We start from the raw sequence: 55,983 nt of genomic DNA on the forward strand, positions 1-55,983 counted from the left end.
TACCGGGTAGCGGACATCTCGCAGCCGCCGGACTGATTGGACCGGTTCTCCGCCACCGCCATGCCGCAAGGGCTACCGCGCAAGATCAAGCTTGCGTTCATCCTGCAAGCTTTGATCGGCAGCATAGCGATCACGCTGGGCATCCTCCTGGCGGGCTTGGCGGTGCGCCACGTCGTCCTCGAACAGCGCATGCAGCGCGAGGCCGACGATTACTGGGCCGGCCGCGCCCGCGACCCGAACTACCCGTTGCCGCGCACCTCGACCACGCGCGGCCATTTCGTCCCCGCCGGCGCCAGCGATTCGGTGCTGCCGGCGCAGATGCGCGGCGCCGATTCGGGCCTGCACAACCTGCCCGGCGGCGGCAAGGTGGTGCTGGTCGACCGGCGCGAGGCCGGCAGCTTCTATCTGGTGTATTCGACCTCGCTGATCGACGAGGCGATCCTTTACACCGGCCTGTTCTCGCTGCTGTTCTCGCTGCTGACCACGTATCTGATTTCCTGGCACACCTACCGCACCTCCAAGCGCTTGGTGTCGCCGGTGAGCTGGCTGGCGAACGTGGTCTCGCAATGGGATCCGCGCGACCCCGACACCAGCCTGATCGAGCCGATCAAATTCCCCTACGACCCCGGCAGCGAAGTGCGCCGGCTGTCGAGCGCGCTGAGCGGACTGGCCGAGCGCGTCAGCGACTTCGTCCAGCGCGAGCGCGATTTCACCCGCGACGCCAGCCACGAACTGCGCACGCCGCTGACCGTGATCCGGGTCGCCACCGACCTGATGCTGGCCGACCCCGACACGCCGGTGCGCGCGCAGCGCTCGCTGCTGCGGGTGCAGCGCGCCGGCCGCGACATGGAGGCGGTGATCGACGCCTTCCTGATTCTGGCGCGCGAATCCGACGTGGAGCCGCAGTCGGAAGAGTTCGCGGTGCGCGACATCGTCGACAACGAGATGGAACGCATCCTGCCGCTGCTCAACGGCAAGCCGGTGGAGCTGCATCTGTACGACGAGGGCGGCCCGCGCCTGACCGCGCCGCCGCACGCGCTGGGGGTGATGGTCGCCAACCTGCTCAGCAACGCGGTGCGCTTCACCGACAGCGGCCGCATCGACGTGCGGCTGGCCCGCGACAGCATCGAAATCCGCGACACCGGCATCGGCATGTCGGTGGAGACGCTGACCAAGGCCTTCACTCCGTTCTACCGCGCCGATTTCTCCGCCGGCGACGGCAAGGGCATGGGCTTGTCGATCGTGCGCCGGCTCGGCGAGCGCTTCGGCTGGCCGGTGACGCTCACCAGCGCGCCGGGGCAGGGCACGACCGCGGTGATCCGCTTCAAGCCCGGCCTGCCGCCGCCGCCCGCGCCGCCGGCGCCGGTCGCGCCGGTGCCGCGCGTGCCCGAGGCCTGACGGCGCGAGAGACTTCGGTTTCCGCAGCAATCGCTCGGGGCCGCCGCGCCCGCAAAGGCGCCGCGGCCGACGTTCGCTCCCGGCCGCTCGCGCGCGCCCGACCCGCTCACGCGACGTTTTCGCGCGCCCTGGCATCCATGAACCGACGCCGCCTTGCCGCCGCGTCGCGGGCGCGGCCAAACTGAACCTCGGCTCCGGCGTCCGGCGATCCGCGCTCCACCGTGTCAACCCTGTTCAGCCACGTGCGTTCGCACCCGCAGAGCCCACCGTCCCGATCCCATGAGCGCAGCCCAGCCGTCTTCGTCCCGCCCCGCACCGACCCCGCGTCCGCGCAAGTCGCCCTGGCCCAAGCGCGCCGCCATCGCCGTGGCGGTGCTGGCCCTGGCCGGGGTCGGCTGGCACTTCTACAGTAAGCGCAGCGCCGAGGAAGCGGCCGGCGCCTACCGCACCGCCAAGATCGAGCGCGGCGACATCCGGGTGACGATCTCGGCCACCGGCGCGCTGTCGGCGATCTCCACGGTCGATGTCGGCAGCCAGATTTCCGGGCAGGTGATCGACGTGCTGGCCGACTACAACGACCACGTCACCAAGGGCCAGGTGATCGCGCGCATCGACCCGGCGACGTACGAGGCGCAGATCAACCAAGGCAACGCCCAGGTCGCCAACGCGCGCGCCTCGCTCGCCACCGCGCAGGCGACGCTGCGCAACGCCGAACTCGATTACCAGCGCAAATCCTCGCTGGTGAAGGACCAGCTGATCGCGCGCAGCGACGCCGATCTGGCCCGCGCCGCGCTCGATCAGGCGCGCGCCCAGCTCAACGGCGCGCAGGCGCAGATCGAACAGCAGTTGGCCTCGACCCAGACCTCGCGCCTGAACCTGCAGCGCACGGTGATCCGCGCGCCGGTCGACGGCGTGGTGCTGACCCGCAGCATCGAGCCGGGCCAGACCGTGGCCGCGAGCCTGCAGGCGCCGGTGCTGTTCCAGATCGCCGAAGACCTGTCGAAGATGGAGATCGTGCTGGCCATCGACGAGGCCGACATCGGTCAGGTCAAGCCGGGGCAGGCGGTCAACTTCACCGTCGATTCCTTCCCCGACCGCAAGTTCCGCGGCGCCGTGCAGCAGGTGCGGCTGTCGGCGACCAACACCAGCAACGTCATCACCTATCCGGTGGTGGTGTCGGTGGACAACGCCGACGGCGTGCTGCTGCCGGGCATGACCGCGAACGCGGAAATCGAAGTCAGCCACCGCGACGACGTGCTGCGCGTGGGCAATGCGGCGCTGCGCTACAAGCCCGACGACGATGCGGCGGCCGCGGCCGGCGCGCCGGCGGGCGGCGGCGCGCAGCGCGGCGGCTTGGGCAACGATCTGCCGCGCGTGGCCGATCAGCTCAAGCTCGACGCGGCCCAGCGCGCGGCCTTCGACGCCGCGCTGGAGCAGATGAAGCAGCGCATGGCCGCGCGCAACGCCGCGCCGGGCGGCGGCGCCAACGGCGGTCCGCCGGCGGGCGGCGCGCCGACGATCATCATGGGCGGCCGCGGTCCGGGCGGCGGGGGCGGCAACAACAACAACCGCAACCGCGCCGCCGGCGCGGTCTCCGGCGCCGCGCGCCAGCGCATGCTGGAACGCTTCAACCAGCAGTTCGGCGCGTTCCGCGGCTTGCTCAGCGACGAACAGAAGAAGACCTGGGACAGCGAGATCGGCGCCTTGGTCAGCGCGCGCCGCGCGCCGCTGTACAAGCTGGTCGGCGGCAAGCCCGAAGCGGTGGTGGTGCGGGTGGGCGCCAGCGACGGCAGCTGGACCGAGGTCTCGGGCAACATCAAGGAAGGCGACGACGTCGTCGTCGGCACCGGGCGCGGCAAATGAGCGCGGTCGCGGCCGCCGCGCCCGTGCGCGGCGAGGCGGTGATCGAAACCCGCGCGCTGGGCAAGGTCTATTCGCCCGGCAGCGAGGCCGAGGTGATCGCGCTGCACGGCGTCGATCTGCGCATCGCGCGCGGCGAGTTCGTCGCGATCATGGGGCCATCGGGTTCGGGCAAGTCGACGCTGATGAACCTGATCGGCTGCCTCGACACGCCCACCAGCGGCGTGTATCTGTGCGACGGCGTCGATGTCGCCACGCTCGACAAGGAAGAGCGCGCGATCCTGCGCCGCGACAAGATCGGCTTCGTGTTCCAGGGCTTCAACTTGCTGCCGCGCATGAACGCGCTGGAGAACGTGGCGATGCCGATGGGCTACGCCAACGTGCGCCGCGACGAGCGCGCGCGGCGCGCGCAGGACGCTTTGGAAGCGGTCGGCCTGGGCCAACGCGCGGGGCACCGCCCTAGCGAACTGTCCGGCGGCCAGCAACAGCGCGTGGCGATCGCCCGCGCGCTGATCAACCGCCCGCCGATCCTGCTCGCCGACGAACCCACCGGCGCGCTCGATACGCGCACCGGCGAGGAGATCCTGGCGCTGTTCAAGAGCCTGCAAGCGCAGGACCACACCGTGGTGCTGATCACCCACGACCCGGACGTGGCCGCGCACGCCGACCGCATCTTCGTGATGCGCGACGGCGAACTGCACGAGCAGGAGCGCGGCGCATGAATTTCCTGGAAACGCTGCGCACCGCGGTGTTCGCCCTGCGCGGCAACTGGCTGCGCAGCGCGCTGACTTCGCTCGGCGTCATCATCGGCATCGCCGCGGTGATCGTGATGGTCTCGGTCGGCCAGGGCACCCAGTCGGAAATCGACAAGCTGGTGTCGGGGCTGGGTTCCAACCGCCTGGACATCAGCTCCGGCGGCGGCGGGCGCGGCGGTGGCGGCGTGCGCCTGAGTTCGTCGAGCTTCTTCACGTTGACCGAAGCCGACGGCGACTCGATCCGCAACGAGGTGCCCGAAGTGCAATACGTCGCCGCCTCGTTGCGCGGCGGCACCCAGGCGGTGTACGCGGAGAACAACTGGTCGACCCAGTGGCAGGGCGTGCAGCCGGATTTCTTCGACATCAACGGCTGGACCATCGCCGCGGGCTCGAACTTCGAGGCGCGCGATTACGGCAGCGGCGCCAAGTCGGTGATCCTCGGCGAAACCGTGCGCCGCGAACTGTTCGGCGACGAGGATGCGATCGGCCAGACCGTGCGCCTGGGCCGGGTGCCGTTCACCGTGATCGGCACGCTCAACCCGAAGGGGCAGGGCGGATTCGGCCAGGACCAGGACGACGTGGTGCTGGTGCCGCTGGAAACCGGGCGCCGGCGCATGCTCGGCGCGATGGGCCTGCCCAACGGCGCGGTGATGCAGATCGCGGTCGGCGTCGGCCGCGCCGAGGACGTGTCCTACGCGCAGGAACAGATCGAAGGCCTGCTGCGCCAGCGGCACAAGATCCAACCCGGCAGCGACGACGATTTCAGCGTGCGCAACATCGCCGAAGTCGTCGCCACGCGCACCCAGACGACGCGGCTGATGTCGCTGCTGCTCGGCGCGGTGGCGACGATTTCGCTGATCGTCGGCGGCATCGGCATCATGAACATCATGCTGGTGTCGGTGACCGAGCGCATCCGCGAGATCGGCCTGCGCATGGCGGTCGGCGCCGGGCCGGGCGACATCCAGCGCCAGTTCCTGGCCGAGGCGATGCTGATCTCGCTGATCGGCGGCGCGCTCGGCATCGCTATCGGTGTGGTCGGCACCTTGCTGGTCAGCCGCATCGGCGCGTTGCCGGTGGCTTTGAACGGGCAGGTGATCGGGCTGGCGGCGGGGTTTTCGATCGCGACCGGTTTGTTCTTCGGCTATTACCCGGCGCGCAAGGCGTCGCAGCTCGATCCGATCGAGGCCTTGCGGCAGCAATGACCCCGCTGGCCAAGGCGGCGGCGCGGGATCGCGCACCCGCCGACGCGACCGGCCGAAGCCCCTGTAGGAGCTGCGCGAGCTGCGACCGCGAAACCACGCTTACGCCGTCAGCCGGATGTCGCGGTCGCAGCTCGCGCAGCTCCTACAGGGGGCTGCCGATGCATCGCGGGCCGGGCCGGTCGCCGGTCTGAATCGGTTCGGCCCGCGCGGCGCTCTCGACAGGTGCGATCCCCGGCCCGCCGCGGCGGGGCTCGGCCGGCCGCGGACCCTTCGCGACGACCCCGGCCAGGCACCTCCGGCGACCCGGCCGATCCCCGCGGCGCCCCCGGCGCCGGGGCGACCCGCCCAGGCTTGTGGCAAAATCGCGGCCTTGTGGCGGCCGTCGGCCGCCGTCGTCCGGCCGGTTCCGGCCTTTGGATCGAGAACGCCCGCCCATGCCGACCTTCCCGTCGTTCCCGACCGCGCGCCGATCCGGCGACGCGGCCCCCGTCCCCGCTGCGACGGTGCGCCTCGATGGCTGACGAATACGGGCATCTGCCGCGCGGCCCCGGCCGCATCCTCAAGGCGGCGACCTGGTCCATGCAGGGCCTGCGCGCGGCGTGGCTGCACGAGTCCTCGTTCCGCCTGGAGGTCTACCTGTTCCTGGTGCTCTCGCCGGTGGGCTGGTACTTCGGCGAAACCGGAGTCGAGCGCGCGCTGCTGATCGGCTCGATCCTGCTGGTGCTGAGCGTGGAACTGCTCAACTCCGCGGTCGAGGCGGTGATCGAACGCTACGGCCCGGAATTCCACGAACTCGCCGGCCGCGCCAAGGACATGGGCTCGGCCGCGGTGTTCGTGCTGTTGATGAACGTGTTGCTGGTGTGGGCCGCGATCCTCGGCCCGCGCCTGTGGCACCACCTGATGGGCTGATCGCCCCCCGCAAGGACGCAACGCGTATCGCAAGGGCGGCGCCTTTCGCCGTCCGCTTCCGGGCCGCCCGCCGCGGCGCGCCCGTGCCCGCGGCCTCGCCGCGGGCGCTACACCCATAACACTCAGAGGTATGCCGCACGTGATGGAAATGCTGACCGATCCGCAAGTCTGGATCACCTTGTTCACCCTGAGCGCGATCGAGATCGTGCTGGGTATCGACAACCTCGTCTTCATCTCGATCGCGGTCAGCAAGCTGCCGTTCGACCAGCGCGAGAAAGCGCGCAAGTTCGGCATCGCGGTGGCCTGCATCACCCGTATCGGCCTGCTGCTGACCCTGGCCTGGCTGGCCGGCCTGACCAGCGATCTGTTCACCGTCGCCGGCATCGGCATCTCGATCCGCGACCTGGTGCTGATCCTCGGCGGCGCGTTCTTGCTGGTGAAGGGCTCGATGGAGATCAAGGACCTGATCGTCGGCGAAGAAGACTCCGACGACGTCCACACCAAGCCGGCGGCGTCGTTCATGATGGTCATCGCGCAGATCGCGGTGATCGACATCGTGTTCTCGCTCGACTCGGTGATCGCCGCGGTCGGCATGGCCAGCCACACCCCGGTGATGGTCGCCGCGATCCTGCTCGCGGTCGGCGTGATGCTGCTGGCGGCGCGTCCGCTCGGCCAGTTCATCGACAACAACCCGACCATCAAGATGCTGGCGCTGGCCTTCATCGTCCTGGTCGGCGCGTTCCTGATCCTCGACGGCCTGGGCATCCACATCCCGAAGGGCTACATCTACGCGGCGATGGGTTTCTCGGCGCTGGTGGAATGCCTGAACCTGTGGGCGAAGAAGCGCGCGGCGCAGCGGCTGACGGCCGAGTAAGCGCGGCCTGTTTGCCGCGGAACAAGGCCGGCGAGCGATCGCCGGCCTTTTCGTTGGCGGGGCACGGGTTTCGTGGAGCGACGCGGGTCCCGATGCGTTCGTGCCGGATCGCCGCGTCCGCGCGGACCGAAGTCCCACCCGCGAATGCGGAAACGTCCCACGCCCGTCGTCACACCGCGTCCATTGCGCCGCTTCGCGCCCGGTGCTGCAATGCGGCCGTCATCCCGCCGGAGTCCGCGCCATGTTCCGTCCCCTGATCGTGCTCGCCCTGGCCGTGCTGCTCAGCGGCTGCGGCTACAACACCATCCAGCAAAAGGACGAGGGCGTGAAAGCGGCCTGGTCGCAGGTGCTCAACGTCTACAAGCGCCGCGCCGATCTGGTGCCGAATCTGGTCGCCACGGTGAAGGGCTACGCCAGCCACGAGCAGCAGGTGCTGACCCAGGTCACCGAGGCGCGCGCCAAGGTCGGCAGCATCAACGTCAACGCCAACGATCAGGCTTCGCTGCAGCAGTTCGAGCAAGCCCAAGGCGAACTGCGCGGCGCCATCGGCCGCTTGCTGGTGGTCAGCGAGAACTATCCGCAGCTCAAGGCCGACCAAAGCTTCCTGAGCCTGCAGACCCAGCTGGAAGGCACCGAAAACCGGATCACGGTCGAGCGCCAGCGCTACATCGCCGCGGTCCAGGACTACAACACCTTCATCCGCCAGTTCCCCACCAACATCACCGCCAAGCTGTTCGGCTACGCGACCAAGCCGAACTTCACGGTCGAGAACGAGGCGCAGATCCAGCAGGCGCCGACGGTGGACTTCGGTTCGGCCCAGCCCGCGCAGCCGCAGCCGCCGGCGCAGCCGGCGCCGCAGCATTGACCGGCCGGCGATGAGCGCGGCCGCGCGCCGACCCTCGCTGCCGTGGGCGGCGCTGCTGGCGGCGCTGTGGCTGTGCGCCGCGCCGGCGTTCGCGCGCGGCGCGGCGGCGCCGGCGCCGGTCACGCAAGCCGCGCCCGCCGAGGGCGCGGAGTCCGTCTCTTCCGATAGCGCCGCGGCGGCGGGCGAAGTCGCGGTGCCGCGCTTGACCGGCCCCGTCGTCGACCTGACCGGCACGCTCGACGCCGCCGCGGTGTCGCGCTTGAGCGAACGCTCGCTCGACCTGCAGCGGCGCAAGGGCGCGCAGTTAATGCTGCTGATGCTCGACAGCACGCATGGCGAAGACATCGCCGCTTACGCCGGCCGCGTGTTCGCGCAATGGCGGCCCGGCCGCGCCGGCATCGACGACGGCGTGCTGGTGGTGGTGGCCAAGGCCGACCGGCGCATGCGCATCCACCTCGGAAGCGGATTGGACGAGCCCCTTTCCGAACAAACCGCCGCGCGCGTGATCGAAGAAATCCTGGCCCCGGCGTTCCGCGACGGCGACTACGCCGGCGGCCTGGAGCGCGGCTACGACGCGCTGATCGGCCTGATCGACGGCACGCCGCTGCCCGAGCCGAAAGCCGAGCGACTGCCGTGGCCGCTGCTGGCGTTCGCCGGATTGATGACCTTGCCGTTCGTGCTGATCCCGCTGTTCGGGATGCGCGCGGCGTGGCGCAGCGGCCCGCTGGCGTTCTTCGGCCGCTGCGCGGTGATCGTGGCGGTGGCGGCGGCCGCGTATGCGTTCACCGCGCCGAAACTGTCGCCGGACCTGCAGGACTGGGAACGCTGGATGCCGATGGCGTTGTTCACCTATATCGCCACCGCGTTCGTGTCGGTCAGCGGATTCGCCAGCGGCGGCGACGGGCGCCGCGGCGGCGGTTCGCGCTGGGACGACGAGGACGAGCGCCGGCGCCGGCGTTCCTCGTCTTCCTCGTCGAGTTCGAGCAGTTCCAGCAGCTACTCGGGCGGCGGCGGACGCAGCGACGGCGGCGGTTCGTCGGGGAGTTGGTGATGGCGGCCGTACGCTCGGCGTTCGGACTCGCGGCGCGCTGGCGCGGCGCAGTCGCGCTGCCGGGGTGCCTGCTCGCGTTCGCGTCGTGGGCGCAGGCGTCGGTGCCGGAGGCTGCGGCCTATCGCGCCGCCGGCGACGCGGCGGCGTGGCGGCCGGTCGAATGCATCGCCGCGCTCGGTTTCGCGTTCGCCCTGGCCGTGGGTTGGCTGTCGCGCGCGCGCGGCTGGGCGTTGGCCTTGGCCGTGCCGGCGGCGTTGTTGCCGCCGGCCTGGGCGGCGTGGACGTGGAGCGGGCCGGCTTCGGTGTGGATCGCGCTGGCGTGCAGCGTGGCCGGCGGCGCGCTCGGGCAGGCGCTGCGGCCGCGGCGCTGGTTGCGCAGCGTCGCCGGCGCGTCCGCGGTCGGGTTGGCGTTGGCGGCGTTGGTGGCGGCGCTGTTCCGCCAAGGCGTGCCGAAGCCCGGCGATATCGGCGTGGCCGCGATTTCGCTGTTGCTGGCGACGCCGCTGTTGGTCGGCGTGATCGCGCCGCCGATGGCGGCATGGCGGCAAAGCCGCGGCGGTTGCCTGCTGCGCGCGCTGGTGTTCGCGGCGCTGGCGTGGTTCGCGTGGCTGGGCTTGCAGCGCCTGACCGGCGGCGCGGCCGCGCGGATGGAGATTTCGGCTTGGCTGGGCCTGGGCGTGCTCGGCTTGTTCGTTTGGGTCTTGGTGTTTTTCTTCGACGGCAGCGGCTCGGGCGCCAGCCGCGCGCGCGGTTACTCCGGCGGCGGCGCGCGCGACGCAAGCGGTGCCGGCGGTTCGAGCCGTCCGGGCGGTTCCGGCGATTCGGGTTGGTCGGGCGGTGGCGGCGGAGCGAGCGGATCATGGTGAATCAGCGTGGCATCGAAGCACGCACCGCAACGCGCGGCCTGCTGCGCGCCTTGCTCGGTTTCGGCCTGTGGCTGCTGGCCGCGGCCGCGTTCGCGCAACAAGCCGCGCCGATCCCGGCGATGGACTCGCCGGTGGTCGACACCACCGGCACGCTCGACGCGACCGCGCGCGCCAACCTGGAAGCGCAGGCGCGCGCGCTGCAGCAGCGCAAGGGCAGCCAACTGCAGATCCTGATGGTGCCGAGCACGTTGCCGGAAGAAATCGAGCCGTACGCGGTGCGCGCGTTCGAGCAGTTCAAGCTCGGCCGCAAGGGCGTGGACGACGGCGTGCTGGTGGTGGTGGCCAAGGACGACCGGCGCGTGCGCATCGAGGTCGGCTACGGCCTGGAGGGCGCGATCACCGACCTGCAATCCGGCCGCATCATCCAGGAATACATAGCGCCCAAGTTCCGCGCCGGCGATTACGCCGGCGGCCTGACCGACGCCACCGCGATGCTGGTGCGGCTGATCGACGGCGAACCCTTGCCCGAACCGATGGGCCGCGGCGCGCAGAGCGTCGGCGGCGCGGACGACGGCAATTGGGTGCTGGCCTTGTTCCTCGCCGTCATCGGATCGAGCTTGATCCGCGGCGTGCTGTCGGCGGCGCCGGCGATCCTGCGTGGGCTGATCGGCGCGGCCGGCGTCGGCGCGGTCGCGTGGCTGCTCGGCATGGCGTGGTGGCTGATCGGCTTGAGCGCGGTGGCCGGCTTCCTGCTCTCGCTGCTGGGACGCGGCGGCGGCCATTACGTCGGCGGCGGCGGGTGGGGCGGTTACGGCGGCGGCTGGGGCGGCGGCGGTGGAGGCGGCGGAGGCGGTTGGTCCGGCGGCGGCGGTTCCAGCGGAGGCGGCGGCGCCTCGGGGAGTTGGTGATGATGCGCATGCTCCGCCATCTCTGCGCCGGGCCGGCGCGGCGGCGTTTTCCCGAAGCCAGCCTGCGCCGGATCGCGGCGGCCATCGCCGCGGGCGAGTCCCGGCACAGCGGCCAGCTGCGTTTCGCGGTCGAGGCGCGGCTGGGCTGGAACGATCTGATCGCCGGGCGCGACGCGCGCCAGGCCGCGCGCGGCGCGTTCGCCCAACTCGGGGTGTGGGACACAGCGGGCAACAACGGGGTCTTGCTGTATTTGCTGCTGGCCGATCACCGCATCGAGATCGTGGCCGACCGCGGCTACACGCGCCGGGTCGGCGACGAACGTTGGCAGGCGGTGTGCGACGACATCCAGCGGGCGCTGGCGACGGGAGCGGCCGAGGCGGCCGTGCTCGGCGGCATCGCCGCGTTGAACGAGATCATGGCCGCGGCGTTCCCGCGCGAAGCCGGCGCCGCGGCGGCGGGCAACGAACTGCCCGACGAGCCGGCGTTGCTGTAAGCGTCGCTCTCTCGCTGCCGCGACGGCCACGGCGCGGGCCGCACGCATCCGCGATACGCCGCGGCCTAGCGCCATCGGCGCCCGCCACGCCGAATCCGGCGCCCGCCCGCAACCCCAAAGCCCGGCTGAAACCCGCGCCGCTTCGTCCCCAGCGGCCGCAACCCGCACCCTGCGCGCCGGCGCGCTGGGGCACAATAGGTCGGTCTTCCGCTCCCCCGAGCCCGTCCCGTCGCATGATCATCCTGCATCAGATCGATCCGATCGCGCTGTCCCTCGGCCCGCTGCAAATCCACTGGTACGGGATCATGTACCTGCTGGGTTTCGTCACCGCCTGGTGGCTGGGACGCCGCCGGGTCCGCGCCGGGCGCTTGCCCGGGGTCAGCGAGGCCGCCTACGGCGACCTGTTGTTCTACGCCATGATCGGCGTCGTGCTCGGCGGCCGCATCGGCTACGTGTTGTTCTACGGCTTCGCCGACCTGCTGCGCGATCCGCTGATGCTGCTGCGCATCTGGGAAGGCGGCATGAGCTTCCACGGCGGTTTGATCGGCGTGGTCAGCGCGGTGTGGTGGTGGTCGCGCAGCCACCGCACGCATTTCTTCGACACGCTCGATTTCATCGCCCCGCTGGTGCCGCCGGGCCTGGGCTTCGGCCGACTGGGCAACTACATCGGCGGCGAGTTGTGGGGCAAGTTCACCGCCGAAGGCTGGGGCGTGGTGTTCCCGCGCGCGCCGGAGTTCGCCAACTGGACCACGCAGCAACTGCAGACCCAGTTCGCCGCCGGCGCGCTGGACCGCTACGCGCGCCATCCCTCGCAGCTGTACCAGGCCGCGCTGGAAGGGCTGACCATGTTCGCGGTGCTGTGGTGGTTCTCCAGCAAGCCGCGCCCGCGCTACGCGGTGTCGGGCCTGTTCGCGCTGCTGTACGGCTGCTTCCGCTTCCTGGTCGAATTCGTGCGCGTGCCCGACCAGCAACTCGGCGATCACGGCTATCTGGCGTTCGGCTGGCTGACCATGGGCCAGGTGCTGAGCACGCCGCTGATCCTGCTGGGCCTGTTCTGGCTGTGGCTGTCCACGCGCTCGCCGACCCTGCAACCGCAACCGCCGGCCGCCGAGCCGGCCAAGGGCTGAGCCGTGCGCCAGTACCTCGACCTGCTGCGCCACGTGCTCGAACGCGGCGCCGAAAAATCCGACCGCACCGGCACCGGCACGCGCAGCGTGTTCGGCTGGCAGATGCGCTTCGATTTGAACCAAGGCTTCCCGCTGGTCACGACCAAGAAGCTGCACCTGCGCTCGATCGTGCACGAGCTGCTGTGGTTCCTGCAGGGCGAGACCAACATCGCTTACCTGAAGGACAACAAGGTCAGCATCTGGGACGAATGGGCCGACGCGCAGGGCGAACTCGGCCCGGTCTACGGCAAGCAGTGGCGGCGCTGGGCCGACGGCACCGGCGTGGAGATCGATCAGATCCGCTGGGTGGTCGACGAGATCAAGCGCAATCCCGATTCGCGCCGGCTGATCGTCAGCGCCTGGAACGTCGCCGACCTGCCGAAGATGGCGCTGATGCCCTGCCACGCGCTGTTCCAGTTCTACGTGGTCGACGGCAAGCTCAGCTGCCAGCTGTATCAGCGCAGCGGCGACATCTTCCTCGGTGTGCCGTTCAACATCGCCAGCTACGCGCTGCTGACCCACATGGTCGCGCAGGTGTGCGGGCTCGGCGTCGGCGATTTCGTGCACACGCTGGGCGATGCGCATCTGTACTCGAACCATTACGAACAAGCGCGCGAACAGTTGGCGCGCGAGCCGCGCACGCTGCCGACGCTCAAGCTCAACCCGGCGGTGAGCGATCTGTTCGCGTTCGGCTACGACGACATCGCCATCGAGGGCTACGACCCGGCGCCGGCGATCAAAGCGCCGGTCGCGGTCTGAGTCCGGCGATGGCGCGCGGCGCTGCGCGATGGGCCAGCGTCGCTTGCCTGGCGCTGCTGCTCGGCTTGAGCGCATGCGCGCGCCCGGCGAACGATGCTGCGTCCGCGGCGAAGGCATCGTCCGCGCCCAAGCAAGCCGCGCCTTTGCGTTCGCCGGACCGGCCGCTGCCGGAGCCGTTGCCGGCGCCGCCCGTGCCGGAACCGGGCGTGCGCGCCGAGCCGGAAGCCGACATGCCCTTGGCCGCGGGCAGCGCCGTCGAGGCCGCGCGTTCTCTCTACGACCTGCACATGCGCTTGCATGCCAGCGGCTTGCCGGTCGGCGAGGATCTCGCGCGCTATCGGCCGCTGCTGTCCAAGCGTCTGCTGGCGCTGATGGCGCCGGCCGCGCGCGAGCGCGACCGCACGATCGCGCAGACGCCCGATCTGAAGCCGCCCTACATCGAGGGCGATATGTTCACCGGGCTGAGCGAAGGCGCGACCGGTTACAAGCTCGGCAAACGCAACGCGCTCGGGCCGGATCGCGAGAGCGTCGATCTCGAATTCGTTTACGACGACGGTTCCGGCCCGCCGACCCGCTGGCGCGGCCGCGCGCAGATGGTGCGCGAGGACGGGAGCTGGAAGCTCGACGAAGTCGAATACGGCGATTTCGATGCCGGCGTACAGGGCGATTTCGTCCGCGCCGGCAGTCTTTCCGACTGGTTCAAGTAACGGCCGATCCGGCGAGCGCCGCCGACGCGCCTTGCAACGCAACGCGAGGAACACCGCATGACCACTCAGCTCAGCCTGATCGCCGCGCTCGACCGCAACCGCGCCATCGGCCGCGACAACGCGCTGCCGTGGCGCTTGTCGGACGACCTCAAGCGCTTCAAGGCGCTGACCTTGGGCAAGCCGCTGCTGATGGGGCGCAAGACCGCGCAATCGCTGGGCCGCGCGCTGCCCGGGCGGCGCAATCTGGTGCTGACTCGTTCGGGCGAAGTGCCGTTCGCCGGCATGCAAGCGGTGGGTTCGACCGAACAAGCGCTGGAGCTCGCCGCGGCCGACGGCGCCGCCGAACTGTGCGTGATCGGCGGCGGCGAGGTGTACGCGCTGTGTCTGCCGTCGGCGTCGCGCTTGTACCTGACCTGGGTCGATACCCGGGTCGAAGGCGCCGACACGTACTTTCCGCGCTTCGACGAAAGCGAGTGGCGCGAAGCCCGGCGCGAGCGGCATCGCGCGGACGAGCGCAACGAGTTCGATTTCGAGTACGTCGACTATGTTCGCCTGGGCATCGATTGAGGCCATCGTCGCGCTTCGTCGTTGCGTAGGCGCTGCGTAAGCTGCGGCCCGAACGGGCGGCGCAAAACGCGTTGCCCCCAAACCGGTTTGCCCTTGCATTCGCCGAAGCGCCACGGCCGCTACCTGTAGGAGCTGCGTAAGCTGCGACGCACGCAGGCGGCGGAAAACGCGCTGCGTCCGAAGCTCGGGCTATCCGGGCTTTTTCATGGCGATGACTGTTCGGCGGGTACGCGTGGGGGATGTTTTTCGGCGTCTCGCCGCCACCAGGCCTTTGCGTTGGCCGGGTTTCGAGTGGTCGCAGCTTACGCAGCTCCTACGGCCGCTTACGGCCGGATCAGCGCGAGGCCGTGGCGCTCGCGGGCAAGCTCGGCCGATAGCGACCGGTGATCTCGTACGCGAACAGCACGTCTTCCTCCCGCGTCCCGCGCGCGATGTTGTGCAGGATCAGCGGCCGCTTGCGGTCCCAGGAGCGGCGGTCGGAGACGATGCCGATGTGGGTCTGGCCGCGGCCCAGATCCCAGGTCACCACGTCGCCGGCGCGGTAGTCGCCGGCGTTCGCGCTCACCGGCAGCGACCAGCCCTGGCGCTCGAACCAGCGGCGCAGGTTGGGCACGCGGCGGTGGTCGATGCTGCGGTCGGTGGACGTCGCCCGCCACAGCGAGGGGTAGGCGGCGAAGTTCGCGCGCATGTCCTCGTGCACGCTGCGCTGCAGGTCCAGGCCCTGCAAGCGCAGCGCGCGGATCACCACGTCGGTGCAGACGCCGCGGTCGGGCGCGACATCGCCGCCGGGATAGCTCAGTGGCACGTAGGCCGGGTCGTACAGCCGCACCACGCCGACCTGCGCGCGCGCGGCGGCGACCAAGGGCGGCGAGGGCGCGGCGGGTTCCGACGAGGGCGCGGGCCAGACGTGGGTGTCGACGCGTTGCCCCGGTGGCGCGGACGGTTGCGAGCAGGCGGCGGCGAGCAGCGCGAACAACGGCGCGGCGATGCGCGACGCTAGCTTGCGCGAGACAGGTGGCGACAACGGCCGCGCCGGCGGTGGGCCGCGCCTTGTGGCGGCGCTCCATCGCGTCGGCGGCAACTCGCGCGCGGCCGCCGCGCACGACCGCGCCGCGTGCGCCACGACAGCGCGCAACCGCGCGATCGCCGGCTTCGAATCATCGTGCGGGCTTCGCCATCCATGGCGCATGCGCATGCTCCGCTCAGGCCGGTTGGCGCGGCGGCCGCGGCCGCGGTGGATGCGCCGGCACGTCGCGGCCCGGCACCTGGACGAGGCGCAGCTCGTCGGTGTCCAACTGCAGCGCGGTGAGCTTGCCGCCCCAGACCGCGCCGGTGTCGATGGCGTGCACGCCGTGGCCGATGAACAAGCCCAGCGTGGACCAGTGCCCGCACACGATCTTGAGATCGCGCTCGACCCGGCCCGGCACTTCGTACCACGGGTACAGGCCGACCGGCTGCGTGCCCGGGCTGCCCTTGTCCTCGAAGGCGATGCGGCCGCGCGGCGTGCAATAGCGCAGGCGGGTGAAGATGTTGATGATCGCGCGATGGCGGTCGATGCCGGCCAGCTTGGGATTCCAGGCCGGGCGGTCGCCGTACATGTTCTTCAGCAGGCGCCGGTACTGGTCGCCGTGCAGGCGCTCCTCGACTTCGCGCGCGTGGCGCTCGGCCATCGCCGTGGTCCAGCGCGGCGCGAGGCCGGCGTGGACCATCATCCAGCCGAGCTTGCGGTCGGCGTGGACGAGCTTCTGCAGGCGCAGCCAGTCCAGCAGCGACTCGCCGTCCTCGGCCAGGACGATGCGCTGCAGGTCGGGATTGACCTTGCGCTTCTCTTCCTCGGTGCGCTGGCCGATCGCCAGCAGCGACAGGTCGTGATTGCCCAGCACCACCACGCTGCGTTCGCGCAGCGAGTGGACCAGACGCAGAGTTTCCAGGGATTGCCCGCCGCGGTTGACCAGGTCGCCGCAGAACCACAGCTGGTCCTGCGCCGGATCGAAGTTGAGCCGCTCCAGCAATCGCTGGGTGGCGTCGTAGCAGCCCTGGAGGTCGCCGATTGCCCAAACGCTCATGTGCCGTCCGCGCTCAGTGCAGGGTGCGCGGTACGGTGAGGGTGAACGACGGAATCGGCGCGTCGAAACGGGTGCCGTCGTCGGCCACCATCGCGTAGCTGCCTTCCATCGTGCCCAGGCTGGTCTCCAGCACGGCGCCGGAGGTGTATTCGTAATCGTCGCCCGGACGCAGCCACGGCTGCTCGCCGACCACGCCGTCGCCGCGCACTTCCTGCACCTTGCCGTTGGCGTCGGTGATCACCCAGTGGCGCGCGATCAGGCGCGCGGGGACGTTGCCGGCGTTGCGGATGTGGATGGTGTAGGCGAACACGTAGCGGTCCTGCTCCGGGGCGGATTGATCGTCCAGGTAGCGGGTCGCCACGTCGATGTCGAAGACGTATTCGGTGGGGCGGTTCATAGCGGCAGTTTAAGCAAAGCGGGCATGAAGCGGGAATGAGTTCCCGCAATAACGCGGGGAGGGGCAAAACGTCCGCCGCGGCGGCGCTGCGATCGCGGTCGCAGGCGTCGCGGGTGCGGGCGGGGTCGGGCAGTTTCGCGCGGTTTCGCGCGATCCGCGCGCCGCGCGAGCGGATCGCGCGTGCGTCCGCGCGGGAGCGCCGCGGCGCGGCCTGCGCGCCTCGGCGACGCGCGTGCCGGTCAGGCCGCCGACGGATCCGGCAGGACTTTGTCGTGCGCGCGCAGCCAGTTGGCCAGACGCACGAATTCGCCCACTTCCAGTTGCTCGGCGCGCGCGTCGGGCCGCACGCCGGCGGCTTCGATCGAGGCGCCGTCGCAGACCAGCGAGAGCGCGTTGCGCAGCGTCTTGCGGCGCTGGCCGAAGGCGTCGCGGACCACGCGCGCGAACAGGGCGTGGTCGTCGATGCCGATTTGTTCGGGCGCCAGCGGAATCATCCGCACCACCGCCGAATCGACCTTCGGCGGCGGCCGGAACGCGGCCGGCGGCACGTCGAACAGCGCGATCACCTGGCAATACGCCTGCAGCATCACGCTGAGGCGGCCGTAGACCTTGCTGCCGGGCCCGGCGGCCATGCGGTCGACCACTTCCTTCTGCAGCATGAAGTGCATGTCGCGGATCGCCGCGGCGTGCTCCAGCGCATGGAACAGGATCGGCGAGGACAGGTTGTAGGGCAGGTTGCCGACCAGCCGGATCGGGCCGCCGTTGTGCGCCAGGGCGGTGAAATCCACGGTGAGCACGTCGCGGTGGATCACTTCCAGCGTGCCGTGGGCGCGCGCGGACTCGGTGAGCGGGAAGATCAGGTCGCGGTCGAACTCGATCACGGTCAGTTCGCCGTGGCGGTCGAGCAACGGGAAGGTGATCGCGCCCTGGCCGGGGCCGATCTCGACCAGACGGTCGCCGGGTTTCGGGTCCACCGCGTGCACGATCATCGCGATGATGTGGGCGTCGTGCAGGAAGTGCTGGCCCAGGTGCTTCTTGGCCTCGGGCTTGAAGCCTTTGGCGTGGGTCTTGGCGGTGCCGGTCATGGCGAGCCTCCGGGCGGGGCGGTGCGGGGCGAACGGGTCATGCGGATGGGCGGGCCGTGCGGATCATTCGGTTTTGGGCGATGCGGGCGCAGGTCTGCGCCGCGGCGATCAGGCTGGACGGGTCGGCGAGGCCGCGGCCGGCCAGGTCCAGCGCGGTGCCGTGGTCCACGGCCACGCGCGGATAGGGTAGCCCGAGGGTCAGGTTCACCGCGCGCTCGAAGCCGCTGTACTTGAGCACCGGCAGGCCCTGGTCGTGGTACATCGCGACCACGGCGTCGAAGCCGCGCAGCTTGGCCGGCAGGAACGCGGTGTCGGCGGGCAGCGGGCCGATCAGGTCGAGGCCGTCGGCGCGCAGCGCGGCCAGCACCGGCTCGATCACCTCGATCTCTTCCATCCCCAGGTGCCCGGCTTCGCCGGCGTGTGGGTTGAGGCCGAGCACGGCGATGCGCGGGCGCTGCAGGCCGAAGTCGCCGCGCAGGGCGGCTTCGACGATGCGCAGGGTCCGCGCCAGCGGGTCGGGGCGGATCGCGTCGGCGACCGCGCGCAACGGCAGGTGGGTGGTGGCGAGACCGACCCGGACGATGTCGTTGGCCAGCATCATCACCACCTCGCGCCCGGCCTGCTGCGCCAGCAGCTCGGTGGTGCCGGTGTAGGCGATGCCGCCCTGGTTGATGACCGCCTTGTGCACCGGCCCGGTGACGACGCCGTCGAGGCGGCCGTCCAGGCAGGCCTGGGCGGCGTCGAGCAAGGCCTGGATCACCGCCGCGGCGTTGGCCGGCTCGGGCGCGCCGAAGGCCGGCGGTACGGGATTGGGGATCTCGACCACGGCCACTTCGCCCGGCGCGCGCGAAGGGCGGTCGGGCGGGAGCAGGGTCAGGGGCAGGGCGAGGGCGTCGGCCGCGGCGCGCAGGCTGCGCGGGTCGGCGTAGCAGATCAGATCGTAGTCGCGCGGCTGCTGCAGCAGCCGCACGCACAGCTCCGGCCCGACGCCGGCCGGCTCGCCCGGCACCAGCGCGAGCCGGGGCGGGGTCACGTCAGCCGCCCTTGGCGGCCGGCAGCGTGGTTTCGGTGCCCGGCTGGTTGCCTTCCGAGCCCTTGCCGACGCGGAAGTCGACATAGGCTTCGCTGCGCTTCTCGCGCAGGAAGCGGTTCCACTCTTCTTCCAGCTTGCGCCGGCCGATGGTCTCCTGGACCTGGGCGCGCTTGCTCTGGTCGGCCATATCGGTTTCGCGCGTGGCCAGACGCTGGACGATGTGGTAACCCGCGCTGGTGTGGACCGGCTGGGACACTTCGTTGTCGGCCAGGGCCGCGACCGCGCCGCCGAACTCGGGGCCGAATTCGTCGCGGGTGAACCAGCCCAGATCGCCGCCCTTGGCCTGGGTGCCGAGGTCTTCGGAGCTTTCCTTGACCACGTCCTCGAACTTGGCGCCGCCGGCGATGCGCGCGCGCAGGGTTTCGGCCTTGGCCTTGGCCTGGGCTTCGGTGATCTTGTCGTTGACGCGGATCAGGATGTGGCGGGCGTGGTACTGGGTCGCCATCTGCGGGCCGGACGACTTGGACGCGTCGCGCACTTCCACCAGCTTGAGCAGCTGGAAGCCGCTGGGGCCGCGCAGCGGCTGGGTCACGTCGCCGGCCTTCATCGACTTCATCATCTCGGCGAACGCGGCCGGGATTTCGTCGACGCTGCGCCAGCCCAGGTCGCCGCCTTCCAGCGCGTTGGGGCTGTCGGAGTAGCGCACCGCGGCGGCGTTGAAGTCCATCTCGCCCTTGTCGATCAGCGTCTTGACGCCGTCGACCTTCTTCTGCGCCGTGGCGATCTGCTCGGGCGTGGCGCCCTCGGGCAGGGCGACCAGGATGTGGGCGAGGTGGTACTGGGTGCCGGAGTTGGCCTGCGCGGCCAGGGCGGCGTCGATTTCGGCGTCGCTGACCGAGACCCGGGTCTGGGCGAAGCGCTGGCGCAGGCGCTGGACCAGCAGTTCGTCGCGGATCGAGTTGCGGAAGTCGGCGAAGGAGCTGCCGTCGCGGGCGATCTGCTGGCGCAGCTGGTCGACGCTGATGCGGTTGGACTGGGCGATGCCGGCGATGGCCTGCTCGATTTCCTGGTCGGTCACGCGCACGCCGGTGCCCTGGGCCTGGGCGACCTGCAGCTTGAGCAGGATCAGGCGTTCGAGCACCTGCCGTTCCAGCACGTCGCGCGGCGGCAGCTGTTCGCTGCGGCCGGCGTACTGGTTGAGGATGTTGGCGACCGCGCGGTCGAGCTCGGTCTTGAGGATGACGTCCTCGTCCACGACCGCGGCGATGCGGTCGATCGGTTGCATTTCCTGGGCCTGGGCGACGCCGATCAGCAGGCCGGTGGCCAGGACGCCAGCGGTCAGGGCACGGGCAAAACGATTGTTCATAGGGTCGGGTCGAGGATGGCCTCGTCGCCGCCGGGACCGCGATTTTCGCGGCTGACCGTGGGAGACGGAGGCGTCAGATAGAGGTCGTCGCGGTTGTAGCCGAGAATAGCACGGCGCAAAACCTTCTCCGTGTTCTGGCCCGCCGAGCCTAGACCCTTGAGTTCGAACTCCACCTGAAACGAACTGTTCAGGTCTTCGGAGCGGTTGCGCTGGTAGCGGCGGGCGATCGCGCGTACCGCCAGACAGCAGCTTTCCCACTGCACGCCGGCGATCTGCTCGAGCGGACGGCTGTCCTTGATCGAGTAGTAGTAGCGGCCGACGATGCTCCAGTTGTTGTTGATCGGGTACAGGAAGGAGAAGTCGGCCTGCTCGTACTGATCGGCGATGTCGCTCGGCGAGCCCGGGGGCGCGGCGAGGTTGCGGCGGTAGCGGTAGGCGAAGTTGACCACGCCGGAATTGCGGAACAGGTAGCGCGCGCGCAGGGTGGCGACGTCCTCGCTGCGCAGGCGCGGGTCCCACTGGTAGGTGGCGTTGATCGTCCAGCGGTCGCTCGGCGAGACGCTGACGTCGGCGACCCAGGCCGACTTGCCCTGCTTGATCGGGGTTTCGGCGCCGGCGACCACGCGGATGTCGTCGAAGTACTGGATCTGGCCGATGCTCGCGGCCAGCCGCTCGCGGCCGTCCTCGGAGTTGATCAGGCGCGTGGTCAGCGCCGTGGTCAGCTGGTTGGCGTCGGTCTGGCGGTCGGCGCCGGAGTAGCGGTTGTCGCGGAACAGCGCGCCCCAGCTGAAGGACATCGGGTTGGTGTCGAACAGCGGCAGCCCGTCCTGGTCGCGGTACGGCGCGCGCAGGTAGAACACGCGCGGCTCCAGGGTGTGGACGTAATGGTCGCCGCGGATTTCGGTCTCGCGGTCGAAGTACAGGCCGGCGTCGATCGAGGTGATCGGCAGGCTGCGGGTCGGCGACTTGTCGTAGAAGCCGCGCACCATCTCCTCGGTCTTGATCGTGCCCGGGTTCGCGAGGACGAAGGCGTCGGCGCGGTTGTTGGCGATCTGCTTGGCAAGGCTGGAGTCGAGCTCGTACGCGGTGTAGCGCCAGGCCAGCTTCGGCCGGATGTACCAGGCCGCGCCTTCCAGCGGGAAGCTCACGTACGGGCGCACGTCGAAGCGGCTGCCGCCCGGAATCTCCAGGCGCCGGCTGTCCGGAATGCCCGCGGTCGGGTCGCTGCTGATGTACTTCTTGTCTTCGTGCTGGAAGCGCACGGCCTCGGTGTCGACGCCGGTTTCCAGCCAGCGCTGCACCGGCTGCGCCCAGTGGAAGGTCGCGCGCGGCAGGCGGTCGTAGGCCAGCGAGTCTTCCTGCAGGGTGAAGTCGGCGAGCTGGTTGTGGTCGGCGGTGAAGCTCGCGTCCCAATAGCGGCCGCGGCCGTACACGCCGATCTCGCTGCGCAGCGAGGTCGCCGACTGGCCGTACAGGCTGTTGCTGAAGTCCTGCAGGTAGTACTTGTCGCTGACCCAGGCCAGATTGGCCGCGGCGTACCAGGTGCCGTTGAAACGGTGGGAGCCCTTGAACGCGAACTCGCCACGGTTGTCGCGCGGCATCTGGTCTTCGGGAATGGTCAGCAGCGGGCTGTCGATGCGCCGGTAATAGGTGTAGCGGTCCGGATCCTTGCGCGAGAGGTCGTCGCGCGGCATCCAGTTGACGTAGGTCTCGCCCGAGCCGTTCTCGTACAGCCAGCGGAACTCCACGCCCAGGCTGGCGCCGCGGCGGCTCATGTAGCGGGGGAACAAGGTGGCGTCGTAGTTCGGCGCGAGATTGAGGTAGATCGGCTGGCGCCAATCGAAGCCGTTCTTGCCGGACATGCCGATGTTCGGATACAGCAGGCCGGTGCGGCGGCGGTCGTCGACCGGGAACATGAACCACGGCACGTACAGCACCGGGATCTTGCCGATCCGCAGCGTCGCGTTGCGCGCCACGCCCATGCCTTCCTCGGTGTCGATGTCGATGCGGTGGGCGCGCAGCTCCCAGGCGCGCTGGTTCGGCGCGCAGGTGGAGTAGGTGGAACTCAGCAGCGAGCCCTTGACGCCGTTGAGTTCGATCCGCTCGGCGCCGCCGTTGCCGCGGCGCGAGGTGAGCTGGTACTCGACGTCGTCGATCTGGTGCTTGTCGGCGTTCTGGTCGCCCTCGGCGTGCTCGGCGACCAGGCGCATGCTCGAGTCCTGGTAGCGGACGTGGCCCTCGGCCGTGTACTTGCCGCTTTCCTGGTTGTAGCTGAGCTTGTCGGTGCCCAGGAACTGGTCGCCGCGGCTGAGCCGGACGTTGTCCTGGACCACGATGTTCTGGTCGTCGCCGGCGCGCTGCAGGGTGCCGCCGTCGATGGCGGTGGGCTGGCTGGCGCGCTGGTCGGCGGTGCCGGTCGGCGCGGGGGCGTCGTCGAAGGACGGGACCGCGTCGATCAGCGGGCACAGTCCCCAGTTCTCGTTGTCGTCCGCCGCGTACGCGGGCAGGGCGAGGGCGATGCAGAGCGACAACGGGAGCAGGCGGAGGGGTTTGCGCACGCGAGCATCCGGCAGACGGTGAAAAACGGCGGTTAGCTTGCCCCATCCCTTGCAAGCGGGCAACGCGAGCGCCATCTGGGAGTCAACGGCGTTCATCTTGCAAGTTTCGCGCAACCGGCCGGCATCGTCTGTCCAAATCCGCCGCCGCGCCGGCAACGCGCCGCCGTCCACCCCGGAGGAGATCATGAGCCAGCACCCCCATACCGACCCCGCCGCCCCCGCCGCCGCCCCGGTCGAGAAGAGCGAAGCTGAATGGCGCGAGCAGCTTTCGCCGGAGCAATACGCGATCTGCCGCTGTTCGGCCACCGAACGGGCCTTCACCGGGCGCTTTTGGAACCACAAGGAGGCCGGCACCTACACCTGCGTGGCCTGCGGCGAGCCCTTGTTCGACTCGGACACCAAGTACGACTCCGGTAGCGGCTGGCCGAGCTATTACCAGCCGATCCGGCCCGAAGCGGTCAGCGAGCAGGCCGACGAGAGTCACGGAATGCGCCGGATCGAGGTCAAATGCGCGCGCTGCCAGTCGCACCTGGGGCACGTGTTCCCGGACGGGCCGCGGCCGACCGGGTTGCGGTATTGCATCAACTCGGCGGCGTTGGAGTTCGAAGGCAAGGCGGAAGGGTGAGGCGGGGCGCGGGCCGGTCGGGGCGGCGGTAGGCGCTGCGTAAGCTGCGACCGAGACACCGCGCTTGCGGCGCGGCTGGCTACCCCGCGGTCGCGGCTCACGCCGCTCCTACAGGGGCTTCGGCTGGATTGGGGCGTTTTGAGAGAGGCGTCGTAAGCCGGGCGGGGCGGCTGTAGGAGCTGCGTAAGCTGCGACCGCGGTACCGCGCTTGCGACGCGACCGGCTATCCCGCGGTCGCGGCTCGCGCCGCTCCTACAGGGGCTTCGGCTGGATTGGGGCGTTTTGAGAGAGGCGTCGTAAAGCCGGACGGAGCGGCTGTAGGAGCTGCGTAAGCTGCGACCGCGACACAGCGCTTGCGACGCGACCGGCTACCCTGCGGTCGCGGCTCACGCCGCTCCTACATAGGGAGCGCAGCGAAACAGGGAGCGCGCAGCGAAACAGGAATGCGGCGAAACAGGCCGCGCGCCGAGACTCAGCCGAGCATCGCCCCTACATGCGCCACCGCGCTTTCGCGCAGCGCGGCGAGGTCGTAGCCGCCTTCCAGCATCGACACCACGCGCCCTTGCGCGTAGCGCTCGGCGATCGCGACCAGTTCGGCGGTGAGCCAGGCGAAGTCGTCGCCTTCGAGGTCGATCTGTGCCAGCGGGTCGCGTTTGTGCGCATCGAAGCCGGCCGAAATCAACACCAATTGCGGACGGAAGCCGTCGATGGTCGGCAGCAGGCGGTCGCGCCAGACGCGGCGGAAGCCTTCGCTGCCGGTGCCCGGCGGCAGCGGCGCGTTGACGATGTTGCCGACGCCGCGCTCGTGCGCGTAGCCGGTGTCCGGGTACAGCGGCATCTGGTGCGAGGACACGTACATCACCCGCGGATCGCTGTCGAAGATTGCCTGAGTGCCGTTGCCGTGGTGGACGTCGAAGTCGATCACCGCGACCCGCGACAGCCCGTGCTTGTCGCAGGCGTGGGCGGCGGCGACGGCGATGTTGTTGAACAGGCAAAAGCCCATCGCCGCCTCGCCGGTGGCGTGGTGGCCGGGCGGTCGCACCGCGCAGAACACCCGGGTTTCCTCGCCCTTGAGCACCGCGTCCACCGCCGCCACGCCGGCGCCGGCGGCGCGCAGCGCGGCTTCGGCCGAGCCCGGCGCGAGCACGGTGTCGGGGTCGAGCTGCATCGGGCCGTCGACCGGCGTGTCCAGCACCAGCGCCAGCAGTTCGTCGCAATGCGCGCGCAGCAGCTGGCCGCGGCTGGCGGCCGGCGCTTCGCACCAGCGCAGGCGGTCGGGGAAGGCTTCGCGCAGCGATTCGGTCACCGCGACCAGACGCAGCGGCCGCTCGGCATGGCCCGGACCCGGGTCGTGGCGCGTGCAGGCCGGATGCGTGTAGACGCGCACGCCGCTAGGCCTTGCGGCGCTCGTGGTTCCAGGTGACCTCGCCGTGGCCGTCGGCGCGGGCGAGCACGCGCGCGATCACGAACAGCAGGTCGGACAGGCGGTTGAGGTAACGCACCGCCTCGGGCCGGATGTCTTCGATCCGCGCCAGCGCCACGGTGTCGCGCTCGGCGCGGCGGACCACGGTGCGGGCGATGTGGCAGCGCGCCGCGGCTTCGCCGCCGGCCGGGAGGATGAACTCCTTGAGCGCCGGCAAATCCTCGTTGTGCGCGTCCAGCCACTGTTCCAGCCGGTCGATGTCGGCGGCGAAGATCGCCGCGTGGCCGGGGATGCACAGCTCGGCGCCGAGGTCGAACATCTGGTGCTGGATCGACACCAGTTGCTCGCGCACCACTTCCGGCAATTCGGCGGCGAGGATCAGGCCGATGGTCGAATTGGCTTCGTCCACGGTGCCGTAGGCGCCGACGCGGGCCGAATCCTTGCCGGTGCGGCTGCCGTCGCCGAGGCCGGTGGAGCCGTCGTCGCCGGTGCGGGTGTAGATCTTGGAGAGGCGGTTGCCCATCGCGTCGAGCCTCGCGCCGCGCCGGTCAGCGCTTGCGCGCGTCGTCGGAGGAGTGCGAGCCCAGCGCGGTCTTGCCCGCGGCCGCGGCGATCGCCTGGACCACGGCGGCGATGCCGACGTAGGTGGCGGTGGTGCGCAGGTACGGCAGCAGCCATTCGACGTAGTTGGCGGCCCAGCCGGCGACGGTCGGGTTCGGCACCGAGGCCGAGATCCAGTAGAAGCTGCCCTGGCTCAGCAGCTGGCACACCGCGACCGACACCAGCAGCGCGCCGGCGGCGACGCCGAGGGTGTTCCAGTTGCGCTTGTAGTTGCGCGCGACGAACAGGCCGCCGGCCCACATCGCGAAATACGCCGGCACCAGGAACCAGTAAGCGGCCGAGACGCAGTAGTGGTCCCAGAAGCTGATGCCCATGCGGCTGATGACCGCGTAATCGATCGACACCGCCAGCGCCATCAGCGCCGGGAACGCCCAGCGGGTCCAGCTGCGCAGATAGAAGCCGCCGATGAAGAACACCGCCCACGACGCGTCGGGGATCGGCGCCCAGTGATTGACGCGGGTCGCGACCATCAACACGGCCAGCAGGGCGAGGATCAGGCTGTTGCGGGTGTTCGGCTTCATGGATCTGGCTCCGGACGCGGCGGCGTCGATTCGGCCATTCTAAAGAAGCTGGGGGCGAATGTGCCGGTTGGGCCGTGGATCGGGGGCTAAGTGATTGATTCGGGTGGTCGGCAAGCGGGTTGCGCGGCCTTGGGGCGCGCAGCCGCGCGCGCCCGAAGGCCGCTGCGACAACCGCGAACCCACGCTTAGCGAACGCCCACGTATCATGAACGTCATGACTTCCGACGCCACGCCGCATTCTTCCGGCGCGCCCGACCCCAGCGTCCACGCCAGCCACGATGTCCTGATCGTCGGCGGCGGCCTGGTCGGCGCCAGTCTCGCCATCGCCCTGGACCGCATCGGCCTCGACGTGGGCCTGATCGAGGCCGCCCCGCCCGGCGCGCTGCCGGCGGTGTTCGACGAACGCAATCTCAGCTTCGCCGAAGCCACCCTCAACGCCCTCGACGCGCTCGGCGTGCTGGCCAAGCTGCGCGCGCCGACCGGGCCGATCCGGCGCATCCACATCAGCCGCCGCGGCGATTTCGGCCGCACCGTGCTCGACGCCCAACGCTACGGCCGCGAAGAATTCGGCCGGGTGGTGGTGGCGCGCGATTTCGGCGAAGCGCTGGAAGCGCGGCTGGCCGAGTTGCCGCGTTTGCTGCGCTACCGCCCGGTGCGCTTCGTCGGCTTGGCCGACGGCGGCGGCGACGGCTGGCGCGCGGTGCGCGTGGCCGACGGCGCGGGCGAGCGGATCCTGCGCACTCGGCTCTTGGTCGCCGCCGACGGCACCCGCAGCGGCGTGCGCGACGCGCTCGGTATCGGCACCGACGAACACGATTACGGCCAGACCTTGTTCGTCGCGCGCGTGCGCGGCGAGCGCACGCCCGACGGCACCGCCTACGAGCGCCTCGGCCGCGACGGCCCGACCGCGCTGCTGCCGCGCGGCGACCGCCATTACGGTTTGATCCACGGCGTCGCCACCGCCGAAAGCGACGCGGTCGCCGCGCTCGACGAAGCCGGCTTCCTGGCGCGCGTGCAGGACGCGTTCGGCTGGCGCGCCGGCCGCTTGCTGGCGAGCGGCGCGCGCAGCCTGTATCCGGCGATCCGGGTGCTGGCGCAGCGCACCGTCGCGCCGCGCGCGGTGTTGGTCGGCAACGCCGCGCAGACCATCCACCCCATCGGCGCGCAAGGCTTCAACCTCGGCCTGCGCGATGCGATGACGCTGGCCGAACTGATCGAACAGCAACGCGCCGCCGGCGACGCCGACTGCGGCAGCGAGGCTTTGCTCGCGCGTTATCTGCAGCGGCGCAAGGAAGACCGCGAACGCACCGTCGGCTTCTCCGACGGCTTGGCGCGGCTGGCGTCGAACGACACCGAACTGATGCGGCCGCTGCGCAGCCTGGGCTTGTTCGCGTTCGACCGCTTGGCCAGCGCGCAGTCGTTCCTGGTCGGCGGCGCGATGGGCTATCGCGGCGACGTGCCGGCGCTGTGCCGCAACGACCGCGCCGGCGGCGCGCCGTTCAACGGCGTGCCCGACGACCGCCGCGGAGGCCGCGCATGAGCCGGCGCGAGTTGCTCGACGTGATCGTGGTCGGCGCCGGCGTGGTCGGCGCGGCCGCCGCGCTGGCGTTCGCCCGCGACGGGCTCGACGTGGCCCTGGTCGAAGCGCGCGAACCCGCGCCGTGGTCGCCGCAGCGCTCGGACCTGCGCGTGTACGCGTTCGCGCCCGACAACGCCGCGTTGCTGCACGACCTGGGCGTGTGGAATTCGGTGCGCGAGGCGCGCGTGCAACCCTACCGCGCGATGCGGGTTTGGGACGCGGCCGGCGGCGGCGAGATCGCCTTCGACGCCGACGCGTTCGGCCGCCGCGAACTGGGCTGGATCGTCGAGAACGGCTTGCTGGTCGATCGCTTGTGGTCGGCATTGGCGCCGGCCGGCGTGCAGCTGCATTGTCCCGATCAAGTCGAAACCTTGGAGCGCGACCAAGCCGACAGCGTCGGCGTGACCTTGGCCGGCGGCCGGCGCTTGCGCGCGCGGCTGGTGGTCGCCGCCGACGGCGCCGAATCCAAGCTGCGCCGGCTCGCCGGCATCGACGCGCCGTCGCACGATTACGGCCAGCGCGGTTTGGTCGCGTATGTGGACAGCGAACGCGGCCACGAAGCGACCTGCTGGCAGCGCTTCCTGCCGGGCGGGCCGATCGCGTTCCTGCCGACGCAGGGCGAGGACGGCGCGCGCGACAAGCGCAGCTCGATCGTGTGGACGCTGCCGGAAGCCGAGGCCGAGCGCTTGCTCGCGGCCGACGACGCGGCCTTCCTGATCGAACTCGAACGCGCCTTCGCCGGCCGCCTCGGCGCGCTTACCCGGGTGTCGCCGCGCGCCGCGTTTCCGCTGCGGCGGCAACTCGCGCAGCGCTATGTGTCGGGGCGCGTGGCGGTGATCGGCGATGCCGCGCACGTGGTGCATCCGTTGGCGGGGCAGGGCGTCAATCTCGGCCTGCGCGATGTTGCCGGCTTGCGCGCGAGCTTGCAGCAAGCGCAGCGCCGCGGCGTCGATCTCGGCTCGCCGCACCGCCTGGAGCGCTGGGCGCGCGAGCGGCGCAGCGAGAACGCGTTGGCGGCGTATGGGTTCGACGGCTTGAACAAGCTGTTCTCCAACGACGATCTCGCCGCGACGTTGGTGCGCGGGCCGTTGTTGGGGTTGGCCGGCAAGCTGCCGCCGCTGGCGCATTTCTTCTGGCGGCGCGCGGCGGGGGTGTGAGCCGGGGGCTGGCGTTTTCGGAGGCTGCGTCGGTTCTGGGGTTGTGTCGCAGCGCTTGATCGTTGCGGCTCGTTGCGATGCTTAGAGCGCAAGCGACGGCAACGTCAAAATGGGTTCCGGCGTTCGCCGGAATGACGGTGGGTGAGAGACGGTTCGCTGCATGAGAGAGACGAAACCTTTTCACCGTCATTCCGGCGAACGCCGGAATCCATTTTGCTGTTGCTTCTAGTCTTCGCAGGAACGCCGCATGAAACGCGCCACCGCATTCGCCGCCGCGTTGTGCCCGACGCTCGCGCTCGCCACCAGCCAATGCCCGCCGGAATACGGCGAAAAATCCCCCGCGTTCTGGGCCTTCGGCTGGGCCGTGCTCGGCCTGTTCGCGCTGATCGGATTGGCCTTGCCGGTGTTGGCCGCGCGCTGGGCGCTCGGCCGCGGCGGCTGGGCGCGCGCGATTTGGATCCTGCTCGCGTGTCTGGCGATGCTGGCCTGCTGGATCGCCGGACTGTGGATCTTCGGCGTGTACTTCGTGATGGTCTGCTGAAACGCGCTCAGTCCTCGTGGAACGGCTGGCGCGTATCGCCCAGCAGATACACCGACACCGCTACGCCGACCAAGGCCACTGCCATCACGTAGTACGCCGGCGCCATGCCGCCGAAATGCGGCGCGAGATAACCGCCGATCAACGGCGGCGTCGCCGCGCCGAACACCGCGTAGGCGACGTTGTAGGAAAACGACAGCCCCGAGAACCGCACCGGCGCCGGGAACGCGGCCACCATCACCGCCGGGATCACCCCGACCACGCCGACGAACACGCCGGCCAGCGCATACAGCAGCAGGAAGTTGTGCGCGCCGTGGTTCAAGTCGTAGTACAGCGCGAAGCTGCTGACCAACACGCCGAGCGAGCCGATCAACAGCGCGCGGCCGCGGCCGATGCGATCCACCAACCAGCCGCCGCCGACCGAACTCAAGGTCAGGAAGAACGCGGCCAGGCTGTTGCCGAGGAAGGCGCGCGACGGCGCCATGCCGAACTTCTGCTGGACGATGGTCGGCGTCATCAGGATCACCACCACGATCGCCGCGGTCAGCAGCCACGTCACCAGCATCGACAGCACGATGCCGGCGCGGTGGTCGCGCAGCACTTGCTTGAGCGGCAGTTCCTGCACCAGTTGGCGGCTCTCGCGCATCGCGGTGAACACCGGCGTTTCGCTGAGCCAGCGGCGCAGGTACACGGCGAGGAAACCGAACACGCCGCCGATCACGAACGGCACCCGCCAGCCCCAGTCCAGCACCTGCGCCGGGGCGAGGAAGGTGTTGATCGCGGTGGAGATCAGCGAGCCGATCAGAATGCCGGCGGTGAGGCCGGCCGACAGCGAGGCGCAGGCGAAACCGACGCGGCCGCGCGGCGCGTGTTCGGCGACGAAGGTCCACGCGCCGGGCACTTCGCCGCCGATGGCGATGCCCTGGACGATGCGCAGGAACAGCAGCAACAACGGCGCGGCGAGGCCGATCTGCGCATAGGTCGGCAGCAGGCCGATGAACAGCGTCGGCAGCGCCATCAGGAACACGCTCAGGGTGAACATGCGCTTGCGCCCGGAGCGGTCGCCGAAGTGGGCCATGACGATCCCGCCGATCGGCCGCACCAGATAACCGGCGGCGAAGATGCCGTAGATCTGCAGCGTGCCCAGCCATTCGGGCATGCCGACCGGGAAGAACAGCTTGCGCAGCGTCTCGGTCAGAAAGACGAAGATCACGAAGTCGTAGAACTCCAGCGCGCCGCCCAAGGCCGACAACAGCAGCGTGCGGGTGTCCTTGCGGCTCAGCGGCGCGGCGCCGGCGGGCGGGGCGGAAGCGACGGCTTCGGAAGTCATTGCGGCGGCGGGCTCGGGCGGGACTGGCAACGCACTATGCCGCAACTGCGCGCGCGCACAACCGGGCCGGCGCGGAACACAGCCTAAAGTAGTAGTGCGGCGTTCGCGCGGCCGGTGCTAGAACACCTGCGGCAGTTTGGCAGGATCGGTTCGCATGTCGGATTTTCAGCGGTTTTGCGGTGTTTTTTTACGTAGGTCGTTCACGTATCGAGTGTGCGTCTTGTCCGTCTCGATACTGGCCGCGTCGGTCGCGGCGCCCGCCGCGGCTGCCGATTTCGAGTTGGCCGAAGGCCGCATCCAGGGGCAGTGGACCACCCGAATCGTCGCCGGCACCGCGGTGCGGGCGGGCAAGGCCCAGCCGCATCTGCTCGGCAAGGGCTACGCCTCCGACGGCAGGCCCAAGGGCGGCACCGGCGCCGACACCGCCGACGACGGCAATCTGAACTTCGGCCGCGGCGATGCGTTCTCCAGCCTGTTCAAGATCGTGCAGTCGGTGGATCTGAAATACCGCGGCGTCGGCCTCAACCTGAGTGCGCGCACGTGGTACGACGCCAGCTTGGACCGGCACGAAGTCGCGCAGGGCAACGTGCCCAACGGCTTCGATCCCTCGGCGCCGCTGAGCGACGCGGGGTTCTCGCGTTCCAATCGGTTCTCCGGCTTCCTGTGGCTCAACGCGTATGTCTACGGCCATCTGCAGCTCGACGAGGACAGCGCGCTCGACGCGCGGATCGGCAAGCAAGCGGTGAAGTGGGGCAACGGGCTGTTCTTCACCGGCGTCAATCAGATCAACCCCATCGACTACACCACGCTGCGCCGGCCCGGCACCGATGCGGCCAGCGAGGCGCAGATTCCGGTCGAGATGCTGTGGGCGAAGTGGACCCTGGATTCCAAGCTCAGCCTGGAAGGGTTCTGGCAATGGAACTGGCGGCCGTCGGAGTACGACCCGTGCGGCACGTTCTTCTCCGGCAGCGATTTGGGCATCGAGCGCGGCTGCGCCGGCATCCAGTCCAACGCCTACTACCCGATCAACAGCGCATCGGCGGGCGCGGGGCCGTGGCTCAGCGACGGCTTCATGCAATCGATGGGCGCGATCCTGCCGCGCGACCGCGACCGGTTCGGCAGCGACCGCGGCCAGTACGGCCTGTCGCTGCGGTATCGCGACGAGGCCAGCGGGCGCGGCTGGGGCGCGTATTACTTGCGGATCAATTCGCGCGCGCCGTATCTGGACGCGACCGTCATCGACCCGGCGCGCACCGATCCCACCCTGGCGCCGCGTTTGATCGCGGCCGGCGTGCCCGCGCCGTACGCGCAGTTGTCGGCGCGCTTGTCGACCATCCGCGAGATTTGGGAATACCCCGACGACGTGCGCATCCTCGGCCTCAGCGCGGAAACGCGCTGGCGCGGTTGGAAGCTCGGCGCCGAGCTCTCGCACACGCGCGGGCAGCCGGTGCAGCTCAACACCGCCGACATGTTCCGCGCGCTGACCAGCAACGGCGGGCCCATCGGCGCGCGCAACGCGGCGCTGGCGCCAGGCGCAGTGCTGCGCGGCTACGACCGGGTGGACAAGGATCAGCTGATGCTGAACTTGCAGCGCGGTTTCAACGGTGTGTTGGGAGCGAAGCAGGCGACGGTGATGGGCGAGGTCGCGTACAGCCGCGCGGATTTGCCGTCGCTGAGCGAGGCGCGGTATGGGCGTGGCTTTCATTGGGGTTTTTCGCCGCAGGGGTACGGCGGGGTGTGTCCGCCGATCCAGAATCCGCGCGGTTGCGTCGATCGTGGGTTTTATACCCGCAATGCCTGGGGCTATCGCTTGCGCGCGCAACTCGATTACGCGGTCGGCGGGGCGTGGACGGTGTCGCCGAGTTTGAGCTTCGGGCACGACGTGCGCGGGTTCGCGGTCGACAATCAGTTGGTCGAGGATCGGCGGCAGCTGACCTTGGGCGTGGCGGCGAAGTACGGATCGCGCTACTTCGCGAGCGTGAGCTACACCGATTACGCGGGGAGCGCGCATTACGATCCGTTGGCGGATCACGATTATGCGAGCGTGGCGGTGGGGGCTACGTTTTGAGCGGGGCTGTTTGGGGAGTTAGCGAGGCTGGCTTGTCGTTATTCCCGTGAAGGCGGGGATCCGGAGGCCTTGGACGTTCTCGCACGAGGAGTCCTGGATTCCCGCCTGGACGGTCGCCGGGGCGAGTGGGGTGCGGCGTGGTTGCGTTGGCGCGGTCGCGGCTTGCGCCGCTCCTACAGGGGGTAATCGTGGTTATCGGCGATCTGCGGCTGCTTAGCGGCGCCAGCCGTCGATCTCGCCGACGCTGATGCGGCCGTCGGCGTTCACGTCCACCGCGAGGAAGTTCGCGCTCAACGCGGTGTGGGCGCGCGATTCTTCGCGGCTGATCGAGCCGTCGCCGTCGAGGTCGAGCGCGGCGAAGTCCACGTTGCGTCCGTCGCTGGGTGGGGCGAGGGTGCGCTCGGGCAATTGGTTGGCTTCGGCGGTGGCCGCGGCGGCCGCGCGGGCGACGCTGCCGGCATCGGCGGCGATGGCGTTGGCGGTGCGCGCTTCGCTGAGCGCCGCGCGCGCCTGCACGGCGGCGCCGGTGGGGTTGCTGCCCGAGACCGCGGCGGCCTGCGCCGAACGCGCGTCCTCGGCCGCGCGGGTGGCGCGGTGCGAGGCCTCGCGCGCGTCCTCGGCGGCGCGTTGCGCCTGTTGCGCGGTGGCTTGCGCGGCGATCGCGCCGCGCGCGCTGTCCGCGCCCTGGTCGCGGGTCTGCACCGCGGCGGTGGCGGCGAGCTGGGCGCTGGTCGCGCTGTCGCGGGCCTGGCGCGCGTCGCCCGCGGCGACATCGGCCTTTTCGACCGCGTCGTGTTTGGACTGAACCTTGCCCGGCACCTGCGCCGGGGCGGCGAAGGCCGCGGCCATCGCCAGAATCAACAGGGCGTGTCGTTCGATCGCATGCGCTCGCATCGTGCTCGCCTCGCGCTGTGGGGACGGGGCCGACGCTAAACCGGGCGATATCAAACCTTCGTTAATCGGCGCAACGCGCGATGAACGCGGCGGATCGGCGCGCGAGCGATGCGGATCTCGACGTTCCCCGCGTTATGGCCGCGCTCAGCGAAGTCGCGGAGGCATGAAAGCGGGGCTGCCCGGACGCGATGTCTTGCGCGAGGAGCGGCGATGCCTGGGCGCAATTTCTTCGCGCGAAGGGCGACGCCGCTCGGGTGCGATGTCTTCGTGCGAAGAGTGATGCTGCTCGAGCGCAATGCCATCGAGCGAAGGGCGGCGCCGCTCGGGTGCGATGTCTTCGCGCGAAGAGTGGCGCTGCTCGAGCACAATGTCTTCGCGCGAAGGACGGCGATGCTCGAGCGCAATGCCTTCGCGCGGACTGCGCCCGGACGCTCCGCGTTCGCGCAAACCGCCGCGCTCAGCGCGGCGCGGCGAACACCGTGATCTCTTCGCGGTCGTGATACAGCTGGCGCGCGCGCACGATCATCGGCCGATGGGTCTGGTATTCGAACGCTTCCAGGCAGACGCGGGTTTCTTCCCAACGCTTCTTCATCGGCAGCTTGAGATTGAAGATCGCCTGCCGGCACCAGTTCTCGCGGAACCACGTGGCCATGCGCTCGGCCACGCGCGCCGGCGACTCGACCATGTCGCAGACCATCCAGTCGAGCGTGCGCTTGGGCTGCCAGGTGAAACCGTCGGCGCGCAGGTGATCGACCCGGCCGCTGTCGAGCAGGGCCTGACGCAGCGGGCCGTTGTCGACCGAGGTGACCTTCATGCCGTTGCGCATCAGCACCCAGGTCCAGCCGCCGGGCGCGGCGCCGAGGTCGGCGGCCTGCATGTTGTCGCGCACGCGGCGTTCGCGTTCCTCGGGGTCGAGCAGGGTCAGCAGCGCTTCTTCGAGCTTGAGCGCGGAGCGGCTGGGCGCGTCGGGATGCATCTTCAGACGCGGGATGCCCAGCGGCCACGGCGCGCTGTCGTCGTTGTCGGACTGCGCCAGCACCGCGTGGTCGCCGGCGAGGAAGACCACGTGCAGGCGCGGCTTGCGCGGGTCGTCGTGCTTGCTCAGCCAACCGGCCTTGCGCAGCGCCGGGCGCAGCGCGTTGCCGAAGCTGCGCGCCAGCCCGGCCAGCGGCTTGCCTTCGTCGGAATCGGGGTGTTCGACCCACAGCTCGCCGAACGCGACCGGCTCGCCGTAGGCGTCGAGCGCGGCCAGGATCGGGGTAATGCGGTCGCTCGGGTCGAGCCCGCGCAGATCGGCCAGCCGCACCAGCTTCTGCCGGGCGAAGATCAGCGCCGACCACGGCAGCGCGCGCGAGGCGGCGGCCGCGTCTTCGACGATGAACTCGACGTAGCCGCTGTTGCGCTGGGTGCGCGCGTAGCCGGGATGGCCGGCGTTGGCGGCGCGCTCGCTCAGTTCGGCGGCGAGCTCGGGCTCGAACCCGGCGCGGCACAGGCAGAACAGGGCGGAATCGGTCATGGGGCGCGGCTCAGGGGCGGGTGGGGGAAGTGAAGCACAGGCGGCGGGCGAGGCGTTACCGCCGCGGCGCCGCTGGGGTTGCAGGGGATTCCTCCACCCCGTCATTCCGGCGAAAGCCGGAATCCATTTTGATCTTGCTCTTGCGGCGCTTGCGGAGGCAGAAGCAACGGCAAAATGGATTCCAGCTTTCGCTGGAATGACGGGGTAGGCAGAGGGCGACGGGTTCTGGCCGCGCCGGAACCAACGCCTCGCAACGGCGGCGGCGCCCGGCGCGCCACCGCGGGCTCAGTACGAAACGCCGCTCTCGCCGTACCGGCGCAGCACGTCGCAGGCGGCTGCGCGCTGCAGGTCGCGGCGCACGGCGATGCCGCGGCGTTCCAGTTCGCCGATCCAGTCCGCCGGCAGCGGGCCTTCGTCGAATTCGGTCAGGCGCATCACGTCTTCCGAGCGCGCGCCGATCAGCAGGTTGTTGATGCCGGCCCAGAAACTGGCGCCGTAGCACATGCAGCACGGCTGGGCCGAGGTGGCCAGCGTCATCGGGCCGAGTTCGTTGAGGCGGAACTGGCTGACCGCGGTCTGCGCGCACATGAAAGCCATCATCTCGGCGTGGGCCACCGAGCAGTTCTGCGGCACCACGCGGTTGACGCCGACGCCGACCACGCGGCCGTGGCCGTCGAACACCGCCGCGCCGAACGGGCCGCCGGTGGCGAGCTCGACGTTGCGCCGCGACAGCTCCACCGCCAGCGCGACCTTGTCCTCGTCGCTGGCGTAGATGCGGTTGCGGTCGACCGCGGCGTCGATCCAATCCGGCAGCAGCAGCTGCACCTGCCGGGTCAAAGGGGTGGGGACTTTCGGACTCATTCCTTGCTCGCCCAGGTATCGCGCAGGGTCACGCTGCGGTTGAACACCGGCGCGTCGGCGCGGTGGTCGTAGCGGTCGGCGACGAAGTAGCCGACGCGCTCGAACTGGAACGCCTGCTCCGGCGCGGCCTGCGCGGCGGCGGGCTCGACGTAGCCGACGACGGTGCGGCGCGAATTCGGATTCAGATGATCCTTGTAGGTCTTGCCGTCGCTGTCGTCGTCCGGCGCGGCGACGTCGAACAGACGGTCGTACAGGCGGATTTCCGCCGCGACCGCGTGGCGCGCGCTGACCCAGTGGATGGTGCCCTTGATCTTGCGGTCGGCGCCGGCCATGCCGGGGCGCGATTCGGGATCGAGCGTGCCGCGCAGTTCGACGATCTCGCCCGCGTCGTTCTTGACCACTTCGTCGCAGCGCAGGATGCCGGCGCCGCGCAGGCGCACTTCGCCGCCCGGGATCAGGCGCTTGAAGCCCTTCGGCGGGACTTCCTCGAAGTCCTCGCGCTCGATCCACAACTGGTTCGAGAACGGCACGTTGCGCGCGCCAAAGCTCTCGTCCTTCGGGTGGTTGGAGAAGTGCAGCGATTCTTCGTGCGAATCGGACAGGTTGGTGATGGTGAGCTTGAGCGGGTCGATCACCGCCATGCGCCGCGGCGCGGCCGCGTCGAGGTCTTCGCGCAGGCAGCCTTCCAGCACCGAGTAGTCGATCACCGAGTTCTGCTTGCTCACGCCCAGGCGCTCGGCCCACAGGCGGATCGCGGCCGGGGTGTAGCCGCGGCGGCGGATGCCCTGCAGGGTCGGCATGCGCGGGTCGTCCCAGCCGTCGACGAGCTTGTCCTGCACCAGCACCATGAGCTTGCGCTTGCTCATCACGGTGAAGTTGAGGTTGGCGCGCGAGAACTCGATCTGGCGCGGGATCGCGGCCTCGTTCGGGTAGCCCTTGGCCAGCAGCGGCGCGAGCAGGTCCGGCGAGTTGGGCAGATCGACCTTGGCCACGCACCAGTCGTACAGCGGGCGGTGGTCTTCGAATTCCAGCGTGCACAGCGAGTGGGTGATGCCTTCGCAGGAATCGCTGAGCGAGTGGGCGAAGTCGTACATCGGGTAGATCGGCCAAGCGTCGCCGGTGTTCTGGTGCGGCACCTTCTTGATCCGGTACAGCGCCGGGTCGCGCAGGTTGATGTTGCCCGAGGCCATGTCGATCTTGGCGCGCAGGGTGCGCGCGCCGTCGGCGAACTCGCCGGCGCGCATGCGCGCGAACAGGTCGAGGTTCTCCTCGACGCTGCGGTCGCGGTAGGGCGAGTTGCGGCCCGGCTCGGTGAGGTTGCCGCGGTAGGCGCGCACTTCCTCGGCGCTGAGGTCGCAGACGAAGGCGTCGCCCTGGCGGATCAGCTTCTGCGCGGCGAGATAGAACACCTCGAAGTAATCCGAGGCGTGGCGCAGTTCGGCCCAGTCGAAGCCGAGCCAGCGCACGTCGTCCTGGATCGCCTCGACGTATTCGGGGTCTTCCTTGGCCGGATTGGTGTCGTCGAAGCGCAGGTTGCAGCGGCCGCCGAACTCGCGGGCGACGCCGAAGTCCAGGCAGATCGCCTTGGCGTGGCCGATGTGCAGGTAGCCGTTGGGCTCGGGCGGGAAGCGCGTGCGCACCGTTTGGTGCTTGCCGCTGGCCAAGTCGTCGCGGACGATCTGGCGGACGAAATCCTGCTTCTGCGCCGGGGCGGCATCGGTCGGAGTTTCGGGGGCAAGGCGGGACGGATCGGCGGACATGCGGCGCGGCATCTTCAAGAAAGGGAGAAACGGGAGTTTAGCCGGTGCGGCGCCGGCGTGCCTGGGCGGGCGGTCCCGCGGCCGCGCGCGGGCCGCTTTGCCGGTCGTGCCCGCTCGCCGATTGTTGCGGGACTGGGACGCTTTCAGCGCCCGGACATGACGAAAGTGGGTGCGTCCGGCGCGGCGTTGCGGCGTATGCTGGCCGCGAACCCGCCTGGCCTGCCGGCCGAAGGACGCGACGATGCGAGTCGTCTACGAAGCCGCCCACCTGATCGACGCCCATCTGGTCCGCCATGCGCTGGAAGCCGCCGAGATTCCGGTGTTCCTGCGCGGCGAGGCCTTGATCGGCGGAATGGGCGAGCTGCCGCTGTTCGGCGCGGTCCAGGTGTGCGTACCGGACGCGGCGTGGCCGCAGGCGGACGAGGTGGTCCAGGCGCTGGCCCTGGGCGACCCGCCGGCCGAGCCGGAGCCGCACGCGGCGATGCCGCCGCCGGCGTGGCTGCCGGCCTGAGCGGCGCCTAAGCCGCTCGCCCGGGCGCCCGAGGCGCCCACGGTCCCGGCCCCGGCCGCGGACCGCGCCGGGGTCGCCCCGGCCTGCAAACCCCTTCGAACCCACGCGCCCGCAGCGGCGCGGTCGGCGCAGCGCCGGCCGCCGCGACGGACGCGCCGCCCGCGGCGGACCCGCGGGCGCGCTACCGGAGTTTCCTCATGTACCTGTCTGTCGATCGATTCCAACGCCGGGGGCGCGCATGAACGCCTCGTCGGTGTCCGCTTCGTCCGCGTCCAACAACGGGCCGCTGCTGCAAATGCTGATCGGCGCCAGCGTCATCAGCAGCTCGGCGGTGTTCGTGCGCTGGGTCGGGATCGGCCCGGGCGCTTCGGCGTTCTGGCGCATGGCCCTGGCCGCGGTGATCCTGCTGGTGCTGCTGGGCCAGCCGTGGCGGCCCGGGCGCTTGCGCGCATGGCGGCCGCAGCCGCGGGTGCTCGCGCTGGTGATGCTGGGCGCGGTGTTCCTGGCCTTCGACCTGTGGATGTGGCACCGCTCCATCGTCTACGTCGGCGTCGGCCTGTCGACCTTGCTGGCGAATTTCCAGGTGTTCGTGCTGGCCGGCGCGGGCGCGCTGTTCCTCGGCGAGCGCGCCGGCTGGAAGCTGTGGGTCGGCCTGAGCCTGGGCCTGGTCGGGCTGGCGCTGTTGCTGGCGCCGGGCTGGGAGCACATGGATTCGCGCTTCCGCCTCGGCGTCGCCTTCGGTCTGGCCGCGGCGCTGGCCTACGGCGGCTTCCTGCTGGCGTTCCGCGCCGCCCAGGCGCGCCGCGGCGGCACCCCGAACGAGGCGCTGCAGTGGTGGCTGTGCCTGGGCTGCGTGCTGGTGCTCGGCCTGACCGTGCCGCTCGGCGGCGAGGACATGTGGCCGCACACCGCCCACGACTGGCTGATCCTGACCGCCTACGCCGCCATCGCCCAGGTGCTGGGCTGGCTGGTGATCGGCCGGGCGATGCCGCTGCTGCCGGCCGGCATCGTCGGCCTGTGCCTGCTGCTGCAGCCGTTGCTGGCCTATGTCTGGGACGTGCTGATCTTCCATAAGCAGCTCGGCGGGCTGGAACTGCTGGGCATCGCGCTGTCGCTGGCCGGCATCTTCCTCGGCCTGGCGCGCGGCGATCAGCCGCTGTTCGCGCGCAAAACCGGCTGAGGCGCGCGGCGCGGCCGCGTTATCGTAAGCGCGGACGCCGCGCGGGTCGCGGCCCGCGCGGCGCGCCGCCTTCCATCGTTTCCCGATTTCTTTGTGGTGTTTCTCATGAACGATTCTCTCGTCCCGATCCAGCGCCTGATCCGCAGCGTCGCGGATTTCCCCAAGCCCGGCGTGACCTTCCGCGACGTCACCCCGCTGCTCGCCGACGCCGGCGGCTTCGCCCGCTGCATCGACGCGCTGGCCGAGCCCTGGCAGGGCAGCGGCGTGCAGGCGGTGTGCGGGATCGAATCGCGCGGCTTCATCTTCGGCGCGGCGCTGGCGCAGAAGCTGCACGCCGGCTTCGTGCCGCTGCGCAAGCCGGGCAAGCTGCCGCCGCCGCTGGTGACGGTGGAGTACGAACTGGAATACGGCCGCGACTCGCTGCAGGCGCGCAGCGATGCGCTCAAGCCCGGCGAACGCACTTTGATCGTCGACGACGTGCTGGCGACCGGCGGCACCTTGGCGGCGGCGCGCGAGTTGGTGGAGCGGTTGGACGCGGTGTTGGTCGGCGCGAGCGTGTTGATCGAATTGCCGGGGTTGAACGGGCGCTCGCGCTGGAGCGGCGAGGCGCCGGTGCATTCGTTGTTGCGGTACTGAAGTCAGTTTGCGGCGCGAGATTGATCGTTCGCGGTCGCGGCTCGCGCCGCTCCTACAGGTAGCCCAGGGCGATCCGCAGCCCCCTGTAGGAGCGGCGTAAGCCGCGACCGCGACATCGCGCCGCCCGGCGTCACCACCGGCTTACCGCGTTTCCCCACGCCGCTGCGCGGAGAAACGCGGCCATCGGCTTACGGCTCGCCGCAACGATACCGATCGCTGTCGATGAACCCGTTGCGCTGCGAAATCTCGCGGTCGTAGCACCCCTGCGTCCCGTAGCTGCGATGGCGCTGCACCGAATGACCCGTCGCATGCCGCTCCGGCCGCGGCACGCCGTAATTCCACCCGGCTTCGCCCTCGAAGGTGTTGCGCTCGACGTGCGCCAGCGCCGGCTGCCCACGACCCGGCGTCTGCAGCGTGTCGGCGTGGTCGAAGATCTTCATCGTGGTGACGATGCGCTGCGCGCTGCCCGAGGGCGCCACGCGGATCGCGCCGTCGAAGCCGAAGCGCTGGGCCTGGGTCGACACCGTCGGCAGCCCGCGGCCGAGGCGGCGGACGGTCTGGGTGTCGTTCCATTGCGCCTTGATCCCGTCGGGATTTTCCTCGGCGCCCCAACTGTGCAGGCCGGTGTTGCCGACGATGCGCTCGACCGTGGTGTATTCGCGGCCCTTGGACGTATCGACGTAACCGCTCGCGCGCAAACGATGCCCGCCGCGGGTATCGACCTGGAACGTGCCGTCGCCGAGCGCGCTGTACGTCGACCGCGCCGCCAGCGGCGTCAGTTCGTAGCTCAGCAGCCGCCCGCCGGTGGCGCCGCGGCGCGCGTCGGTCCAGGCCTGCAGATTCGGCTGCAAGGTCCAGCCGGACGCGCCGTCGGGCAGGTTGGCGACGCGGAAGCGCACCTCGTGCGCGCGGCCGTCGTTGACCGCGCCGATGAAGGGCGTGAGGTCGTAACGGATCGGTTCGATGTTGAACGCGCGCGGCGCCGGCAGCACGTACCACAGGAACGGATTCGACCAGCCGCCGGTGTAGATGTGCGGATACGGCATGGCGATGCCGGCGACGCGGCCGTCGATCAGCACCTGCACTTCGCGATAAGGCCCGTGCTGCGCGGGGCAGGAATAGTTGGCTTCCGGCGGCGCGGTGAAGTACCAGAATTCCTCGCAACCGCCGCCCGAGCCGGTCGCGTAGACCTCGCCGGCCCAGCGCGTGGCGTTGGCCGGCAAGGTGTAGTCGCCGACCAGATCGCCGCCGTCGCGGCGCGCGTTGGCCAACGGCGCGACCGCGTCGGCGCTGTCGGCGGCGGGGTGGCGGCGGTCGGCGTTGTAGAACACCACCCGCGCTTGCACGTAGATCACCCCGGTGTAGGTGTCGTTGACCACGTTGCCCAGCGCCATGCGCACCTGCTGCGGCGTCTTCAGCAACGCGGCGTAGCCGGTGATGTCCTTCTCCACATGCCAGCCGATGCCCTCGCGCGAGGGCTCCGGCGTGCTGGTCGAAAACACAGTGACGCCGGCGATTTCCAGATGGCCGAGGCGGTCGTACTGCACGCCTTTGACTTGCCCGTCCATCTCCAGCACCACCTTGCTCCACGGCCCAGGGCAGGCGGCCGGCGGCGCGATCTGGCCCAGATGCCAGTCGAAATCGGCGAACGCGGTATCGAGGATCGGCACGCTGCAGCTGCGCGTGTCCGGCCGCGCCACCGGCGGATCGGCGGTGCGCGGGTCGTCCCAGTCCGTGCCGAATTCGTCGGCGGCCAGCGCGGGCGCGGCGTGCGCGCACAGCAGCGCGAGGGCGAGGGCGGACAGGCGCGCGCTGGCGTGGCGCGGGCGCGCGTTGGGGCGGGAAGCGGGGCGTGCGGGCATCGGGGCATCCTTTGCGCAGGGGAGGGCGAGGCGGGCGCCGCGGGCCGGTTCCGGAGTTGCCGAAGCGGGCCGTCGGCGCAACCCCGAGCTTCCCGCCCGGCGCGCGCCGCGACAAGCCGCGAATGCGCCGCGCGGCCTTGAATCCTGCGACCTGCGCCGCATTTCATTGGCACGACGGCGCTCCCGCCACAGCCCGCACACGGAGGCAAACGATGGCCGGTTCCTTCATCCCCGGTATTGGCGCGTTCAAGCAGCGCATGCCGCAGCGCGAAGACGCGCTGCCCGGCCGCGACACGCCGATGCCCCTGCACAACGCCCACTACGTCAGCGGCGCCAAGCTGCGCGACGCGTATCCGGGGCTGGCGCGGGTGCAGTTCGGCCTGGGCTGTTTCTGGGGCGCCGAACGCAAGTTTTGGTCGCTGCCGGGCGTGGCGGTCACCGCGGTCGGCTATTCGGGCGGCTACACGCCGAACCCGACCTATCGCGAAGTCTGCAGCGGCCAAACCGGCCACGCCGAAACGGTGTTGGTGGTGTACGACCCGGCCAAGATCGCCTTCGCGGATCTGCTCAAGACTTTCTGGGAAAGCCACGACCCGACCCAGGGCATGCGCCAGGGCAACGACGCCGGCACTCAGTACCGCTCGGCGATCTATTGCGAGGACGACGCTCAGTACCGCGCCGCGCTGAGCAGCCGCGATGCGTTCCAGGCCAAGTTGCGCGAGGCCGGCTTCGGCGAGATCACCACCGAAATCACCGCGCCGCCCGCGCCGGAGTTCTACTACGCCGAGGACGATCACCAGCAGTATCTGGCGAAGAATCCGATGGGGTATTGCGGCTTGGGCGGGACGGGAGTCAGTTGTCCGATCGGTGTGGTGTGAGTTGGAGCGAGAGTTGAAGCGGGAATGGGGAATAGGGAATGGGAACAGCGCAGTTCGTGGCGCGGAGTCGAGGTTCACGAACCACGCGCGATGAATCCCGCCATTCCCTTCCTTCCCCTGGCTGTGGTTTGAATTGAAGCGGGAACCGGGAATGGCAACAACGTGACTCGTAAGGTGACTCGTCGCGCGAAGCGAACGCTCACCAGCTACGCACCACGAATCCCACCATTCCCTTCTTTCCCCTTTTTCCCTTCTTTCCCCTCATTCCCTCAAACAAACTCGCGCGCGAACATCCCGTGCATCTGCGCGATCCCCTCGGCCCGCTCCGGCACCACCAAACGCAGACACGCTTCGGCGAACGACACCGGCGAGGTGCCCGGAGCGGTCACGATGCCGTCGGCGCTGACGCAGGCCTGCTCGCGGTAATGCGCTTGCCCGTTATAGCCGGGCACCGCGTCGAGATAGCCGGGTTCGTTGCTGGTGTGCGCGCGTTCGTTCAACAGGCCGGCCGCGGCCAGCGCGCGGGTGCCGCCGCAGATGCCGGCGATGGCGCGGCCGCGCGCGGCGCGTTCGCGCAAGGCCTGCACGATCGGCGCCGGCGCGGGCGCTTCGTCCCACAGCGGGCTGCCGGGCACGACCCACAGTTCGGCGTCGTCGACGGACAGTTCGTCGAGGCGGCGCTGCGGTTGCAGGCTCAGTCCGCCCATCGTGGTCAACGGCGCCGCGTCGAGGCTGGCGCTGACCACGTCGATGCCGAACCACGCGTGCGCGGCGCCGGCCAGCGGGCCGTATTCCCAATCGGCGGGGCGGTCGATCATCAGCAAGACGATGCGCTGGGTCATGCGGAACGGTTCCTCAGAGCGGGAACGCGCATCGTCGATCGCGCGCGCAGGCCTCGCCAGTGACGGCCGTCAGACAAGCGCGCGATGCTTCGTGCGAAGCGCGCGCCCGCGCCGCTTACCGCGCTCGAATCGCGCAGGCGTAAACGATCTCGCAAGCGCCCGCGCCCTGATCGTCGCGGCTCAGCGAACTCACCGCTTGCCAACCGTCCTTCGCGTCGATCCGCACCAGCCAGCCGTCCACGCGCACCTGCTCGCCGGCGCGGGTGCGCTTGAGCGCGCGCGCGACCGCGGCGTCGGCCGGGATGATGTGCAGGTTGGCCGAGGAGCGGCCGATCTCCTGCAGCGGAAGCGGCGGTCGGTCGGCCCAGTAATAGCTCAGGAAGCGCACTTCCTGGCGGAAGGTCATGCGCGAGAGCACCGCGTCCTCGCGCATGCGGCCCCAGGCCATCGCCAGATCGGTCGGCGCGAATTCGGCCAGACGGTCGGCGCGGTAATCGCGCCGCGACAGCAGCCGGCCTTCGATGCTGAAACCGGCCAGCGGCGTCAGCGTGCCGGCTTCGAGCCGGTACGGATGCAATTCGGCGGGCACCGCGGTTTGCAAGGGCTCGGCGCCCGCGGCGACGGACGGCGGCGGCAAGCAGGCTTGCGCGAAGCCGGGCGCTTGCGCCGGAAACGGCAGGGGGCGCGGCGAAATCGGCGAATACCACCAACCGATCGCGCTCAGCACCAGGGCCGCGGCGATCCAGTCGCGGCGGATCGCGATCACCGCGCGCCCGCGGCCGGCTTGCGCTTGCTCTCCGCGCCGCCGCCCGGCGGCTGCAGCAGCGCCGCGGGCAGCTTGCGCAGTTCGTCGGCCAACTGCATCAGGAACTCCGACATCGCCGAGCTGCGCCGCCACAGCATGCCGATCTGCCGGTGCGGCGGCGTGCCGCTGAAACGCAGCAAGCGGATGTCGGGCGAGTTCGGCACCGGCGGCTGCACCGCGAGCGTGGGCAGCAAGGTGATGCCGACGCCGGCGGCGACCATCTGCCGCAGCGTTTCCAGGCTGGTGGCGCGGAACCCGTCGCGCTCGTCGGCGCCGGCCAGACGGCACACGTCGAGCGCCTGATCGCGCAGGCAGTGGCCTTCTTCGAGCAGCAGCAGGTGCTGATCGTCGAGATCGTGCAGGTCCAGGGTGTCGCGCGCGGCCATCGGATGCTGCTGCGGCACCGCCAGGATGAAGGGCTCGTCGAACAGCGGCTCGACGTGCAGTTGATCGTCGTGGATCGGCAGCGCCAGCAGGCCGGCGTCGAGGCGGCCGTCGCGCAGGCGGGCGAGGATCTGGTCGGTTTTTTCCTCGACCAGCAGCAGTTCCAAACGCGGGAAGCGCTTGCGCAGGTTCGGCACCACGTGCGGCAGCAGATACGGGCCGAGCGTGGGGAACAAACCCAGGCGCACGGTGCCGGCCTCCGGGTCCTGGCTGCGGCGCGCGATCTCGCTCATCTGCTCGACATCGGCGATGACCTTGCGCGCGCGTTCGGCGATGTCGCGGCCGACCGGGGTCAGCATCACTCGCCGCGGCGCGCGCTCGACCAGGGACACGCCGAGTTCGTCCTCGAGCTTCTTGATCTGGGTCGAAAGCGTGGGCTGGCTCACGAAGCTGGCCGCGGCGGCGCGGCCGAAGTGCTTGTGATCGGCGAGGGCGACCAGATATTTGAGGTCTCGAAGGTTCATGACCGAGCTGTCAATTGAGGATGGCTATCGGCATAATAGGAACAATTCATTTCAGTAATCAATTGCTGTAACGCAACATAGGCAGCCTAGGTTGTGTCCGGCGACGCTCCTCCTCCGCCGCACTCCCCATCCTTACCACCCCTCCCATCCCATCCAGGAGATACCCGCATGCTTTCGATCGGCGAGAAGTTCCCGAAATTCAAGGTCAAGGCCACCGTCGGCATCGACAACCTCGACACCGCCTTCGCGGACATCGACAACGACACCTACAAGGGCAAGTGGCTGCTGGTGTTCTTCTACCCGAAGGACTTCACCTTCGTCTGCCCGACCGAGATCAAGGGCTTCGGCGACCTGAACCAGCAGTTCCTGGACCGCGATTGCCAGGTGCTGGCCGCGTCCACCGACAGCGAGTTCGTCCACCTGGCGTGGCGCAAGGACCATAAGGACCTGCGCGACCTGCCGTTCCCCATGCTGGCCGACATCAAGAAGGACCTGACCTCGGCCCTGGGCATCCTCAGCGAAGACGGCGTCGCCCAGCGCGCCACCTTCCTGGTCGACCCGGACGGTATCATCCGCTTCGTCTACGTCACCGACGGTTCGGTCGGCCGCAACCCGCAGGAAGTGCTGCGCGTGCTCGACGCGCTGCAGACCGACGAGCTGTGCCCGTGCAACTGGAACCAGGGCGACAACACCCTGAAGGTCGCTTAATCCGCTGAGCGATCGGTGCGGGCCGCCCCATCGGCGGTCCGCGCCGAACCGCGAAAGCTGCGACCGGAAGCCGGGCCCGTGCGGCTCAGGCTTCCACCGCGCCGGGCGTCGCGACCCGATGCGTTTGGATTTCTCCGTGCCGCCGGTCCGTCCGGCTGCGCGGACCGTTTCGGCACCACCCCGCATGCGGCCGGTCGCACCGGCCTCCCTCCCCTCCGTGCGGGTGCCTGCAGCCGGGGTTCGCCCCGGCTGTTCTTTATCGCTGTAGTTGCCGCCGCGCGCGCTCCCACGTTCCGCTCCCAGCCAGCCGTGCGCTTGCGCACGCCCGCCAGGCGCCGGCGCGTGCCCGCGACGCGGCGCATCCCCCTCGCAACGACGACTTCAGGAGCTTCCCGATGAGCCTCACCGATCTTCGCAACGCGCTTCCCGATTACGCCAAGGACCTCAAGCTCAACCTCGACAGCGTGCTCAGCGACGCCGGCGCGCAGGGTTTGGACGCCAAGCAGATCCGCGCCATCGCCCTGTCGTGCGCGATCGCCTCGCGCTACAAGCCGCTGACCGAAGCGATCGAAGCCTTCGCCGCCGAGAAGCTCTCGCCCGAGGAAATCGCCGGCGCCAAGGCCGCCGCCGCGGTGATGGGCATGAACAACATCTATTACCGCGCCACCCACCTGATCCAGAACGAAGAGTACGGCCAGCTGCGCGCCGGCCTGCGCATGAACGTCATGGCCAACCCGGGCATCGACAAGATGACCTTCGAGCTGGCCTCGCTGGCGGTGTCGGCGATCAACGGCTGCGGCGCTTGCATGGACTCGCACGAGAAGGTGCTGCGCAAGCACGAGATCAGCGCGCAGGGCGTGCAGAGCTCGCTCAAGATCGCCGCGGTGGTGCACGCGGTGGCGGTGGCGCTCGAGCAGGCTTGAGCGGCGCCTTAATAGTTGGATGGTGGTAGGGGATCGCCGGTGGCAACACCGGCGATCTTTTTTTTCGCCCGTCGAATCGGTTCGCTACTTGTAGGAGCGGCGCAAGCCGCGACCGCGACAACGCAACCATCGCGAAACCTCCGGCGCAGTTGCGCTGTCGCGGTCGCGGCTCACGCCGCTCCTACCGCGCACCACCGAAACGACGCCGCCGCCGGAGAGAGCGACGGCGGCGCCGTTGCCGCTCAACGCACCTCGAACTCGTAAATCCGCGTCGCCGGATCGGTGTTCTGCGTCGGCGTGGTCACGTTGAGCTTGATGTAGCGCGCCGAAGTCGCGGTGATCGCGTGGGTCGAGGTGTTGCCGGTGTTGGCCGTCACCGACACCGGCGTGCTCCAGGTGCTGCCGTTGGTCGAGGTCTGGATGGTGAAGGCCTTGCTGTTCCAGCTCGCCGATTCGCCGCCGGCGCCGGCGTGTTTGACCGTGAAGCTGCTGACCGTCTGCGCCGAGCCCAGATCCACCTGCAGCCATGCCGGCGAGGCCAGCGAGCAGAATTTGTCGGTGGTGCCGCCCGACACGCTGCCGTTGACCGCCTTGGCCCCGCTTTCGTTGGCGTTGCACGCGGTCGAACTGGTGGTGGGCTTGTTGAGCGCGAGGTTGGCGTTGCCCGAGCCCACCGACACCGTGGTGGTCTTGGTGTTGGTCGCGCCGCCGTTGTCGGTGACGGTCAGGCTGACGCTGTAATTGCCGGCCGCGGCGTAGGTGTGCGACGGGTTGGTCGCGGTCGAGGTCGAGCTGTCGCCGAAGTTCCAACTGCGCGAGGCGATGCTGCCGTCGGCGTCGCTGGAGGAATCGCTGAAGGTCGCGGTGAGGCCGCTGACGCTGACGCCGAAGTTGGCGACCGGCGCGGTGTTGCCGCTGAGCGCGTTGTTGATCGCCGCCGCGTACTGCGCGCTGGTGCCCTGCGACCAGCACTTCTGGATGTCGTCGTACAGCCACAGGAAACCGCCGCCGATGCCGGCGCTGGTCTTCCAGCCGGCCATGCGCGTGTTGACCGAGGTCGGGCTGTCGCCGGCGCTGCAGCCGGTGCCGTGCTTGGTCCACAGGCCGGGCATGACGGTCATGCCCATCGCGGTGTTCCAGTTGGCCGGATCGTTGCCGGCGCCGCCGTCGTAGACCTGCAGGTAGATGCGGTCGACCGAGGCGCCGAGGTTGTCCTTCACGCCCTTCCAGAAGCTCTGGTTGGTGTACGGCGCGAAGGTGATCTTGTAGCCCAGCCCGACCAGCATGTTGCCGAAGGTGGTGGTGTCGGCGACGTTGTAATAGCTCTCGTCGTCGAAGTTGACCGCGTCGGCGCCGGTGGCGGTCTTGAGCGCCTGGAAGTTGCGGTACAGGATGCTGGTGCTGCCGGTGCCGCAGACGATGGTCGTGCCGCAGCCGGCGGCGGTGCCGTTGGCGAGCTTGGCCATGCGCTCGAAGTCGGGCACGCCCCAGGCGCCGATGGACACTTCCACGCGCTTGACCGAGGTCGGCGCGGTCTTCAGCGAGGCCAGCCGCGCCGGCCAATCGGCATCGGCGCCGGCATACGCGCCGTTCTTGACCACGGGGATGTCGTTGTAGACCAGATCGCCGTTGTCCTCGATGTGGATGCTCCACAGGAACACGGTGGTGAAGCCGGAGGCCTTGAGGTCGTTGATGACCGTCTGGCCGCCGGAATAGAACGGGCCGCCGCCGAAGATCGCCGATTCGGCGCCGACCGCGGCCGGCGCGGCGCAGGCCAGGGCGAGCGCGGCGAACGCCGGGACGAGGCGGCGTAGGGCCGGCGTCGAAGAGGTGGAAGCGGAAGGCTGGCTCGGCACGGTCATGGGCGATCCCCTGGAGTGATGGTCGTCGTCGGCGCGTTCGCGGCGGTGCATCGGGGCGACGCCGCGAAAAGGTGTCGCCGCGGGCGGCGACGCGGCCGACAGTGCGAGCGGCGATTTCGCGGTGTCAATATTTAGATCGATTTAAACCCGGTCTAAACGTTTAAAAATCCCGGCGCGGCGAAGTTTTTCCCGAGCAATCAACGCGCTGCGCTCGCGGCCGCGGGCTGTCGCGGATTCGATGGCGCGCACAGCTTGGCGAACGATTGCGTTGCGTCGCAGCACGGCTTAGCGCGAACGCGGGGCGGGTGGCGTCGCGCGCGGGCATCGGGTTCGCGCGCCGGGGGCGCGGGCAGGGCTTCGAGGTCCGATGTTTCCGCTCCGGCCGCAGCCTGGCCGGATGCGGGCATTCCTCGGAAAGGTGCGCCGCCAAGCGCGCGGGTCTTGCGGTACTGCGCCCCGAAAGCGTCGCTCCGAAGCGCCTCCGGCGAGGGCGCCCCGCGACCCGCCGCCGTACAATGCAGCGATGACTTCCCACGCCGATTCCGACCCCGCACCGCGCGTGGACGCGCTGCTGCGCGCCGCGCGCGCGCGCATCGAGCCGGCCGAGGCCGAACTGCTGCTGGCGCACGCGCTCGGCCGCTCGCGCAGCTGGCTGTTCGCCCACGACGACCACGCGGTCGAAGCCGAAGCGCGCGCGCGTTTCGCCGAACTGCTCGAACGCCGCGCCGCCGGCGAACCGGTGGCCTATCTGCTCGGCCGCCGCGGGTTCTGGCGCTTCGATCTGCGGGTGAGCCCGGCGACGCTGATTCCGCGCCCGGAAACCGAGCGGCTGGTCGAACTCGCGCTCGAACGCTTGCCGGCGCAGGACGCGCCGCGCATCGCCGACTTGGGCACCGGCAGCGGCGCGATCGCGCTGGCGCTGGCCGCCGAGCGGCCGCGCGCGCGGGTGCTGGCGGTGGACCTCAGCGCCGACGCGCTCGACATCGCGCGCGCCAACGCCGCCGAGTTGGGCTTGGGCAACGTCGAATTCCGCCTCGGCGATTGGTTCGCGCCGCTGCGCGGCGAGCGCTTCGATCTGATCGCGAGCAACCCGCCGTACATCGAAGCGGACGATCCGCATCTGGCCCAAGGCGATCTGCGCTTCGAGCCGACCAGCGCGCTGGCCTCCGGCGCCGACGGGCTCGACGCGATCCGGGTGATCGCGCGCGAAGGGCTGGAGCACCTGAATCCCGGCGGCTGGCTGCTGATCGAACACGGCTGGGAACAGGGCGAGGCGGTGCGCGCGCTGCTGCGGGCGGCCGGATGGGTCGAGGTCGCGACCGAACTCGACTGGGAACAGCGCGACCGCGTCACCTTGGGTCGTTCGCCGGGCTGAACCGTCCGGGCCTCGCGCCGAATCGCCGCACCGGGCACCGATCGCCCGCGCGGGGCCGGCTAAACTGCGGGCCTACCGACTGCGAGGCCCGCGATGCGCACGCTCTATCCCGAACTCGAACCCTTCGACACCGGCACGATCCAGGTCGACGACCGCCACACGCTCTATTACGAGCAGTGCGGCAACCCCGAGGGCAAGCCGGTGGTGCTGCTGCACGGCGGGCCCGGCGGCGGCTGCAGCGCCAAGATGCGCCGCTTCCACGATCCGGCCAAGTACCGCATCGTGCTGTTCGATCAGCGCGGCAGCGGGCGTTCGACGCCGCACGCGGATCTGGTCGACAACACCACCTGGGATCTGGTCGCCGATATCGAGAAGCTGCGGGTCAAGCTCGGCGTCGAGCGTTGGCAGGTGTTCGGCGGCTCGTGGGGCTCGACCCTGGCGCTGGCCTATGCGCAGACGCATCCGCAGCGCGTGACCGAGCTCGTCCTGCGCGGCATCTTCATGCTGCGCCGCTGGGAACTGGAGTGGTTCTACCAGGAAGGCGCCTCGCGCCTGTTCCCCGACGCATGGGAGCATTACGTCAACGCGATTCCGCCGGTCGAGCGCCACGACCTGATCAGCGCGTTCCACCGCCGCCTCACCAGCGACGACGAGACCACCCGCCTGGACGCCGCGCGCGCCTGGAGCGTGTGGGAAGGCGCGACCAGCTTCCTGCACGTGGACGACGATTTCGTCAGCGGCCACGAGGACGCCAAGTTCGCGCTCGCGTTCGCGCGCATCGAGAACCATTACTTCGTCAACGGCGGCTTCTTCGAGGTCGAGGATCAGCTGCTGCGCGACGCGCACAAGATCGCCGACATTCCGGGCGCGATCGTGCACGGCCGTTACGACGTGGTCTGCCCGGTGCAAAACGCGTGGGAGCTGAAGAAGGCCTGGCCGAAGGCCGAGCTGGCGATCACCCCGGCCTCCGGGCATTCGGCGTTCGAAGCCGAGAACATCGACGCCTTGGTGCGGGCGACGGATCGGTTCGCCTGATCCCGGCGACGCTCGGCGCGGCGCGGAGGGCCCCGGCCGTCCGCGTCGCCGCCGCGCGGCCCATCCACCGCTTCTCTGCGCGCGCGACGGCGAGTCCGTCGCCTCGCGCCGTTTCTCCGCGACCCGCCGCAACGGCCGGCCGCGCTCCGATTTCCGCGCAGTTGCGCGAGACGACGGAAAAATAAGCTGCATCGCACTGCGCAACCTGGTGTCGAATCCAAGGTTTTGCGCGTCCGTTAATGTCACCGGAAGTGTGTAGCGAATCCTCGTCGAATCGATTCGCATCAAGGGCTTGTGCGGGCGAGCCGACGAAATTCCACGGAAATCATTGAAATTCTCCGGCTTGACGCGCTTTTCGCCAGCGCGTTGCAATCGCCCGCCAATCGGTCGGGCGTTGTCGGCGGTGTGCGCGCGACGACCGCATCGAACGAGGACACGACATCCGCGGACGCTCGGGGCGCGCCGCACGACGAGGGACAATGTTCGCGACTAACCGAGTCTATGCACAGGGCGGTCGGCTGAGGCTGGCGCCGATCAATCAGCTGCGCTCGCACCCCCTGCGTTCGCCGACCGTTTATGCGACCCAGGGCGACGATCCGCAGTTCGAGGTGGAGAGCGCGCTCGGCGAGCTGCCGCCGCCGGGCTGGTACCTGCTGGATCTGCGCTTCGAGGTGGAGGACGGCCGGATCCTCGCCCCCTGTCTGTATCCCGACTTCGGCGCGGGCATGACCGAGGCCTTGCGCATCGGCCTGGCCGAGCCGGACGGCGACGGGCGTTCGCGCAGCGTGGTCCTGCTCGGTTCGCGCCTGCGCCGCTTGCGCTTCGATCCCAGCGAGTGCGCCGCGCGTTTTTGCCTGCGCGAATTCGGCCTGCGCAAGATCTCGCGCCCGCGCGCGGTGTGGGAAATGTTGCGCGCAATCCAGCGCGCGCGCCGCGACGTCCTGTGCGAAGAGGCGGTCGGCATCGGCGCGCGATTCCTCGCCGCGGTGTTGCGCGGCCGCGTCGCCGAGGGCGGCAAGGCGCTGCTGCAAGGCTATCGCCGCGCGTTGCGGCAGGGCGCGCATTCCTATCCGCACTGGCTGGCCCGCTACGAGCGCCCCGCGCCCTCGCTCGCCGCGGCGGACGCGGCGGACGCGGCGCAAGCGGCGGACGGGCCGACGATCTCGATCGTGCTGCCGGTGCGCGACCCGCCGCTGCCGTGGCTGCGGCGCTGCCTGGACAGCGTGCTGGCGCAGACCTATCCGCGCTGGCAGCTGTGCATCGCCGACGACGCCTCGCGCTCCGGCGCGGTGCGCAAGCTGCTGCGCGACTACGCCGCGCGCGACGCGCGGATCGATCTGCGCCTGCGCGGCAACCGCGGCCACATCTGCGAGGCCAGCAACAGCGCGATCGAACTGGCTCGCGGCGATTTCCTCGGATTCCTCGACCACGACGACGAACTCGCGCCGCAAGCGTTGGCCGAAATCGCGCGCGCCGTCGCCGAGCATCCGCGCGCGAAGTTGTTCTACAGCGACGAGGACAAGATCGACGAGAGCGGCCGGCGCTTCGAGCCCAACTTCAAGCCGGCATGGAACCCGGACCTGTTGCGCACGCAGAACTACATCTGCCATTTCCTCGCCATCGACGCGGCGCTGGTGCGCGAGCTGGGCGGACTGCGCGCCGGTTTCGAGGGCGCGCAGGACCACGACTTGCTGCTGCGCTGCGCCGAGCGCCTGGACGCCGATCAGATCGTGCACGTCCCGCAGGTGCTGTACCACTGGCGGGTGCTGCCCGAATCCACCGCGCTGTCCGCGGACGCCAAACCTTATGCGCTGGAGGCCGGGCGGCGCGCGTTGGAAGAGCACTACGCCCGCACCGGCGTGCGCGGCCGGGTGGAGATCACCGGGCACGGCTACTACCGTTGCGTGCGCAGCCTGGGCCGGCGTCCGTTGGTTTCGTTGATCGTTCCCACCCGCGACCGCGCCGATCTGCTGCGCGTTTGCGTCGAGAGCGTGCTGGCGCGCACCGGCTACGAGCCGCTGGAGCTGCTGGTGGTCGACAACGGTTCCAGCGAGCCCGACGCGTTGAGCTATCTCGACGCGCTGCGCCGGCGCCCGCGGGTGCGGGTGCTGGATTGGCCGTTGCCGTTCAATTTCTCCGCCCTGATCAACCATGCCGCCGCGCAGGCGCGCGGCGAGATCCTGTGCCTGCTCAACAACGACACCGAGGCGATCGCCTCGGACTGGCTCGACGAACTGGTCTCGCACGCCGTGCGCGAAGAGGTGGGCGCGGTCGGCGGGATGCTCTACTACCCGGGCGACACCATCCAGCACGCCGGCGTGATTCTCGGCATCGGCGGCGTCGCCGGCCACGCCCACGGGCATCTGCGCCGCGGCAGCAACGGTTATCTCGGCCGCGCGGGCGTGGTCCAGAACCTCAGCGCGGTGACCGGCGCCTGTCTGGCGCTGCGGCGCGAAGTGTTCGCCGAGGTCGGCGGCATGGACGAAAGCCTGGCGGTGGCGTTCAACGACGTCGACCTGTGCCTGCGCCTGCATGCGCGCGGCTATCGCAACGTGTGGACGCCGCACGCGGAGTTGTATCACCACGAGTCGGCGTCGCGCGGGCCGGAGGACACGCCGGAGAAGCGCGAGCGCTTCCTGGGCGAGACGGCGATCATGCTGCGGCGCTGGGGCGAGTTCTTGAGCAACGACCCGGCCTACAACCCGAACCTGTCGTTGAACAGCGTTCATTTCGAGCTGGCGTTCCCGCCGCGGCCGGCGGCGAGCCGGCTGTGCGTGGCGACGGCGTCCTGATTCCCGATTCCCGATTCCCGATTCCACGCGGAGTGCGAAAGCGATGTTGTTGGATCATCTGATGCGCAGTTTGCGGCGGCCGGACCATTGGTTGTACGGCAGTTGGCTGGATACCGCGGTGCGTTACCGCAAGATGCGGCTGGGACTGCTGTGGCTGCTGATTCCGACCGTGGTCTACATCTGGGGCATCGGCGGATTTCTGGCCTCGATGCAGCCCGGACTGGAGACTTCGCGGTTTCTCGCGCACGTCGGCCTGAGCTATATCCTGTTCCGCCTGCTGTCGACGGTGATGACCGACGCGACCGGGCTGTTCTCGAGCTTCCAGCACTACATTTACGACGGCCATCTGCGCTTGACCGACTATGTGCTGCGTTGCCTGGCGCGCTCGTTCTACTACTTCCTGCTGAGCCTGCCGCTGGTGCTGGCGGTCGCCGCCGCCTCGCCGTCGTTCGCGCCGTCGGGACTGCCGCTGGCCGCGCTCGGCTTGGCGATCTTGCTGGTCAACCTGTTCTCGGTTTCGGTGCTGCTCGGGCTGGCCGGCGCGCGCTTTCCCGATCTGGGCGAGTTGATGGGCAGCGTGATGATGGCGGCGTTCCTGATCACGCCGGTGGTGTGGTATCCGCAGAACGCGCCGGCCGACACCGCGCCAGGCGTGTTCATGCGCGCCAACCCGCTGCACCACTTGCTGCTCGCCGTGCGCGGCCCGCTGCTGGGCGAAAGCGTCGGCGCGCAGAGTTGGCTGTATCTGGCCGCGCTGACCGGGGTCGGATTGATCGCCGCGGCGATGGCCTATCGCGCTTGCGCGCGCCGCGTGGCGACCTGGTTATGAGTCTGCGGCCGATGAAGACCCTCGTGCGTGCGCGCAACGTTTCGCTGGAACTGCCGCTGGACATGCAGAACCTGTCGGCCGAGCGCGCATCGGGACTGCGCGCCAGTCTGAGCGGCAGCACGCGCCGCTACGTCACGGTGTTGTCGCAGATCGAGTTCGCGGCCGAGGAGGGCGACCGGATCGCCCTGATCGGTCTGAACGGCGCCGGCAAGACCACGCTGTTGCGGGTGCTCAACGGCGCGTTCGCGCCGACCCGCGGAACGGTGGAGACGCGGGGGCGGATGCAATCGCTGCTCTCGCCGACGCTCGGGTTCGCCGAGCAGGCATCGGTGGCCGAGAACGTCTATCTGCGCGGTACCGCGATGGGCCTGCGGCGGCGGCAACTGCAGGCGGCGATGGGCGAAATCCTCGATTTCGCCGGCTTGCGCGACCGCGCCAGCCATCGCCTGCACACGCTGTCGGCCGGCCAGCGCACGCGCCTGGGGTTCGCCATCTCCACCGCGGTGCAGCCGGACATCTTGTTGCTGGACGAATGGATCGCCACCGGCGACGGCGCGTTCCTCGGCCGCGCGCAGGAACGCATGCGCAGCCGGTTCCACGACAGCCGCATCGTGATTCTGGCCGGACACGGCCTGGATCTGCACCACACCCTGTGCAACAAGGCCTTGGTGCTGGACGGCGGCAAGATGCGTTTCTTCGGCGCGATCGCCGACGGCTTGGATATTTACCGCGACATGGTTTCGCAAGCCGGCGCGCGCTTGCGGCAACACGCGGCCGAACGCGATCCGCTGCTGTTCGGCGAGGTCAGCGGGTTCGTCGAGAAGATCCGCATTTCGGCCGACGCGATCGAAGTGGAAGGTTGGGCGATCAGCGACCGCGGCCGCGAGATCGAGGTGCTTTGCGTCGAGTACGACGGCCGGACGCGCTTCGTCGAAGGCTTCGAGCGGATCGAGCGCGACGACGTCTTGCGCGCCACCGCGCGCAAGTCCGGGCGCTTCGGTTTCCGTTTCGCGGTGGACGGGCTCGGCGAAGCCGGCCCGGAGCGCTTGGCGCGGGAA

52 protein-coding genes and 1 pseudogene (2 of these 53 cut by a window edge) are annotated in these 55,983 nt (G+C 70.0%); 33 read left to right on the forward strand and 20 right to left on the reverse strand.

What is annotated here, in order from left to right:
• The 16 genes from J5226_RS10435 to J5226_RS10510 all read left to right on the forward strand — a co-directional run.
• Positions 1–36, forward strand: partial view of a response regulator transcription factor gene (locus tag J5226_RS10435; RefSeq protein WP_057948657.1) — the final stretch only. It extends 675 nt beyond the left edge of the window; 36 of the gene's 711 nt are visible here — the last part of the coding sequence; its start codon lies beyond the left edge, outside the window; it ends in the stop codon at positions 34–36.
• Between the two features lie 24 nt (positions 37–60).
• Complete coding sequence (locus J5226_RS10440) at positions 61–1,398, forward strand: HAMP domain-containing sensor histidine kinase (protein WP_215840384.1); 1,338 nt, start codon at positions 61–63, stop codon at positions 1,396–1,398.
• A gap of 279 nt (positions 1,399–1,677) precedes the next feature.
• Positions 1,678–3,261: an efflux RND transporter periplasmic adaptor subunit gene (locus J5226_RS10445; RefSeq protein ID WP_215839842.1), complete on the forward strand. Its 1,584-nt coding sequence runs from the start codon at positions 1,678–1,680 to the stop codon at positions 3,259–3,261.
• A complete protein-coding gene (locus tag J5226_RS10450) occupies positions 3,258–3,980 on the forward strand; it encodes an ABC transporter ATP-binding protein (RefSeq protein ID WP_215839843.1) in 723 nt (240 codons plus the stop codon). The genes J5226_RS10445 and J5226_RS10450 overlap by 4 nt, the downstream gene beginning before the upstream one ends.
• Positions 3,977–5,215 carry an ABC transporter permease gene (locus tag J5226_RS10455; protein WP_215839844.1) on the forward strand — a complete coding sequence of 413 codons (1,239 nt, stop codon included), beginning with the start codon at positions 3,977–3,979 and terminating at the stop codon, positions 5,213–5,215. Before J5226_RS10450 ends, J5226_RS10455 begins: the two co-directional genes overlap by 4 nt.
• Before the next feature lie 513 nt (positions 5,216–5,728).
• Positions 5,729–6,124 (forward strand): diacylglycerol kinase, encoded by a 396-nt coding sequence (locus tag J5226_RS10460; RefSeq protein WP_215839845.1) that lies wholly within the window; start codon positions 5,729–5,731, stop codon positions 6,122–6,124.
• Between the two features lie 130 nt (positions 6,125–6,254).
• A complete protein-coding gene (locus tag J5226_RS10465; RefSeq protein WP_255323051.1) occupies positions 6,255–6,998 on the forward strand; it encodes a TerC family protein in 744 nt (247 codons plus the stop codon).
• 241 nt (positions 6,999–7,239) lie between these two features.
• Positions 7,240–7,863 carry a LemA family protein gene (locus J5226_RS10470; protein ID WP_215839846.1) on the forward strand — a complete coding sequence of 208 codons (624 nt, stop codon included), beginning with the start codon at positions 7,240–7,242 and terminating at the stop codon, positions 7,861–7,863.
• 10 nt (positions 7,864–7,873) lie between these two features.
• Positions 7,874–8,914 (forward strand): TPM domain-containing protein, encoded by a 1,041-nt coding sequence (locus J5226_RS10475; RefSeq protein WP_215839847.1) that lies wholly within the window; start codon positions 7,874–7,876, stop codon positions 8,912–8,914.
• Positions 8,914–9,780 carry a hypothetical protein gene (locus J5226_RS10480; protein ID WP_215839848.1) on the forward strand — a complete coding sequence of 289 codons (867 nt, stop codon included), beginning with the start codon at positions 8,914–8,916 and terminating at the stop codon, positions 9,778–9,780. Before J5226_RS10475 ends, J5226_RS10480 begins: the two co-directional genes overlap by 1 nt.
• Positions 9,774–10,688, forward strand: coding sequence for a TPM domain-containing protein (locus J5226_RS10485; protein WP_215839849.1), 915 nt, complete (start codon positions 9,774–9,776; stop codon positions 10,686–10,688). Before J5226_RS10480 ends, J5226_RS10485 begins: the two co-directional genes overlap by 7 nt.
• Positions 10,689–10,690: 2 nt before the next feature.
• The gene (locus tag J5226_RS10490; protein ID WP_215840386.1) at positions 10,691–11,182 is read left to right on the forward strand and encodes a TPM domain-containing protein; all 492 of its coding nucleotides are present in this window, start codon (positions 10,691–10,693) and stop codon (positions 11,180–11,182) included.
• Positions 11,183–11,415: 233 nt separating this feature from the next.
• Complete coding sequence (lgt, locus tag J5226_RS10495; RefSeq protein WP_215839850.1) at positions 11,416–12,309, forward strand: prolipoprotein diacylglyceryl transferase; 894 nt, start codon at positions 11,416–11,418, stop codon at positions 12,307–12,309.
• Between the two features lie 3 nt (positions 12,310–12,312).
• Entirely contained in the window at positions 12,313–13,107 is a 795-nt protein-coding gene (locus tag J5226_RS10500) for a thymidylate synthase (RefSeq protein WP_215839851.1), read from the forward strand.
• A gap of 230 nt (positions 13,108–13,337) precedes the next feature.
• Complete coding sequence (locus J5226_RS10505; RefSeq protein ID WP_215839852.1) at positions 13,338–13,814, forward strand: hypothetical protein; 477 nt, start codon at positions 13,338–13,340, stop codon at positions 13,812–13,814.
• Between the two features lie 57 nt (positions 13,815–13,871).
• Entirely contained in the window at positions 13,872–14,381 is a 510-nt protein-coding gene (locus J5226_RS10510) for a dihydrofolate reductase (RefSeq protein WP_215839853.1), read from the forward strand.
• Positions 14,382–14,715: 334 nt separating this feature from the next.
• On the opposite strand, the gene J5226_RS10515 is transcribed toward J5226_RS10510, so the two are convergent.
• The 7 genes and pseudogenes from J5226_RS10515 to lptD form a co-directional block, all read right to left on the reverse strand.
• Complete coding sequence (locus tag J5226_RS10515) at positions 14,716–15,405, reverse strand: DUF1287 domain-containing protein (protein WP_255323052.1); 690 nt, start codon at positions 15,403–15,405, stop codon at positions 14,716–14,718.
• Positions 15,406–15,586: 181 nt separating this feature from the next.
• Positions 15,587–16,447: pseudogene (locus tag J5226_RS10520) on the reverse strand (symmetrical bis(5'-nucleosyl)-tetraphosphatase); the annotation flags it as partial.
• A 13-nt stretch (positions 16,448–16,460) separates the two neighbouring features.
• Positions 16,461–16,844, reverse strand: a complete 384-nt coding sequence (gene apaG, locus J5226_RS10525; protein WP_215839855.1) for a Co2+/Mg2+ efflux protein ApaG — start codon at positions 16,842–16,844, stop codon at positions 16,461–16,463.
• Between the two features lie 239 nt (positions 16,845–17,083).
• On the reverse strand, positions 17,084–17,929 hold the full coding sequence (rsmA, locus tag J5226_RS10530; protein WP_215839856.1) for a 16S rRNA (adenine(1518)-N(6)/adenine(1519)-N(6))-dimethyltransferase RsmA: 846 nt from the start codon (positions 17,927–17,929) through the stop codon (positions 17,084–17,086).
• Between the two features lie 37 nt (positions 17,930–17,966).
• Positions 17,967–18,962, reverse strand: coding sequence for a 4-hydroxythreonine-4-phosphate dehydrogenase PdxA (gene pdxA, locus J5226_RS10535; protein WP_215839857.1), 996 nt, complete (start codon positions 18,960–18,962; stop codon positions 17,967–17,969).
• Between the two features lies 1 nt (position 18,963).
• Positions 18,964–20,328, reverse strand: a complete 1,365-nt coding sequence (locus tag J5226_RS10540; RefSeq protein WP_215839858.1) for a peptidylprolyl isomerase — start codon at positions 20,326–20,328, stop codon at positions 18,964–18,966.
• Complete coding sequence (gene lptD / locus J5226_RS10545) at positions 20,325–22,886, reverse strand: LPS assembly protein LptD (protein WP_215839859.1); 2,562 nt, start codon at positions 22,884–22,886, stop codon at positions 20,325–20,327. Before lptD ends, J5226_RS10540 begins: the two co-directional genes overlap by 4 nt.
• 184 nt (positions 22,887–23,070) lie before the next feature.
• On the opposite strand from lptD, the gene msrB reads away from it, so the two are divergent.
• Positions 23,071–23,511, forward strand: coding sequence for a peptide-methionine (R)-S-oxide reductase MsrB (gene msrB / locus J5226_RS10550; protein WP_215839860.1), 441 nt, complete (start codon positions 23,071–23,073; stop codon positions 23,509–23,511).
• A 472-nt stretch (positions 23,512–23,983) separates the two neighbouring features.
• Here msrB and J5226_RS10555 read toward each other — a convergent pair whose 3' ends face one another.
• The 3 genes from J5226_RS10555 to J5226_RS10565 are packed head-to-tail and all read right to left on the reverse strand — an operon-like array spanning position 23,984 to position 26,076.
• Entirely contained in the window at positions 23,984–24,898 is a 915-nt protein-coding gene (locus J5226_RS10555; RefSeq protein ID WP_215839861.1) for a histone deacetylase family protein, read from the reverse strand.
• A gap of 4 nt (positions 24,899–24,902) precedes the next feature.
• Positions 24,903–25,457, reverse strand: a complete 555-nt coding sequence (locus J5226_RS10560; protein WP_215839862.1) for a cob(I)yrinic acid a,c-diamide adenosyltransferase — start codon at positions 25,455–25,457, stop codon at positions 24,903–24,905.
• 25 nt (positions 25,458–25,482) lie between these two features.
• Positions 25,483–26,076 carry a hypothetical protein gene (locus tag J5226_RS10565; protein WP_215839863.1) on the reverse strand — a complete coding sequence of 198 codons (594 nt, stop codon included), beginning with the start codon at positions 26,074–26,076 and terminating at the stop codon, positions 25,483–25,485.
• Positions 26,077–26,290: 214 nt separating this feature from the next.
• On the opposite strand from J5226_RS10565, the gene ubiH reads away from it, so the two are divergent.
• The 3 genes from ubiH (at position 26,291) to J5226_RS10580 (ending at position 29,353) form a co-directional block, all read left to right on the forward strand.
• Positions 26,291–27,616 carry a 2-octaprenyl-6-methoxyphenyl hydroxylase gene (gene ubiH / locus J5226_RS10570; RefSeq protein ID WP_215840388.1) on the forward strand — a complete coding sequence of 442 codons (1,326 nt, stop codon included), beginning with the start codon at positions 26,291–26,293 and terminating at the stop codon, positions 27,614–27,616.
• A complete protein-coding gene (locus J5226_RS10575; protein ID WP_215839864.1) occupies positions 27,613–28,812 on the forward strand; it encodes an FAD-dependent oxidoreductase in 1,200 nt (399 codons plus the stop codon). The genes ubiH and J5226_RS10575 overlap by 4 nt, the downstream gene beginning before the upstream one ends.
• Before the next feature lie 247 nt (positions 28,813–29,059).
• Complete coding sequence (locus J5226_RS10580) at positions 29,060–29,353, forward strand: hypothetical protein (RefSeq protein WP_215839865.1); 294 nt, start codon at positions 29,060–29,062, stop codon at positions 29,351–29,353.
• A 7-nt stretch (positions 29,354–29,360) separates the two neighbouring features.
• Here J5226_RS10580 and J5226_RS10585 read toward each other — a convergent pair whose 3' ends face one another.
• Positions 29,361–30,680, reverse strand: a complete 1,320-nt coding sequence (locus J5226_RS10585) for an MFS transporter (RefSeq protein ID WP_215839866.1) — start codon at positions 30,678–30,680, stop codon at positions 29,361–29,363.
• A 220-nt stretch (positions 30,681–30,900) separates the two neighbouring features.
• Between J5226_RS10585 and J5226_RS10590 the strand changes: the two genes are divergently transcribed.
• Positions 30,901–32,748 carry a DUF1302 domain-containing protein gene (locus J5226_RS10590; protein ID WP_215839867.1) on the forward strand — a complete coding sequence of 616 codons (1,848 nt, stop codon included), beginning with the start codon at positions 30,901–30,903 and terminating at the stop codon, positions 32,746–32,748.
• Between the two features lie 213 nt (positions 32,749–32,961).
• Here J5226_RS10590 and J5226_RS10595 read toward each other — a convergent pair whose 3' ends face one another.
• A complete protein-coding gene (locus tag J5226_RS10595) occupies positions 32,962–33,642 on the reverse strand; it encodes a hypothetical protein (RefSeq protein ID WP_215839868.1) in 681 nt (226 codons plus the stop codon).
• Positions 33,643–33,852: 210 nt separating this feature from the next.
• On the opposite strand from J5226_RS10595, the gene J5226_RS10600 reads away from it, so the two are divergent.
• Positions 33,853–34,125, forward strand: coding sequence for a hypothetical protein (locus J5226_RS10600; protein ID WP_215839869.1), 273 nt, complete (start codon positions 33,853–33,855; stop codon positions 34,123–34,125).
• Here J5226_RS10600 and rlmM read toward each other — a convergent pair.
• The 3 genes from rlmM to J5226_RS10615 form a co-directional block, all read right to left on the reverse strand.
• The gene (gene rlmM, locus J5226_RS10605; protein ID WP_215839870.1) at positions 34,100–35,158 is read right to left on the reverse strand and encodes a 23S rRNA (cytidine(2498)-2'-O)-methyltransferase RlmM; all 1,059 of its coding nucleotides are present in this window, start codon (positions 35,156–35,158) and stop codon (positions 34,100–34,102) included. The genes J5226_RS10600 and rlmM overlap by 26 nt on opposite strands.
• A gap of 285 nt (positions 35,159–35,443) precedes the next feature.
• Entirely contained in the window at positions 35,444–36,019 is a 576-nt protein-coding gene (locus J5226_RS10610; RefSeq protein ID WP_215839871.1) for a nucleoside deaminase, read from the reverse strand.
• Positions 36,016–37,779: a glutamine--tRNA ligase/YqeY domain fusion protein gene (locus J5226_RS10615; protein WP_255323053.1), complete on the reverse strand. Its 1,764-nt coding sequence runs from the start codon at positions 37,777–37,779 to the stop codon at positions 36,016–36,018. Before J5226_RS10615 ends, J5226_RS10610 begins: the two co-directional genes overlap by 4 nt.
• A 241-nt stretch (positions 37,780–38,020) precedes the next feature.
• Here J5226_RS10615 and J5226_RS10620 point away from each other — a divergent pair, with 241 nt between their 5' ends.
• The 3 genes from J5226_RS10620 to J5226_RS10630 all read left to right on the forward strand — a co-directional run bounded on the left by J5226_RS10620 (position 38,021) and on the right by J5226_RS10630 (position 40,106).
• Positions 38,021–38,290: a DUF2007 domain-containing protein gene (locus tag J5226_RS10620; protein ID WP_215839872.1), complete on the forward strand. Its 270-nt coding sequence runs from the start codon at positions 38,021–38,023 to the stop codon at positions 38,288–38,290.
• Positions 38,291–38,528: 238 nt separating this feature from the next.
• Positions 38,529–39,470: a DMT family transporter gene (locus J5226_RS10625; protein WP_215839873.1), complete on the forward strand. Its 942-nt coding sequence runs from the start codon at positions 38,529–38,531 to the stop codon at positions 39,468–39,470.
• 105 nt (positions 39,471–39,575) lie between these two features.
• Entirely contained in the window at positions 39,576–40,106 is a 531-nt protein-coding gene (locus J5226_RS10630; protein ID WP_215839874.1) for an adenine phosphoribosyltransferase, read from the forward strand.
• A gap of 188 nt (positions 40,107–40,294) precedes the next feature.
• Here J5226_RS10630 and J5226_RS10635 read toward each other — a convergent pair whose 3' ends face one another.
• On the reverse strand, positions 40,295–41,968 hold the full coding sequence (locus tag J5226_RS10635) for a peptide-N4-asparagine amidase (RefSeq protein WP_215839875.1): 1,674 nt from the start codon (positions 41,966–41,968) through the stop codon (positions 40,295–40,297).
• 227 nt (positions 41,969–42,195) lie between these two features.
• Between J5226_RS10635 and msrA the strand changes: the two genes are divergently transcribed.
• Positions 42,196–42,846: a peptide-methionine (S)-S-oxide reductase MsrA gene (gene msrA, locus J5226_RS10640; RefSeq protein ID WP_215840390.1), complete on the forward strand. Its 651-nt coding sequence runs from the start codon at positions 42,196–42,198 to the stop codon at positions 42,844–42,846.
• Between the two features lie 269 nt (positions 42,847–43,115).
• Here msrA and J5226_RS10645 read toward each other — a convergent pair whose 3' ends face one another.
• The 3 genes from J5226_RS10645 to oxyR form a co-directional block, all read right to left on the reverse strand.
• On the reverse strand, positions 43,116–43,688 hold the full coding sequence (locus J5226_RS10645; protein WP_215839876.1) for a DJ-1/PfpI family protein: 573 nt from the start codon (positions 43,686–43,688) through the stop codon (positions 43,116–43,118).
• Positions 43,689–43,803: 115 nt separating this feature from the next.
• On the reverse strand, positions 43,804–44,454 hold the full coding sequence (locus J5226_RS10650; protein WP_215839877.1) for a hypothetical protein: 651 nt from the start codon (positions 44,452–44,454) through the stop codon (positions 43,804–43,806).
• Positions 44,451–45,401 carry a DNA-binding transcriptional regulator OxyR gene (gene oxyR / locus J5226_RS10655; protein WP_215839878.1) on the reverse strand — a complete coding sequence of 317 codons (951 nt, stop codon included), beginning with the start codon at positions 45,399–45,401 and terminating at the stop codon, positions 44,451–44,453. The genes J5226_RS10650 and oxyR overlap by 4 nt, the downstream gene beginning before the upstream one ends.
• Before the next feature lie 168 nt (positions 45,402–45,569).
• On the opposite strand from oxyR, the gene J5226_RS10660 reads away from it, so the two are divergent.
• On the forward strand, positions 45,570–46,109 hold the full coding sequence (locus tag J5226_RS10660; protein WP_215839879.1) for a peroxiredoxin: 540 nt from the start codon (positions 45,570–45,572) through the stop codon (positions 46,107–46,109).
• Between the two features lie 395 nt (positions 46,110–46,504).
• The gene (locus J5226_RS10665) at positions 46,505–47,032 is read left to right on the forward strand and encodes a carboxymuconolactone decarboxylase family protein (protein ID WP_215839880.1); all 528 of its coding nucleotides are present in this window, start codon (positions 46,505–46,507) and stop codon (positions 47,030–47,032) included.
• Between the two features lie 242 nt (positions 47,033–47,274).
• Here the strand turns inward: J5226_RS10665 and J5226_RS10670 are convergent, their stop codons facing one another.
• Positions 47,275–48,894, reverse strand: a complete 1,620-nt coding sequence (locus J5226_RS10670) for a PKD domain-containing protein (protein ID WP_215839881.1) — start codon at positions 48,892–48,894, stop codon at positions 47,275–47,277.
• A gap of 523 nt (positions 48,895–49,417) precedes the next feature.
• Here J5226_RS10670 and prmC point away from each other — a divergent pair.
• From prmC to J5226_RS10695, 5 genes are all read left to right on the forward strand, one after another.
• Positions 49,418–50,269 (forward strand): peptide chain release factor N(5)-glutamine methyltransferase, encoded by an 852-nt coding sequence (gene prmC, locus J5226_RS10675; RefSeq protein ID WP_215839882.1) that lies wholly within the window; start codon positions 49,418–49,420, stop codon positions 50,267–50,269.
• 93 nt (positions 50,270–50,362) lie between these two features.
• Positions 50,363–51,304 (forward strand): prolyl aminopeptidase, encoded by a 942-nt coding sequence (gene pip, locus J5226_RS10680; RefSeq protein WP_215839883.1) that lies wholly within the window; start codon positions 50,363–50,365, stop codon positions 51,302–51,304.
• A 479-nt stretch (positions 51,305–51,783) separates the two neighbouring features.
• Entirely contained in the window at positions 51,784–54,096 is a 2,313-nt protein-coding gene (locus J5226_RS10685; RefSeq protein ID WP_215839884.1) for a glycosyltransferase family 2 protein, read from the forward strand.
• Positions 54,097–54,139: 43 nt separating this feature from the next.
• Entirely contained in the window at positions 54,140–54,925 is a 786-nt protein-coding gene (locus J5226_RS10690; RefSeq protein WP_215839885.1) for a hypothetical protein, read from the forward strand.
• Between the two features lie 11 nt (positions 54,926–54,936).
• On the forward strand, positions 54,937–55,983 hold the 5' portion of the coding sequence (locus tag J5226_RS10695) for an ATP-binding cassette domain-containing protein (RefSeq protein ID WP_215839886.1). 84 nt of this gene lie beyond the right edge of the window; the window shows 1,047 of its 1,131 coding nt (coding positions 1–1,047); the start codon lies at positions 54,937–54,939; its stop codon lies beyond the right edge, outside the window.

The sequence above is a fragment of the Lysobacter sp. K5869 genome, assembly GCF_018847975.1.
Taxonomy (GTDB): Bacteria; Pseudomonadota; Gammaproteobacteria; order Xanthomonadales; family Xanthomonadaceae; genus Lysobacter.

Bases quoted from the DNA above. Each gene is read 5' to 3' on its own strand.
- J5226_RS10510 (WP_215839853.1), top strand. From the start codon at position 13,872: ATGACCACTCAGCTCAGCCTGATCGCCGCGCTCGACCGCAACCGCGCC.
- J5226_RS10660 (WP_215839879.1), top strand. From the start codon at position 45,570: ATGCTTTCGATCGGCGAGAAGTTCCCGAAATTCAAGGTCAAGGCCACC.
- J5226_RS10440 (WP_215840384.1), top strand. From the start codon at position 61: ATGCCGCAAGGGCTACCGCGCAAGATCAAGCTTGCGTTCATCCTGCAA.
- J5226_RS10630 (WP_215839874.1), top strand. From the start codon at position 39,576: ATGAACGATTCTCTCGTCCCGATCCAGCGCCTGATCCGCAGCGTCGCG.
- J5226_RS10615 (WP_255323053.1), bottom strand. From the start codon at position 37,779: ATGTCCGCCGATCCGTCCCGCCTTGCCCCCGAAACTCCGACCGATGCC.
- J5226_RS10505 (WP_215839852.1), top strand. From the start codon at position 13,338: ATGCCCTTGGCCGCGGGCAGCGCCGTCGAGGCCGCGCGTTCTCTCTAC.
- lgt (WP_215839850.1), top strand. From the start codon at position 11,416: ATGATCATCCTGCATCAGATCGATCCGATCGCGCTGTCCCTCGGCCCG.
- oxyR (WP_215839878.1), bottom strand. From the start codon at position 45,401: ATGAACCTTCGAGACCTCAAATATCTGGTCGCCCTCGCCGATCACAAG.
- J5226_RS10485 (WP_215839849.1), top strand. From the start codon at position 9,774: ATGGTGAATCAGCGTGGCATCGAAGCACGCACCGCAACGCGCGGCCTG.
- pip (WP_215839883.1), top strand. From the start codon at position 50,363: ATGCGCACGCTCTATCCCGAACTCGAACCCTTCGACACCGGCACGATC.
- J5226_RS10600 (WP_215839869.1), top strand. From the start codon at position 33,853: ATGCCTGGGCGCAATTTCTTCGCGCGAAGGGCGACGCCGCTCGGGTGC.
- J5226_RS10475 (WP_215839847.1), top strand. From the start codon at position 7,874: ATGAGCGCGGCCGCGCGCCGACCCTCGCTGCCGTGGGCGGCGCTGCTG.
- J5226_RS10445 (WP_215839842.1), top strand. From the start codon at position 1,678: ATGAGCGCAGCCCAGCCGTCTTCGTCCCGCCCCGCACCGACCCCGCGT.
- J5226_RS10460 (WP_215839845.1), top strand. From the start codon at position 5,729: ATGGCTGACGAATACGGGCATCTGCCGCGCGGCCCCGGCCGCATCCTC.
- J5226_RS10540 (WP_215839858.1), bottom strand. From the start codon at position 20,328: ATGAACAATCGTTTTGCCCGTGCCCTGACCGCTGGCGTCCTGGCCACC.
- J5226_RS10625 (WP_215839873.1), top strand. From the start codon at position 38,529: ATGAACGCCTCGTCGGTGTCCGCTTCGTCCGCGTCCAACAACGGGCCG.
- J5226_RS10595 (WP_215839868.1), bottom strand. From the start codon at position 33,642: ATGCGAGCGCATGCGATCGAACGACACGCCCTGTTGATTCTGGCGATG.
- J5226_RS10645 (WP_215839876.1), bottom strand. From the start codon at position 43,688: ATGACCCAGCGCATCGTCTTGCTGATGATCGACCGCCCCGCCGATTGG.
- J5226_RS10685 (WP_215839884.1), top strand. From the start codon at position 51,784: ATGTTCGCGACTAACCGAGTCTATGCACAGGGCGGTCGGCTGAGGCTG.
- J5226_RS10690 (WP_215839885.1), top strand. From the start codon at position 54,140: ATGTTGTTGGATCATCTGATGCGCAGTTTGCGGCGGCCGGACCATTGG.
- rlmM (WP_215839870.1), bottom strand. From the start codon at position 35,158: ATGACCGATTCCGCCCTGTTCTGCCTGTGCCGCGCCGGGTTCGAGCCC.
- J5226_RS10490 (WP_215840386.1), top strand. From the start codon at position 10,691: ATGCGCATGCTCCGCCATCTCTGCGCCGGGCCGGCGCGGCGGCGTTTT.
- J5226_RS10670 (WP_215839881.1), bottom strand. From the start codon at position 48,894: ATGACCGTGCCGAGCCAGCCTTCCGCTTCCACCTCTTCGACGCCGGCC.
- apaG (WP_215839855.1), bottom strand. From the start codon at position 16,844: ATGAACCGCCCCACCGAATACGTCTTCGACATCGACGTGGCGACCCGC.
- J5226_RS10450 (WP_215839843.1), top strand. From the start codon at position 3,258: ATGAGCGCGGTCGCGGCCGCCGCGCCCGTGCGCGGCGAGGCGGTGATC.
- J5226_RS10480 (WP_215839848.1), top strand. From the start codon at position 8,914: ATGGCGGCCGTACGCTCGGCGTTCGGACTCGCGGCGCGCTGGCGCGGC.
- J5226_RS10620 (WP_215839872.1), top strand. From the start codon at position 38,021: ATGCGAGTCGTCTACGAAGCCGCCCACCTGATCGACGCCCATCTGGTC.
- J5226_RS10575 (WP_215839864.1), top strand. From the start codon at position 27,613: ATGAGCCGGCGCGAGTTGCTCGACGTGATCGTGGTCGGCGCCGGCGTG.
- msrB (WP_215839860.1), top strand. From the start codon at position 23,071: ATGAGCCAGCACCCCCATACCGACCCCGCCGCCCCCGCCGCCGCCCCG.
- ubiH (WP_215840388.1), top strand. From the start codon at position 26,291: ATGACTTCCGACGCCACGCCGCATTCTTCCGGCGCGCCCGACCCCAGC.
- J5226_RS10580 (WP_215839865.1), top strand. From the start codon at position 29,060: ATGAAACGCGCCACCGCATTCGCCGCCGCGTTGTGCCCGACGCTCGCG.
- J5226_RS10635 (WP_215839875.1), bottom strand. From the start codon at position 41,968: ATGCCCGCACGCCCCGCTTCCCGCCCCAACGCGCGCCCGCGCCACGCC.
- J5226_RS10665 (WP_215839880.1), top strand. From the start codon at position 46,505: ATGAGCCTCACCGATCTTCGCAACGCGCTTCCCGATTACGCCAAGGAC.
- prmC (WP_215839882.1), top strand. From the start codon at position 49,418: ATGACTTCCCACGCCGATTCCGACCCCGCACCGCGCGTGGACGCGCTG.
- J5226_RS10610 (WP_215839871.1), bottom strand. From the start codon at position 36,019: ATGAGTCCGAAAGTCCCCACCCCTTTGACCCGGCAGGTGCAGCTGCTG.
- J5226_RS10560 (WP_215839862.1), bottom strand. From the start codon at position 25,457: ATGGGCAACCGCCTCTCCAAGATCTACACCCGCACCGGCGACGACGGC.
- J5226_RS10565 (WP_215839863.1), bottom strand. From the start codon at position 26,076: ATGAAGCCGAACACCCGCAACAGCCTGATCCTCGCCCTGCTGGCCGTG.
- J5226_RS10465 (WP_255323051.1), top strand. From the start codon at position 6,255: ATGCCGCACGTGATGGAAATGCTGACCGATCCGCAAGTCTGGATCACC.
- rsmA (WP_215839856.1), bottom strand. From the start codon at position 17,929: ATGACCGGCACCGCCAAGACCCACGCCAAAGGCTTCAAGCCCGAGGCC.
- J5226_RS10470 (WP_215839846.1), top strand. From the start codon at position 7,240: ATGTTCCGTCCCCTGATCGTGCTCGCCCTGGCCGTGCTGCTCAGCGGC.
- J5226_RS10585 (WP_215839866.1), bottom strand. From the start codon at position 30,680: ATGACTTCCGAAGCCGTCGCTTCCGCCCCGCCCGCCGGCGCCGCGCCG.
- J5226_RS10455 (WP_215839844.1), top strand. From the start codon at position 3,977: ATGAATTTCCTGGAAACGCTGCGCACCGCGGTGTTCGCCCTGCGCGGC.